The sequence below is a fragment of the Archaeoglobus sp. UBA230 genome, from assembly GCA_002507545.1.
In the GTDB taxonomy this organism is placed as follows: Archaea; Halobacteriota; Archaeoglobi; order Archaeoglobales; family Archaeoglobaceae; genus Archaeoglobus.
Window position 1 is genome coordinate 1 of record DAVR01000018.1, and the last position, 56,467, is coordinate 56,467.

The 56,467-nt window shown below is 45.2% G+C and carries 57 protein-coding genes (1 of these 57 cut by a window edge); 29 read left to right on the top strand and 28 right to left on the bottom strand.

The window, feature by feature from the left end:
• Positions 1-197 precede the first annotated feature (197 nt).
• Together thsB and metG are read left to right on the top strand one after the other, a co-directional pair.
• The gene (thsB, locus tag BP688_RS04530; protein WP_290624541.1) at positions 198-1,835 is read left to right on the top strand and encodes a thermosome subunit beta; all 1,638 of its coding nucleotides are present in this window, start codon (positions 198-200) and stop codon (positions 1,833-1,835) included.
• A gap of 251 nt (positions 1,836-2,086) precedes the next feature.
• On the top strand, positions 2,087-4,063 hold the full coding sequence (gene metG / locus BP688_RS04535) for a methionine--tRNA ligase (protein ID WP_290597260.1): 1,977 nt from the start codon (positions 2,087-2,089) through the stop codon (positions 4,061-4,063).
• A 3-nt stretch (positions 4,064-4,066) separates the two neighbouring features.
• Here metG and BP688_RS04540 read toward each other — a convergent pair whose 3' ends face one another.
• Positions 4,067-4,408 (bottom strand): CGGC domain-containing protein, encoded by a 342-nt coding sequence (locus tag BP688_RS04540; protein WP_290597259.1) that lies wholly within the window; start codon positions 4,406-4,408, stop codon positions 4,067-4,069.
• A 39-nt stretch (positions 4,409-4,447) separates the two neighbouring features.
• Positions 4,448-5,287 carry a DNA integrity scanning protein DisA nucleotide-binding domain protein gene (locus BP688_RS04545; RefSeq protein ID WP_290597258.1) on the bottom strand — a complete coding sequence of 280 codons (840 nt, stop codon included), beginning with the start codon at positions 5,285-5,287 and terminating at the stop codon, positions 4,448-4,450.
• 53 nt (positions 5,288-5,340) lie between these two features.
• On the opposite strand from BP688_RS04545, the gene BP688_RS04550 reads away from it, so the two are divergent.
• Together BP688_RS04550 and BP688_RS04555 are read left to right on the top strand one after the other, a co-directional pair.
• Positions 5,341-6,174 carry a universal stress protein gene (locus BP688_RS04550; RefSeq protein WP_290597257.1) on the top strand — a complete coding sequence of 278 codons (834 nt, stop codon included), beginning with the start codon at positions 5,341-5,343 and terminating at the stop codon, positions 6,172-6,174.
• A 12-nt stretch (positions 6,175-6,186) separates the two neighbouring features.
• Positions 6,187-6,684 (top strand): 3-isopropylmalate dehydratase small subunit, encoded by a 498-nt coding sequence (locus BP688_RS04555; RefSeq protein ID WP_290597256.1) that lies wholly within the window; start codon positions 6,187-6,189, stop codon positions 6,682-6,684.
• Between the two features lie 2 nt (positions 6,685-6,686).
• On the opposite strand, the gene BP688_RS04560 is transcribed toward BP688_RS04555, so the two are convergent.
• Positions 6,687-7,463, bottom strand: a complete 777-nt coding sequence (locus BP688_RS04560; protein ID WP_290623314.1) for an enoyl-CoA hydratase/isomerase family protein — start codon at positions 7,461-7,463, stop codon at positions 6,687-6,689.
• A 147-nt stretch (positions 7,464-7,610) separates the two neighbouring features.
• On the opposite strand from BP688_RS04560, the gene BP688_RS04565 reads away from it, so the two are divergent.
• Positions 7,611-9,038 carry an alpha/beta fold hydrolase gene (locus BP688_RS04565; RefSeq protein ID WP_290596841.1) on the top strand — a complete coding sequence of 476 codons (1,428 nt, stop codon included), beginning with the start codon at positions 7,611-7,613 and terminating at the stop codon, positions 9,036-9,038.
• Positions 9,039-9,046: 8 nt separating this feature from the next.
• Here BP688_RS04565 and BP688_RS04570 read toward each other — a convergent pair whose 3' ends face one another.
• Both BP688_RS04570 and BP688_RS04575 read right to left on the bottom strand, forming a co-directional pair.
• Positions 9,047-9,502: a deoxycytidylate deaminase gene (locus BP688_RS04570; RefSeq protein WP_290596842.1), complete on the bottom strand. Its 456-nt coding sequence runs from the start codon at positions 9,500-9,502 to the stop codon at positions 9,047-9,049.
• 1 nt (position 9,503) lies between these two features.
• Entirely contained in the window at positions 9,504-10,250 is a 747-nt protein-coding gene (locus tag BP688_RS04575) for a TatD family hydrolase (RefSeq protein ID WP_290596843.1), read from the bottom strand.
• 100 nt (positions 10,251-10,350) lie between these two features.
• On the opposite strand from BP688_RS04575, the gene BP688_RS04580 reads away from it, so the two are divergent.
• Complete coding sequence (locus BP688_RS04580) at positions 10,351-12,132, top strand: PAS domain S-box protein (RefSeq protein ID WP_290596844.1); 1,782 nt, start codon at positions 10,351-10,353, stop codon at positions 12,130-12,132.
• Positions 12,133-12,321: 189 nt separating this feature from the next.
• Positions 12,322-13,956 carry an AMP-binding protein gene (locus BP688_RS04585; protein WP_290623315.1) on the top strand — a complete coding sequence of 545 codons (1,635 nt, stop codon included), beginning with the start codon at positions 12,322-12,324 and terminating at the stop codon, positions 13,954-13,956.
• On the opposite strand, the gene BP688_RS04590 is transcribed toward BP688_RS04585, so the two are convergent.
• Entirely contained in the window at positions 13,946-15,202 is a 1,257-nt protein-coding gene (locus BP688_RS04590; RefSeq protein ID WP_290623316.1) for a bifunctional L-myo-inositol-1-phosphate cytidylyltransferase/CDP-L-myo-inositol myo-inositolphosphotransferase, read from the bottom strand. The genes BP688_RS04585 and BP688_RS04590 overlap by 11 nt on opposite strands.
• A gap of 53 nt (positions 15,203-15,255) precedes the next feature.
• Here BP688_RS04590 and fen point away from each other — a divergent pair, with 53 nt between their 5' ends.
• A complete protein-coding gene (fen, locus tag BP688_RS04595; protein WP_290596847.1) occupies positions 15,256-16,266 on the top strand; it encodes a flap endonuclease-1 in 1,011 nt (336 codons plus the stop codon).
• Positions 16,266-16,775 (top strand): MogA/MoaB family molybdenum cofactor biosynthesis protein, encoded by a 510-nt coding sequence (locus BP688_RS04600; protein ID WP_290596848.1) that lies wholly within the window; start codon positions 16,266-16,268, stop codon positions 16,773-16,775. Before fen ends, BP688_RS04600 begins: the two co-directional genes overlap by 1 nt.
• Positions 16,776-16,782: 7 nt before the next feature.
• Here BP688_RS04600 and BP688_RS04605 read toward each other — a convergent pair whose 3' ends face one another.
• Together BP688_RS04605 and BP688_RS04610 are read right to left on the bottom strand one after the other, a co-directional pair.
• Complete coding sequence (locus tag BP688_RS04605; RefSeq protein WP_290596849.1) at positions 16,783-16,959, bottom strand: TFIIB-type zinc ribbon-containing protein; 177 nt, start codon at positions 16,957-16,959, stop codon at positions 16,783-16,785.
• 64 nt (positions 16,960-17,023) lie between these two features.
• Entirely contained in the window at positions 17,024-17,851 is an 828-nt protein-coding gene (locus BP688_RS04610; RefSeq protein WP_290596850.1) for a DMT family transporter, read from the bottom strand.
• Positions 17,852-17,935: 84 nt separating this feature from the next.
• On the opposite strand from BP688_RS04610, the gene BP688_RS04615 reads away from it, so the two are divergent.
• A complete protein-coding gene (locus tag BP688_RS04615) occupies positions 17,936-18,370 on the top strand; it encodes a hypothetical protein (protein WP_290596851.1) in 435 nt (144 codons plus the stop codon).
• Positions 18,367-19,554, top strand: coding sequence for a hypothetical protein (locus BP688_RS04620; protein ID WP_290596852.1), 1,188 nt, complete (start codon positions 18,367-18,369; stop codon positions 19,552-19,554). Before BP688_RS04615 ends, BP688_RS04620 begins: the two co-directional genes overlap by 4 nt.
• 4 nt (positions 19,555-19,558) lie before the next feature.
• On the opposite strand, the gene BP688_RS04625 is transcribed toward BP688_RS04620, so the two are convergent.
• The 4 genes from BP688_RS04625 to BP688_RS04640 are packed head-to-tail and all read right to left on the bottom strand — an operon-like array spanning position 19,559 to position 24,160.
• Entirely contained in the window at positions 19,559-20,692 is a 1,134-nt protein-coding gene (locus BP688_RS04625; protein WP_290596853.1) for a BMP family ABC transporter substrate-binding protein, read from the bottom strand.
• A gap of 31 nt (positions 20,693-20,723) precedes the next feature.
• Entirely contained in the window at positions 20,724-21,656 is a 933-nt protein-coding gene (locus tag BP688_RS04630; RefSeq protein ID WP_290596854.1) for an ABC transporter permease, read from the bottom strand.
• The gene (locus tag BP688_RS04635) at positions 21,657-22,658 is read right to left on the bottom strand and encodes an ABC transporter permease (RefSeq protein ID WP_290623317.1); all 1,002 of its coding nucleotides are present in this window, start codon (positions 22,656-22,658) and stop codon (positions 21,657-21,659) included.
• Positions 22,655-24,160 (bottom strand): ABC transporter ATP-binding protein, encoded by a 1,506-nt coding sequence (locus BP688_RS04640; protein ID WP_290596856.1) that lies wholly within the window; start codon positions 24,158-24,160, stop codon positions 22,655-22,657. Before BP688_RS04640 ends, BP688_RS04635 begins: the two co-directional genes overlap by 4 nt.
• Positions 24,161-24,248: 88 nt before the next feature.
• On the opposite strand from BP688_RS04640, the gene BP688_RS04645 reads away from it, so the two are divergent.
• Entirely contained in the window at positions 24,249-25,250 is a 1,002-nt protein-coding gene (locus BP688_RS04645; RefSeq protein WP_290623318.1) for an adenosylhomocysteinase, read from the top strand.
• A 49-nt stretch (positions 25,251-25,299) separates the two neighbouring features.
• On the top strand, positions 25,300-26,712 hold the full coding sequence (locus tag BP688_RS04650) for a 4-hydroxyphenylacetate 3-hydroxylase N-terminal domain-containing protein (RefSeq protein WP_290623320.1): 1,413 nt from the start codon (positions 25,300-25,302) through the stop codon (positions 26,710-26,712).
• A gap of 9 nt (positions 26,713-26,721) precedes the next feature.
• Here BP688_RS04650 and BP688_RS04655 read toward each other — a convergent pair whose 3' ends face one another.
• Positions 26,722-27,732, bottom strand: a complete 1,011-nt coding sequence (locus tag BP688_RS04655) for a (Fe-S)-binding protein (protein ID WP_290596859.1) — start codon at positions 27,730-27,732, stop codon at positions 26,722-26,724.
• Positions 27,729-28,604 (bottom strand): MBL fold metallo-hydrolase, encoded by an 876-nt coding sequence (locus BP688_RS04660; protein ID WP_290596860.1) that lies wholly within the window; start codon positions 28,602-28,604, stop codon positions 27,729-27,731. The genes BP688_RS04655 and BP688_RS04660 overlap by 4 nt, the downstream gene beginning before the upstream one ends.
• Before the next feature lie 98 nt (positions 28,605-28,702).
• Between BP688_RS04660 and BP688_RS04665 the strand changes: the two genes are divergently transcribed.
• Complete coding sequence (locus BP688_RS04665) at positions 28,703-29,308, top strand: helix-turn-helix domain-containing protein (protein WP_290596861.1); 606 nt, start codon at positions 28,703-28,705, stop codon at positions 29,306-29,308.
• Positions 29,309-29,312: 4 nt separating this feature from the next.
• On the opposite strand, the gene acs is transcribed toward BP688_RS04665, so the two are convergent.
• Positions 29,313-31,301, bottom strand: a complete 1,989-nt coding sequence (acs, locus tag BP688_RS04670) for an acetate--CoA ligase (RefSeq protein WP_349677325.1) — start codon at positions 31,299-31,301, stop codon at positions 29,313-29,315.
• A gap of 106 nt (positions 31,302-31,407) precedes the next feature.
• Between acs and BP688_RS04675 the strand changes: the two genes are divergently transcribed.
• From BP688_RS04675 to BP688_RS04685, 3 genes are all read left to right on the top strand, one after another.
• Complete coding sequence (locus BP688_RS04675) at positions 31,408-31,620, top strand: TIGR00304 family membrane protein (protein ID WP_290596863.1); 213 nt, start codon at positions 31,408-31,410, stop codon at positions 31,618-31,620.
• Position 31,621: 1 nt separating this feature from the next.
• Positions 31,622-31,915 carry a TIGR00304 family membrane protein gene (locus tag BP688_RS04680; RefSeq protein ID WP_290596864.1) on the top strand — a complete coding sequence of 98 codons (294 nt, stop codon included), beginning with the start codon at positions 31,622-31,624 and terminating at the stop codon, positions 31,913-31,915.
• 81 nt (positions 31,916-31,996) lie between these two features.
• Positions 31,997-33,823 carry an aldehyde ferredoxin oxidoreductase family protein gene (locus tag BP688_RS04685; protein WP_290624544.1) on the top strand — a complete coding sequence of 609 codons (1,827 nt, stop codon included), beginning with the start codon at positions 31,997-31,999 and terminating at the stop codon, positions 33,821-33,823.
• 4 nt (positions 33,824-33,827) lie between these two features.
• Here the strand turns inward: BP688_RS04685 and BP688_RS04690 are convergent, their stop codons facing one another.
• The 5 genes from BP688_RS04690 to sixA form a co-directional block, all read right to left on the bottom strand.
• Entirely contained in the window at positions 33,828-34,622 is a 795-nt protein-coding gene (locus BP688_RS04690) for a DNA-directed RNA polymerase subunit D (RefSeq protein WP_290596866.1), read from the bottom strand.
• Complete coding sequence (locus BP688_RS04695; protein ID WP_290596867.1) at positions 34,622-35,023, bottom strand: 30S ribosomal protein S11; 402 nt, start codon at positions 35,021-35,023, stop codon at positions 34,622-34,624. The genes BP688_RS04690 and BP688_RS04695 overlap by 1 nt, the downstream gene beginning before the upstream one ends.
• Positions 35,023-35,547, bottom strand: a complete 525-nt coding sequence (gene rpsD / locus BP688_RS04700; protein WP_290596868.1) for a 30S ribosomal protein S4 — start codon at positions 35,545-35,547, stop codon at positions 35,023-35,025. The genes BP688_RS04695 and rpsD overlap by 1 nt, the downstream gene beginning before the upstream one ends.
• A 4-nt stretch (positions 35,548-35,551) precedes the next feature.
• Positions 35,552-35,992 carry a 30S ribosomal protein S13 gene (locus BP688_RS04705; RefSeq protein WP_290596869.1) on the bottom strand — a complete coding sequence of 147 codons (441 nt, stop codon included), beginning with the start codon at positions 35,990-35,992 and terminating at the stop codon, positions 35,552-35,554.
• A gap of 191 nt (positions 35,993-36,183) precedes the next feature.
• Positions 36,184-36,648, bottom strand: a complete 465-nt coding sequence (sixA, locus tag BP688_RS04710) for a phosphohistidine phosphatase SixA (RefSeq protein ID WP_290596870.1) — start codon at positions 36,646-36,648, stop codon at positions 36,184-36,186.
• 74 nt (positions 36,649-36,722) lie between these two features.
• On the opposite strand from sixA, the gene BP688_RS04715 reads away from it, so the two are divergent.
• From BP688_RS04715 to rrp42, 8 genes are read left to right on the top strand one after another with little or no spacing between them, the layout of a single operon-like run.
• Entirely contained in the window at positions 36,723-39,050 is a 2,328-nt protein-coding gene (locus tag BP688_RS04715) for a penicillin acylase family protein (RefSeq protein WP_290596871.1), read from the top strand.
• On the top strand, positions 39,047-39,367 hold the full coding sequence (locus BP688_RS04720; protein ID WP_290596872.1) for a hypothetical protein: 321 nt from the start codon (positions 39,047-39,049) through the stop codon (positions 39,365-39,367). The genes BP688_RS04715 and BP688_RS04720 overlap by 4 nt, the downstream gene beginning before the upstream one ends.
• On the top strand, positions 39,364-39,696 hold the full coding sequence (locus BP688_RS04725) for an Rpp14/Pop5 family protein (RefSeq protein ID WP_290596873.1): 333 nt from the start codon (positions 39,364-39,366) through the stop codon (positions 39,694-39,696). Before BP688_RS04720 ends, BP688_RS04725 begins: the two co-directional genes overlap by 4 nt.
• Before the next feature lie 2 nt (positions 39,697-39,698).
• On the top strand, positions 39,699-40,439 hold the full coding sequence (gene psmA / locus BP688_RS04730) for an archaeal proteasome endopeptidase complex subunit alpha (protein ID WP_290623322.1): 741 nt from the start codon (positions 39,699-39,701) through the stop codon (positions 40,437-40,439).
• 8 nt (positions 40,440-40,447) lie between these two features.
• Entirely contained in the window at positions 40,448-41,152 is a 705-nt protein-coding gene (locus BP688_RS04735; protein WP_290596875.1) for a ribosome assembly factor SBDS, read from the top strand.
• Complete coding sequence (rrp4, locus tag BP688_RS04740) at positions 41,152-41,823, top strand: exosome complex RNA-binding protein Rrp4 (protein ID WP_290596876.1); 672 nt, start codon at positions 41,152-41,154, stop codon at positions 41,821-41,823. Before BP688_RS04735 ends, rrp4 begins: the two co-directional genes overlap by 1 nt.
• A complete protein-coding gene (rrp41, locus tag BP688_RS04745; RefSeq protein ID WP_290596877.1) occupies positions 41,807-42,583 on the top strand; it encodes an exosome complex exonuclease Rrp41 in 777 nt (258 codons plus the stop codon). The genes rrp4 and rrp41 overlap by 17 nt, the downstream gene beginning before the upstream one ends.
• Entirely contained in the window at positions 42,576-43,355 is a 780-nt protein-coding gene (gene rrp42 / locus BP688_RS04750) for an exosome complex protein Rrp42 (protein WP_290596878.1), read from the top strand. The genes rrp41 and rrp42 overlap by 8 nt, the downstream gene beginning before the upstream one ends.
• Here rrp42 and BP688_RS04755 read toward each other — a convergent pair.
• The 5 genes from BP688_RS04755 to BP688_RS04775 all read right to left on the bottom strand — a co-directional run bounded on the left by BP688_RS04755 (position 43,342) and on the right by BP688_RS04775 (position 47,839).
• A complete protein-coding gene (locus BP688_RS04755) occupies positions 43,342-43,956 on the bottom strand; it encodes a hypothetical protein (RefSeq protein ID WP_290596879.1) in 615 nt (204 codons plus the stop codon). The genes rrp42 and BP688_RS04755 overlap by 14 nt on opposite strands.
• Positions 43,953-45,176, bottom strand: coding sequence for a DUF58 domain-containing protein (locus BP688_RS04760; RefSeq protein WP_290596880.1), 1,224 nt, complete (start codon positions 45,174-45,176; stop codon positions 43,953-43,955). Before BP688_RS04760 ends, BP688_RS04755 begins: the two co-directional genes overlap by 4 nt.
• Complete coding sequence (locus tag BP688_RS04765) at positions 45,166-46,116, bottom strand: AAA family ATPase (protein WP_290596881.1); 951 nt, start codon at positions 46,114-46,116, stop codon at positions 45,166-45,168. Before BP688_RS04765 ends, BP688_RS04760 begins: the two co-directional genes overlap by 11 nt.
• A 208-nt stretch (positions 46,117-46,324) precedes the next feature.
• A complete protein-coding gene (locus BP688_RS04770) occupies positions 46,325-46,684 on the bottom strand; it encodes a hypothetical protein (protein WP_290596882.1) in 360 nt (119 codons plus the stop codon).
• A complete protein-coding gene (locus BP688_RS04775; protein ID WP_290596883.1) occupies positions 46,685-47,839 on the bottom strand; it encodes a hypothetical protein in 1,155 nt (384 codons plus the stop codon).
• Between the two features lie 234 nt (positions 47,840-48,073).
• Between BP688_RS04775 and BP688_RS04780 the strand changes: the two genes are divergently transcribed.
• The 3 genes from BP688_RS04780 to BP688_RS04790 are packed head-to-tail and all read left to right on the top strand — an operon-like array spanning position 48,074 to position 51,596.
• Complete coding sequence (locus tag BP688_RS04780; RefSeq protein ID WP_290596884.1) at positions 48,074-48,922, top strand: RIO1 family regulatory kinase/ATPase domain-containing protein; 849 nt, start codon at positions 48,074-48,076, stop codon at positions 48,920-48,922.
• On the top strand, positions 48,919-50,805 hold the full coding sequence (locus BP688_RS04785; RefSeq protein ID WP_290596885.1) for a DUF460 domain-containing protein: 1,887 nt from the start codon (positions 48,919-48,921) through the stop codon (positions 50,803-50,805). Before BP688_RS04780 ends, BP688_RS04785 begins: the two co-directional genes overlap by 4 nt.
• 2 nt (positions 50,806-50,807) lie before the next feature.
• Positions 50,808-51,596, top strand: a complete 789-nt coding sequence (locus tag BP688_RS04790; protein ID WP_290596886.1) for a sugar phosphate isomerase/epimerase family protein — start codon at positions 50,808-50,810, stop codon at positions 51,594-51,596.
• Between the two features lie 2 nt (positions 51,597-51,598).
• Here BP688_RS04790 and BP688_RS04795 read toward each other — a convergent pair whose 3' ends face one another.
• Genes BP688_RS04795 through pdxS form a run of 3 tightly spaced genes read right to left on the bottom strand, consistent with a single transcriptional unit; the run spans position 51,599 to position 54,052 of the window.
• Positions 51,599-52,462 (bottom strand): DMT family transporter, encoded by an 864-nt coding sequence (locus BP688_RS04795; RefSeq protein ID WP_290623323.1) that lies wholly within the window; start codon positions 52,460-52,462, stop codon positions 51,599-51,601.
• Entirely contained in the window at positions 52,452-53,045 is a 594-nt protein-coding gene (gene pdxT, locus BP688_RS04800; RefSeq protein WP_290596888.1) for a pyridoxal 5'-phosphate synthase glutaminase subunit PdxT, read from the bottom strand. The genes BP688_RS04795 and pdxT overlap by 11 nt, the downstream gene beginning before the upstream one ends.
• Positions 53,042-54,052, bottom strand: coding sequence for a pyridoxal 5'-phosphate synthase lyase subunit PdxS (gene pdxS, locus BP688_RS04805; protein WP_290623324.1), 1,011 nt, complete (start codon positions 54,050-54,052; stop codon positions 53,042-53,044). Before pdxS ends, pdxT begins: the two co-directional genes overlap by 4 nt.
• Before the next feature lie 219 nt (positions 54,053-54,271).
• On the opposite strand from pdxS, the gene polC reads away from it, so the two are divergent.
• A protein-coding gene (gene polC / locus BP688_RS04810) for a DNA polymerase II large subunit (RefSeq protein ID WP_290623325.1) crosses the window boundary here: on the top strand, positions 54,272-56,467 show its 5' portion. The gene runs 1,239 nt beyond the window's last position; only the first 2,196 of its 3,435 coding nucleotides appear in the window; its start codon is at positions 54,272-54,274; its stop codon lies beyond the right edge, outside the window.

Below are 56,467 nucleotides of genomic sequence, written 5' to 3' on the forward strand. Positions count from 1 at the left end.
CGAGAACTGCGACGGTTTTTATCTCAGTCATCTCCACCACCCACTTTTACTATAATGCGAATTTTTACCACTTCAAACTTCATAAAATCGAATCAAGATTATTTAAAATTTTCGATATTTGTTATGCTAATTGTCTTATCGAAAATCTTATATAGAAATTCCAATCCACCAATATCTGCAATAAGGAGGTGATGTAAATGGCAACGTTACAGGGTCAACCTGTGCTTATATTGAGGGAGGGAACGCAGAGAACAGTTGGTAGGGATGCACAGAGGATGAACATAATGGCTGCCCGCGTAATCGCTGAAGCAGTGAGGAGCACCCTTGGACCGAAGGGAATGGACAAGATGCTTGTTGACAGCCTCGGTGATGTTGTTATAACCAACGATGGTGTTACAATTCTCAAGGAGATAGATGTCGAGCACCCGGCTGCAAAGATGATCATCGAGGTTGCAAAGACACAAGACAATGAGGTTGGCGATGGTACAACCACCGCCGTGGTTCTTGCTGGAGAATTGCTGAAGAGGGCTGAAGAGCTGCTGGATCAGGAAATCCACCCAGCAATAATTGCAAACGGATACAGACTTGCTGCCGAGAAGGCAATTGAGGTTCTGAACGAAATTGCGATACCGATCAGCAAGGATGATGACGAGGTTTTGAAGAAGATTGCATCAACTGCCATGACCGGAAAAGGTGCTGAGGTAGCCATTGACAAGCTTGCAGAAATTGCTGTAAAAGCGGTGAAGATGATTGCAGAAGAGGAGAACGGAAGCATTGAGGTTAACACAGACTACATAAAAATTGAGAAAAGGCAGGGTGGAAGTGTTGAGGACACCGAACTCGTTGACGGGATAGTGCTTGACAAGGAAGTTGTTCATCCGGGAATGCCCAAGAAGATTGAGAATGCAAAGATTCTACTGCTTGATTCAGCACTTGAAGTAAAAGAGACTGAAATTGATGCAAAGATCAGAATTACTGACCCGGAGAAGCTTCAGAAGTTTATCGAGCAGGAAGAGGCTATGCTTAAGGAAATGGTTGACAAGATTTCGAATGCAGGTGCAAATGTACTGTTCTGCCAGAAGGGCATTGATGATCTCGCTCAGTATTACCTCGCAAAGGCGGGAATTCTTGCTGTCAGGAGGGTGAAGAAGAGCGACATGGAGAAGCTGGCGAAGGCTACGGGAGCAAAGATACTCACTGATCTGAGAGATATTAACAGCGACGATCTCGGAGAGTCAGCAGTGGTTGAAGAGAGGAAAGTCGGCGATGAAAAGATGGTTTTTGTCACTGGATGTAAGAACCCGAAGGCGGTCACAATACTGGTAAGAGGTGGAACTGAGCACGTTGTGGAAGAGGTTGCAAGGGGCATTGAGGATGCGGTGAGAGTCGTTGCCTGTGCTGTTGAGGATGGAAAAGTAGTTGTTGGAGCTGGTGCTCCGGAGATAGAAGTGAGTCTGAAGCTCAGAGAATGGGCACCATCTCTCGGAGGAAGAGAGCAGCTTGCAGTTGAGGCATTCGCAACAGCACTTGAGATAATCCCAAGAACCTTGGCAGAGAATGCAGGGATTGATCCGATTGACGTCCTCGTCGAGCTTAAAGCAGCGCACGAAAACGGACAGGTTTATGCTGGTGTTGATGTCGAGACGGGGAAGGTCGTTGACATGAAAGAGAAAGGTGTCTTTGAGCCGCTCAGAGTTAAGACACAGGCAATTGGCTCAGCTACTGAAGTAGCGGTGATGATTCTGAGAATTGACGATGTCATTGCTGCCAAGGGGCTTGAGAAAGAGAAGGAGAAGGGTAAAGGCGGAGAAATGCCCGAAATGCCTGAATTCTAATTTTTAATTAATATTTTATTTTAGGTTAGTTGATTAGGTTGATTACCCAAAAGGCATACCGGATGAAATAAAGCAGAGGTTACACCACTCGTGGAACGGGAGTTGACGTCTTCATTGTTAAAAAGCTAATCGAAATCCTTCAATGCAGTCCGTGTTTATGACAAATGAGCTAAGGGTAGGGTGTTTGAGGTGAGGTTAAGAACAGCTTGCTAAGTAAAAAATGTTATTTACCCACTCGCTTTTCCCCCTCCATGAAACTTGTAACCTGTGGCCTCCCTTACGCTAACGGTAAGGCCCACATAGGACATCTCAGGACTTACGTTCCGGCTGATGTTTATGTGAGATACCTGCGAATGCTCGGAGAAGATGTGGTTTTTGTCTGCGGAAGCGATTGTCATGGCACTCCGATTGTTGTAAATGCAGAGCAGCAGGGGTTGACACCGAAGCAATTGGTTGACATCTACCATGAGCACTTTAAGAAAATTTTCGCAGAGCTTGACATCGAATTTGACTACTACGGTAGGACTGATGCGAAGTACCACCACCAGAGGACAACAGAAATTGTGAAGAGGTTGATTGAGAAGGGCTATGTTTATCCAAAGGATATACAGCTCGCATACTGCCCGAAATGCGAAAGGTTTCTGCCTGACAGGTATGTTGAGGGTATCTGCCCTTACTGTGGTGCGACTGCGAGGGGGGATGAGTGTGATCAGGGTTGCGGAAGGCATTTGGAGCCGGGAGAGATAAAGGAGCCAAGGTGCAAGATTTGCGGCTCGAAGGCTGAGTTCAGGAGCCAGAAGCACTACTTCTTCAAACTTACTGAATTCAAGGACTTTCTTGAGGACTATTTGTCCAAGCTGAGGGGTACTGAGAATGCGTTGAACTATGCCAGGAACTGGGTGAAAAATTTGAGGGACTGGTGCATAACCCGAAACCTTGAGTGGGGAGTGATGTTCCCGGGAGAAGAGGAACTTGTTGTTTATGTGTGGGTTGACGCGCCGATTGGCTACATAAGCTTCACAGAAAAAGCTTGTGAGAACAAGGGCTGTGACTGGAGGAAGATATGGATTCATGGCAATGGTGAAATCATTCACTTTATCGGACTCGACATAGTCTACCACCACTGCATCTTCTGGCCTGCGATGCTGAAGGGCGCTGAGTATGCTTTACCTTCAGCCGTGGTTGCGAGCGGGATGGTGAAGGTTGAGGGTAAGACCTTCTCAAAGTCGAGGGGTTACGTTGTCTGGGTTGAGGATGATTATCTGAAAGCTGGCCTCAGCCCCGACTACCTGAGATACTATATCGTCAACTACACGAGCCATCAAAAGGACCTCAACTTCTCGTGGGAGGTTTTCAGGGATAAGGTGAACAATGAGATTATCGCAACGCTCGGAAATTTCCTCTACAGAGTCCTGCTTTTCGCTTGGAAGAACTTCGGCGAAGTTAAAATGGATGACGTTGATGGAGAAATTCTGCAGAAAATAAGAGAGGCAAAGGAAAAGATAGAAAATGCAATTGGGGAGTGGGAGTTTAAAGTTGCGAGCGACGCCTTTATGGAGCTTGCAACATTTGGAAACGTTTACTTCCAGAATGCAAAACCATGGGAGCTGATAAAGGCGGATAAAGAGGCTGCCAGAAGAGTTGTTGCATCATGCCTTCAGCTTGCAAAAGCCCTGATAATCTTTGCCTATCCCGTAATGCCGAGAAGTATGGCGAAAATGGCTGAGGCAGTAGGGCTGGACATCAAAGCCTGTAAGCTGGAGGATGCGGCAAAGGTTGACGAGGTTATGAGTCTGAAGAAGCCGCAGGTTCCGTTTGAGAAGATTGAAGACGAGAAACTTGATGAGCTGCAGAAGATTATGGAGAAGAGGTTCAGGGGAGAAGAAGTTAGGCAGGAGATGAAAGAAGAAATAACCATAGAGGACTTCCAAAGGCTGGATATCCGCATCGGCAAAGTCACAAGTGCAGAAAAGATTAAGGGAAGCAAGAAGCTGATCAAACTCATAGTTGACATCGGAGATGAGCACAGGCAGATCGTGTCAGGAATAGCGGAGGACTACAGACCCGAGGAGCTTGAGGGTATGCTCGTTGTTGTATTGGCAAATCTCAAACCGGCGAAGTTCATGGGTGTTGAAAGCAGAGGAATGATCCTCGCGGCAGAGAAAGATGGGAAGGCGATACTGCTAATTCCGGATAAGGAAGTGGAACCGGGGACGAGAGTTTGTTAGATTTTACTTATACTCGTGTGTCCCAAGCTTGACGGGGATTCCAAAGTTCTCCTCAACTATTTTTGCCCATTCTTCTGCATTTCTGTAGGGGCAGCCGGGCTGTCTGAGCATGCATGAAGACAGATATATCTCCTCTGGCTTGACCTCAGAAAGCTTTATGGCCATGCCAATATTTGGAACCAGAGTATTTCCGGGACACTCGCACCTCACAAAGGACATAACTCTAACAGGCTCATCAAACTTGCCCTCACCGAGTGCTGCGGCTTTCAGACACCGCCATTCGCCAGGACAGCCGTAGGTGGTGTCCATATATCTCCCACATGCAACAATAAAAACGTCCTTCATGTTGAATCCTTAGTGTGTAAGCACAAAAATTTTTTGATTTTAGAACAGCATTGAGGGTATGTGAATTACCTCAACGCCGTCTTTGTATACTGTGATATCCCCGCCCGTTTCTGAAACGACTACCGCTATCGCTTTCGTCTCCTTCGTTATTGAGGCGCATGCTATGTGCCTCCCACCCAAGCCGCGTTTAATCCTCGAAAGAAGGTCTTTGGCTGAAGCTTCAATGTAACGACCGCAGGCAATTATAATACCTTTCTCATCTATGACGAAGACTCCATCAATCTGGGAGAACTCCATAACACTTTCCCAGTTCTCAGGATTTTTTATGTCCCTATCATTCTCCTTGTGTCCCTCGTATGGGTTAATGATCAGCTGGCTTGATCTGCTAAGAACTTCCTCGACATCACCGATGACGAAAGCTGTGCCGATCTTTCTACCCTCTCTACCCTTATGCGCGATGTTCAAAGCAACCGTCAAAACTGCTCTGAGGGCATCAGGATCAACCCTCTCTGTACACTCCTCTATTGCCTGCATGAATGAGCTTTTGTCAGGATCAAAAACCGTTATTCCCTTCAGAATGTCCGTCTCAATCACAACAACCGCTCTATCCATCTCGAACCCCTTTAGATACATATAGGTCGAAATGTACTCCTTAGTCCTGTACATCTGGGAAAATTTTTCAGCAATGATTTTCTCAGCACTATCCTCGAAATAGTAAATCATGCTGTCGAGGAGTGTAGCGTATTTTTTGGGTACCTGAATTATTTCGATACCTTCAACAAAATCCTCATCAAAATCTGTTTTACTAACTACCGCAATTTTTTCGACACCGATCTCCTTCGCAACTATCAATGCACTTTTAACCAGTGTCTCAAGCATTCAGATATAGCAATGTATGAAACAATTTTAAACTTAACGCATGAAAAATTCATATGCTTGAAAAAATGCTGTTCCCGACAGACCTTTCCGAAAGCAACCTGAAAATTCTGGAACAGGTTGACGATCTGAAAAAAGCGGGTGTTGAGGAGGTTGGAATTCTCTATGTGATCAATCTGTCGAAACTTAGCGACGTGAGTGGGGGAATAGATATTGACAATTACATAGAAGAGGAGAGCAAAAAGGCCGAAGAGGGTATTGGGAAAATTGAGGAACTCATGAAGAGCAAGGGCTTAAAGGTCAATGCAATAAGACCTTTCCCAGCAGGCGACCCGGTGGCGGAGATATTGAACTACTCAAAAGACTACGATTTCATTGCAATGAATTCCCGTGGAGCAAGCGCTTTCAAAAAGATTCTACTTGGGAGCGTTTCTGAAGGGGTGTTAAAAGCATCAAAGAAACCCGTTTACATTTTCAAGTTCGACAGTGAGGTTACGCATCCCACTGGTGACCTCTTCGATAAAGTCCTTGTGCCTTTTGACTTTTCAGAACATGCCAGAGTGGCTTTAGATTATGCCGTTTACGTTGCCAAAAAGGTTGGGTCTGAGGTGCACCTACTGCATGTAATCGAGCCAGAATGCGACGGAGATTTGGAGAAACTCGCAGAAAATCTTAGTCAGGAGGGGCTTAAAGTTTCAGTGCATGTTCAGTCTGGAGTGCCACACAAGGTCATTCTGCGAAAGCAGGAGGAGCTTGGAGTGACCACGATTTTCATGGGCTCAAGAGGTGTTAGTGTTGTTAGATCGCTTCTACTCGGAAGTACTTCCGACAGTGTTATAAGACGCTCTCCTGTTCCAGTCTTCGTCTGTAAGGCGCCTGAGGAGGAGTAGAATGGTGATGAAATGAAGGTAAGGGGAAAGGCGTGGAAGTTTGGAGACAATATCTCGACGGATCATATAACCCCCGGTAGATACTATCATCTGAGGAGCAATATGCCTGAACTGGCAAAACACATAATGGAGGATGCCGATCCTGAATTTCCTAACAAATTCACACCGGGTGATTTCATTGTTGCAGGGGAGAACTTCGGTATGGGGAGTAGCAGAGAGCATGCACCTCTTGCTTTGAAAATAGCAGGGGTATCGGCTGTAATAGCCAAATCCTTCGCAAGAATCTTTTACAGGAATGCAATAAACGTTGGCCTACCACTGCTGATCGCAGACACTGAGGAAATAGAGAGTGGAGACGAGCTTGAGGTTGATTTTGGTGAGGGCAGGATTGCTGACATTACGAAGGGCACTGAAATCAAAGCAAAACCACTTCCGGAGGTTATGTTGAGGATACTCAAAGAAGGTGGGCTTGTGAGCTACGTGAAAAAATATGGGGACATCAAAATCTAATTTTACTCAAACTTTGCCTCCCTTTTTTCGAGCATCGCCGTAACTCCCTCGATAAAATCCTTCGTGAGCGTGGCCATCATGGCAAGGTTGAGTTCGTAAGCCAAGTGTTCATCAATCTTGTTGGAGTGTGTGACGTTAAGGAGCTTTTTCAGGTTTGCAATCGCAACTCTCGGTCTGTTCAGGTAGATTTCAACGACCTCCCTCACCCTCTCCTCAAGCCTGTCATCCGGTACCACTTCTGTGACGATGCCGTAATCCAGCGCCTCTCTCGCCGAGAACCTCCTGCCAGTTGACATCAGCTCAAAAGCTCTCTTCATACTGCAACCCCTCGGTATCAGAAAGGAAGTGCCAGTATCAGGGCTCAACCCTATCAGGATGTAACCGCAGGAAAACACCGCACTCTCGGCAGCAATTGCATAATCTGATGCGGCAACGAGTCCAACACCAGCACCAATTGAGTATCCTTTAACCTCTGCAATGATGGGTTTTGGAATTTCCCTCATTTTCTTGATGACGTCAAAATGCAGCTTCAAACCATACTCAACTGGATTTCCTTCTCCAGCGGCAAATTTCATAAATTGTTTGAGGTCTGCCCCTGACGAGAAGCTTTTTCCCGCACCCTTCAGCACGATGACCTTAATACCATCATCTTTCCAACAGTCATCAAGCGCTGCAGAGAGGTCTCGAACAACCCCCATGTCAATGGCATTGTGAACCTCAGGTCTGCTTATGGTAATTTCAGCAACTTTGCCATCCTTTTCCAGTTTTACGAACTCCATGACACCAGACATGCCACAGGCTTATTTAATAATTGCTGTCGTTTTGTAGCTTGTGTAAGAATTCAAATTGTTATTGATTATTATAATTGTTGCATTTAATCGCATAGTAAAATATATATATATATACAGAAAAATTGTTTAAAATTTATGAGGAGGATTGGGCTGGTGATATATCTGTTTTTAGCAATTCAAGCAGTATCGGCAGAAGAACTTAGGCCTGTTATTTTCGTACACGGTCTTGGTGGATCCGGAGGACAGTTTGAGAGTCAAGCACTCCGTTTCACCTCGAACGGTTATCCTGCAGAGTATATAAAGGTATTCGAGTATGACACAATAACATGGGGTCTTGTGATGGAGACAGACTTAGCTCTGAGCGGTCTCTCTTCTGTGCTTGGTATTAATCTCACTAAACTCCTCGATGAGAAGATAATAAACAAAATACTTGAAGAGCCGAGAGAGGAAGTTATGGCTAAGGTGTTCGGCAGACTTGACAGACTCATTGACGAGACTCTGGCGGAGAGTGGGGCAGATAAAGTAGATTTGGTTGGACATTCGATGGGGACATTTTTGCTGATGGAATACGTAAAATCCTCGCCGGAAAGGGCTTCTAAGGTTGCACACCTCATCCTTCTGGATGGGATATGGGGGGTTGATGCTCCAGAAGGTATTCCAACCCTTGCTATCTTTGGGAATCTTAAATCTCTCCCTGCTCTGGAATTTCCAGAGGGTAGGGAAGTCCACGGGGCGACAAACGTCTACTTCAATAACATGACCCACGTCCAGCTCTGCACGGCTGCACCAACTTTTGCTGAAATGTATAAGTTCATAAACGGAGTTAAGCCAGATACAACGGATATCCTACATCAGAGTGGAGAATATGTCAAAGTTAAAGGAAAGTTCGTGGCGTTTGCAACAAACGCGAAAGTTTCCGGATGGTTGAGGGTATATCCAATTGATGAGAATGGTAAGCGATTAAGGTGGTTTCCTGTCAAAATTATAAGGCTCTGGGATGGAAGCTTCGAGATGACGCTGAAGAAAGGGCAGAGATACGAGTTTGTCCTGATCAAAGACTTCAACTACATGGTTTATCACTACTACCGTGCTCCCTTTGTGAGGGATGATTTGTGGGTAAGATTCCTCGCATCAACTCCTCCAGCAGATGTTGAACTTCTGATAACACCTGAAAGGTTATCGCCAAATGCCAAAAACGCCGTTGGTTTACTTCTTGTCAGGTACAAAGAGATGCTTGGGGAGTATGATGTGGACATAGGTGGTGTGGATGAGGTTTATGTCAACGGCATCAACATCTGCACGGCAAAGATATGTCCCATCTCGAAAGCTGTAAACGGTCTGTGGGTCTTCGACAGGTTTGCTGACGGTAAGAGCAATCTCGAAAAGAAAGTATTGAGATTCTCTCCGCTTCCATTCATGTCTGCTGCAGACTTGTTTGTTCCTGCTGACGGTGTGGTTAAGTTAACTGTCAAATCACGCAGTGGAGGAATGGAAAGCTTCACAGTTCCAGCATGGCCTGCAAGCAGGCATTCGGTGATCGTCCAGTTCTCAGACACCATCTAATTTTTTATTTATTCAATGCAGCACGGGAAGAACTCTACCTCCACTCCTGCTTCTCTCAGCAAATCGAGACCCCTTTTGTCTGCATACTCTTTCCCGTAAACCACCCTCTTTATGCCAGCGTTGATTATTATTTTGGCGCAGGTTATGCACGGGCAGTGTGTTGAGTAAAGGGCAGCTCCATCAACGCTTATCCCGAACTTTGCAGCCTGAATTATTGCGTTCTGCTCCGCATGCACACCCCTGCAAAGCTCCTGTCTCTCGCCACTCGGCACCGCCATTTTATCTCTCAGACATCCAACATCCTCACAATGGGGTAACCCCGAGGGTGCACCGTTGTAGCCAGTTGCGAGAATCCTTTTGTCCTTGACTATCACTGCTCCAACGTGTTGTCTCAAACATGTGGAACGCTTTGCCACTACAGATGCAATCTCCATGAAGTATTCATCCAAGGTCGGTCTGTTCATACTACAACCTCAGGAACTTTCTGGCATTATCTCTCGCAACGCTCCTCATCTCTTTCTCTCCCACAACCTCCATAACTTTCTTGGCAGCCTCAGCTACGGTCGTTATTTCCGTATCCCTGTAACCAGCATCGCTGTTCAGCATGAATTTTTCAGAACCATGTTCCAACACTATCCTGGCAGCATCGTCTGGAGATAACTTACCGGGCTGAACAGTGAGACCAATCCAGTAACCACTCCTCAGAACCATGTCGAGGGTTTCGAAATTCACGTGGTCTATAACAGCCAGCTCTACTGGAAAATCGAGTTTTTCAAGTATTTCGAGGGTTTTTTCCGTTGCACTTTTTTTGTTTCCTCTTGGGGTGTGTATTATGCACGGGATGTCCCTTTCTTTTGCAATTTCAAGCTGTGAAGTTAAGACTTCGATCTCTTCTTTCGTGACATTTTCAAGGCCAATTTCACCGAATGCCAGCCATTCTCCTTCTTCGAGGTGTTTCATCACAAAACCGTAATCTGGTGGGATGCAGCGGGGGTGGATGCCAACTGCAGGATACATTTTCACTCCTGCAGCCTCGCATCTTAAAGTTTCAAATTCTGTTAGCTTTCTAAAAAGATCAACCATCGTTTGCGGAAATTTTGGCTCGATGGGGAAGAACGCCAAGCTGCAAACCTCTTTTATCCCTGCTTCACTGAGTTTTTTCAGGTCTGAGAAGCCCAGACCCTCAGTATGGAGATGGGAGTCGAAATACATGCGCTTGGGTTGTTAAACTGCCTTTTAAGTTTTACCTTGGGTCAAGGTATTTCGTTGCATTGGAAAGATTTTTTAACTAAATTTGAGTGGGTAATAGCTAATGCACAACTTTGTAATAGTAGTAATATTACTATTCGCTATTATACAACCTTCCTTAGCCTTGGAGCTAAAGGTGGGAGTTTACGACAATCCACCGCTAGTTTTTAAAGAGGGTGAGGAGATTAAAGGCTTCTTTATTGACATTCTCGGGTCAATTGCGGAAGAAGAAGGATGGGAGATTGAATATGTTTACGACAACTTTCCCAATCTACTGGAGAAATTGAAAAACGGTGAAATTGACTTGCTTGTAGACATTGCTTACACTGAGGAGAGAGCTAAGGATTTCAAGTTCAGCAATGAAACTGTGTTGACCAACTGGGGGGTAGTTGTATCCAAGGAACACGTGGATTCAATCTTAGACCTCGACGGGTTGATAGTTGCTGTGGTTAAAGGGGACGTTTATTATGAAGGCTTCAAGAGGCTTGTTGATGACTTCAACATCGAATGTGGATTTGTGGAGGTTGAGGGGGATTATATCGGTGTTTTTGAAGCTGTCAAGTCTGGAAAAGCCGATGTAGGTGTTGTATCAAGACTGTTCTCTTATCTGCACACGGGTAAATACGGATTAAAGGAGAGCAACATCATTTTTTCACCCGTTGAACTTAGATTTGCGGGTAATGATAAGACAGTTCTCGATGCTATTGATAGCAGGTTAAGGGTGATGAAAGAAGATGCCAATTCAGTTTATTATCAAGCACTGGACAGATGGTTCGGGCCTAAAGCTATTGCTATCCCTCAATGGATTTACCCCATTACAGCTGCTCTTCTAATTATCCTCGTTTCTGTTATACTCTCCAATGTATATCTCAGCAGAGAAGTTGCAAAGAGGACAAAAGAAGTGGAAGAAAGAGGACGTTTTCTTGAAGCGGTCTTCAACACAATACAGGAAGGGATAAGTGTTCTTGACGCTGACATGAGCATTATCATGGTCAACCACGCGATGAAAAAATGGTATGGGGACGTAGTGGGAAGGAAATGCTATGAAGCTTACCATGGCCGAAATGAACTCTGCGAGAACTGTCCCACCATAGAGGCAATAAAGACTGGTAAGATGAAAAGTGGAGTAGTTCCCGGTCCTGGAGGAGGGGTTGAATGGGTGGAGCTTTTCAGCTACCCCGTCATTGAAGGCGGTAGGGTGAAGATGGTTGTTGAGTTTGTTAGAGATATCACTGTGAAAAGGAGAATGGAAGAAGAGCTTAAGAAGGCTCTGGAAAGGTATGAATATCTCTGGAATAGTGCAAATGATATATTCTTTATCCATGACTTAGAAGGCAGGATTATTAGTGTGAACAGGAAGGCTATGGAGATTGTTGGACAGGATGAGATGGAAGATGCAAATATCTGGGACTTCATTCCCACCAACTACCACGACTCTGTCAGGGAAAAAATTGACGAAATTGTTAGAACGAAAGAGCCAACCCCTCCCTTTGAAATTCCACTAATTGGTAGCTCGGGAAAAACGGTTTGGATCGAAGTTGTTGCTCACCCCGTCATCGAGAATGGAGAAGTCCTCGCGATACATGGGGTGGCGAGAGAGATAACTGAGAGGAGGGAACTAATCGAAAAAATTGAGGAAAATATCAAACTCATCTCTTTTCTTGTGGACAGGATTAGAAACCCTCTCGCTGCTGCAAGGGCATACTGTGAACTCAGAGACAAACTTGGAAATGAGATATATGGAAAAGTAATAGAAAACATTGACAGAATAACTGTGTTGGTAGATGACCTTGATAGAGTTTGGGGGAACCTTGAGAAGCTGAGAAGGGGTCTCAGGAAGTCCTGAGCTTTACAATGAAAGTTTGAATTATAACGACGCTATCGCAGCCTTTTAAGTTATATGTGGGCTGATTCAGAAGATTCTAACACTCACAGTTAGGAGGAATTTCTTAGGCATCTGTTACGGGGAGAATGATGTGTTTAGCCACCTCGGAATCACAGGGAAAACTTTTTAACATTAAAGTTCATTATGTATATGGAGCTTAAATACAAAATCGGGTTTCCGAGCCTTTATTACCCCAGAATCTCTTTGGCGGACAGAATTGACCATGCTGCAGAGAAGTTTGGTGAAAAAACTGCCATAATCTCGGCAGAACCAAGATTTCCATCGGAGTTTCCGGAGAAGATGAACTTCATTGAGATTGCTGAAACAACAAAGAGGCTGGCTTCAGGCTTTGCCAAGAAAGGTGTGAGGAAGGGTGAGCATGTTGCTGTATGCGTTCCCAACTCTATTGACTACGTCATGTCCGTCTATGCCCTCTGGAGAGTGGCTGCAACTCCCGTGCCGGTAAACCCGATGTACAAGTCATTTGAGCTTGAACATTTGCTCAACGACAGCGAGGCGACGACATTAATCGTCCACAGAATGCTCTACGACAGCTTTAAGCAGGTTCTGGACAGGACAAAGGTTGAGAGGGTTTTTGTTGTAGCTGGAGAGGAGAACAATCTCTCAGAGGTCATGGATGCTGGTAGCGAGGAGTTTGAGAATGTGAAGGTGAACCCGGAAGATGATGTAGCTCTTTTACCATACACCGGTGGGACTACAGGAATGCCAAAGGGTGTCATGCTCACACATTTCAATTTGACAGCAAACGCTCTGCAGCTTGCTGTAGCCACTGGCTTATCGCACATGGACACCATTATCGGCTGTATGCCGATGTTCCACTCTGCAGAATTCGGGCTGGTGAATCTGATGGTGACAGTCGGAAATGAGTACATCGTGATGGGCATGTTCAACCCCGAACTCATGGCCGAGAACATTGAGAAGTATAAAGGAACCTTTTCCTGGGCAGTTCCACCAGCCCTCAACGTGCTTGTCAATACAATTGAAAATAGCAACAAAACATACGACTGGCGCTATCTTAAGGCATTTGCTACAGGAGCGTGGCCCGTAGCTCCCGCATTGGTGGAGAGGCTGCTGAAGGTTGCTGCGGAGAAGTGCAACAATCCGAGGCTGAAGCACAATCAGGTGTGGGGAATGACAGAAGCAAGTCCAATGGTCACAACAAACCCTGCTTTAAGGCTGGACAAGAGCACAACTCAGGGCATTCCGCTGTCTGACATAGAGCTTAAGATAATTTCACTCGAAGATGGCAGAGAGCTTGGGATTGGAGAGAGTGGAGAGATAGTGATAAGAGGACCGAACGTGTTCAAGGGATACTGGAAGAGGGAGAAGGAAAATCAGGAATGCTGGTGGTATGACGAGAAGGGAAGGAAGTTTTTCAGAACCGGAGACATAGGCTATATTGACGAAGAGGGCTTTCTGCACTTTCAGGACAGGGTTAAAGAAGTTATCAAGTACAAGGGCTACACAATAGCCCCCTTCGAGCTTGAAGCGCTGTTGATGAAACACGAGGCTGTGATGGATGTTGCTGTTATCGGAAAGCCAGATGAGGAAGCTGGAGAGATACCAAAGGCCTTCATAGTTCTCAAACCGGACTACAAGGGCAGGGTTACAGAAGAGGAGATAGTAGAGTGGGTGAGGGAAAGGATATCGGGCTACAAGAGAGTAAGAGAGGTGGAGTTCGTCGAAGAGTTGCCGAGAACGCCAGCAGGAAAGCTTCTCAGGAGGTTACTGAGAGAAAAAGAGCTGGAGAGGTCTAAGACTTAAGAGCAACAACAGCGAGGGTTGCAACAACTCTGAATATGCTCAAAACGGCAATTACCCAGAACATCCAGTGAATCCAGATGCTGCTTAGCCAAGCGAGGAAGCAGAAGACCATTACCAGAAATATTCTCTCATCTCTTTTTCCGGGCAGGTATTCCATAATGCGGATTTTACCGTATATGCTCTCACCAAACTCAGCCTTGTACTTTTCTGTGGTGTAACTCACCATGACACTGCCAAAGATGGCAAAAAGAGCTATCTTCAGGGATTCAGGATATAACATCGCTAAAAAAGCCAGAAATAAAAAATCCACAAACCTGTCGAGGATGGAGTCAATATACCCTCCCTTTCTTGAGGTTAGCAGAGAAGCTCTTGCGATTTCTCCATCGCATCCATCTAAGATGGACGATAATTGGTAGATAATTCCAGCTACAGGAGGACTGAGAAAAATCATCAGAGAAGAAAAAATTCCAGTCAAAAAGGATACAACAGTCATCTGAGCTGGATTAACTCTGTTTACGAGCATTGCGGAGATAACCGTAGAAATTCTTCGGTTAAGGTGTCTCGAAATGAAGCCGTCTCCAGATGATTTTACTGCTGTTTTGACAAGAGCCCAGTTTGCCCTTTTGACATCTTCCTTGGTGTCAACATCCATCCAAAGCTTTCCGTCAACGTAAGTTACTGGTATCTTTGCCTCCCTCACAACATCACTCAGCGGTATTTCTTCTTTCTCAACCACTTTTTTAGCGACGTCAAAAATGCTCTTGTCAAGGACAAAAAAACCCGTGTCAACACAGTCAAAGGTGTCAAGATTTTTTCCTACGTCCACAACTCTATCATTTTCAACCTTTATCTTTGTTGCCTCGCTTACATCCACAAACTTTGGTTCTCTATCAGCGATAACTCCCTCTCCTTTAACAGCCTCCTTTATGAATTCCTCGCTGTAAATATGGTCTCCCATAACAAGGATAAACCTTTCATTGACAAAATCCTCAGCCATCAGCAGAGAGTAGCCATTACCCTTTTCAGGCCTGTCATGTTTTACAATCGTATAACTGAAGCCCCTATCTTTCAGAAATTCGTCTATTCTCGTAGCATAACGGCTTGCAACTATCACGAACTCGGAAACGTATGGTGATAGCAATTTCATCGTTCGCAAAATTATTTCACACCCAGCCACCTTGAGCAAAGGTTTCGGCACACCGCCGAGCCTCGTACCCAATCCAGCGGCTAAGATAACCGCCTTCATCGTTTTATTTACTCACTGCAAAGATTTTTAAGTATTCTCCCTCAGTATTTATCATGGGTGCAGACATTGGAGACCTTCTTGAAAAAGAGGAGGTCGAGCTTGAATACTTCTCAGGAAAGAAAATTGCCATAGATGCGTTTAACACACTATATCAGTTCATCTCGATAATTAGACAGCCTGACGGCACACCGCTAAAGGATTCACGGGGTAGAATCACCTCTCACCTCTCAGGAATTCTTTACAGGGTTTCAAACATGGTTGATGTTGGAATGAAGCCCATCTTCGTCTTCGATGGTGAACCCCCTGACTTCAAGAAGGCTGAAATCGAGGAAAGGGCAAAGAGGAGATTAGAAGCCGAGGAAAAATGGATAGCAGCGGTGCAGGCAGGGGAGAGAGACGCGAAGAAGTATGCTCAGGCTGCTGGGAGGGTTGACGAATACATTGTAAACTCCTCAAAAGAATTGCTCGATTACATGGGCATACCCTATGTTGATGCTCCTTCAGAGGGTGAAGCTCAGGCAGCCTACATGGCTGCAAAGGGAGATGTGGATTACACGGGAAGTCAGGATTACGATTCACTTCTGTTCGGCAGTCCCAAACTTGCGAGGAATCTGGCAATAACGGGAAAGAGAAAGCTTCCGGGCAAGAATGTTTACATTGATGTTAAGCCAGAGATCATTCTGCTTGCAGAGAATCTCAGGAGGCTTGAAATTACGAGAGAGCAGCTGATTGACATCGCCATTTTGGTTGGGACAGACTACAACGAGGGTGTGAAGGGTGTTGGCATCAAGAAAGCTCTCAAGCTCATAAAGACTCACGGTGATATTTTCAGGGCTTTAAAGGTCTTAAAGGTGGAAATTGAGAATGTTGAGGCGATAAGGGAGTTTTACCTCAACCCTCCCGTCACAGACGACTACAGAGTAGAGTTCGGGGAGCCAGATGCTGATAAGGTGATAGAGTTCCTGTGTGAAGAGCATGATTTCAGCGTTGAGAGAGTTGAAAAGGCTCTTGAAAAGATGAAAAACCTCAAATCTACCCAAGCCACGCTTGAAAGGTGGTTCTAATGCATGAGGGGGATGTTGATTTTAAAGTTGCTGTCATAACTGTCTCCACCTCAAGATATGAAAAATACGGAGAATTGAGAGGTGTTGATAAAATAAGGAGCGATGACGAATCTGGAAAGCTGATATACGAAAGCTTTGAAGGAAATGTGGTTGACTACTTCCTTGTTCCAGATGACGCTGTTAAGATACAAAAGTCAGTCCTTGATGCTCTCAGCAAGGCTGACGTTTGCATACTTACTGGAGGGACTGGTTTAAACCCAACAGATGTCACGATTGAAGCAGTTGAACCACTTTTCACAAAAAAAATTGATGGTTTTGGAGAGATTTTCAGGATGCTCAGCTATAATGAAGTTGGTTATGCTTCGATACTTTCAAGGGCAATGGCGGGGTTGATCAAAGATAAAGTCGTGTTCTGTCTTCCGGGATCGAAAAAAGCTGTAAGGCTTGGTTTGGAGATAATAAAGAGTTCTTTAAAGCACATTCTGAGCCATGCGAAGGGTTTATCCTGACCTCATTTCAGTAGAGCTTATCCAGAAAGAAGATTCCTCTTTTCTTGGTCAACCTTCTTGACCCGCAGAAGGGGCAGTAAAGGTTAGGAATATGGAGTGGCCCGGAATAGCTCGTCGTTCTCCTGATGTTTATGTCAAACTCTGCACCACATCTCGCACAGTAAATGTTGTCGAGTTTGGTCATGTTTAGTCCTCATCAATGCTGGTTTTATGCTTTTCTCAATCCTTTGTTGAATCAAGCTCGAACATCAACCCTTTAAGACCATGTATACCCCAAGAAGGATCGTCATCGCACCAGCAAAGGTCAGTACAGTAAGTTCCTCATCGAGAAGTAAACTGCCTGCAATAAGAGAAACGACAGGGATGGTGAGCAGAAATATTGACGCCTTTGAAGCCTCTTCCCTCTCTAAAAAGTAGTACCAACCCATGTAGCCCAGATACGTGGAGAAGAATCCGAGAAAGAGGATAGAAGTTATGGTGTTAGGATTGCTCAATATCTCAGCAAGAGATGAAGGAAGAAATGGGATTAGGGGGATTGAGCCGAGAAGCATTGTGTAGCTTGTCAGAGTTACTGCATCGTATTTCTCCATCAGTTTCTTACCCAGTGTCGTGTAAATTGCTGCTGCGATTGCACTCGCAAGAACAATTAGGATTCCAAAAATATTGCCTGAAGAAGGTTTGGAGATTAGTGCAACACCTGCAAAGGCAACACCTGTGCCGATAATTTTCAGCGCTGTAATTCTCTCATTCAAAAACATCCAAGACAGTATTAAGACGAAGACCGGAGCGAGTGAGATTATGAGGCTTGCGACACCTGATGAAACGTAAATCTCACCGATATTAAGACAGATGTGGTAAACTGAGACACCAAACACACCGAGTACAAGTGTCATTGGCAGGTCTCTTGACTGAACTCTTCTTCCACTAAGTATGCTTAGAAGAAATAGAGTATCGGCCACAGCAAATCTCAATGTAGCAATGGAAATCGGACTGATGAAGGCAACAGCGTACTTTATAGCCGTGAAGGCAAGACCCCAGAAGATTATCGTTGCTGTGAGCACTACCCATTTGAACATTATCCTTGATATCCGGTAGGGTTATTTTTTCTTCCGGTTAAGAACTCTAAAAACATTTTTATATGACATTTCACTCAGCATTTTATGAAAATTTTAAAATACTTGCTGGCGCTTGTTTTTCTCTTTGTAATTGTAAAGCTGACAGGCTTTGCCATTCTTGAAACACTTTCTGACTATAGAACGGGTGATGGAAAAGAAACTGATTTTGGGCTAACAAACAATCTTCGTGAGCTGGGTGTAAATGTATACAGTGTGAGAATCGAATCAAACGGTGCGAGAAAGATAGTTGTTGACTATGAACCGCAGTTCAGGGGTGGAGACAACGAGATGCTGATGGACTATGGGATCATTATCGGGTATATTTATGCTGAAAAAGACTTTGATGTGCTTATAATAAACAACTATTTCGACGGTTATGAGGTTCTGACTGTTTATATCTCCTATTCGGCAATCTACAGCTATATTCATGGAGAAATGTCTGTTGATGATTTTAAGGAGTCGTGGGAGGTATATACATGAGGCTGTGTATTCTCGTAGCCATCATTTTACTCGTGGCTCCAGTATCTGCTGTGTGTGAGGGGGAAAAGGCAGAATATGAAAGGGCATATTCGGAATACAACGCCAATCCAACCAAGGAGACACATGACGCTCTTTCAGCTGCATACCTGCGGTATGTAAACTGTGTTTCCAGTGAGGAGGTTGTAGAAGTAACTGAAACTGCTACAGAAACAGCTGAGGAGGATGAGATACCTGCGGAATGTAGAGACGAATTTGAGGCATATCAAAGAGCATTTATCGAAGCCCAAAGCACATATGATATAGAGGAGAGGACTAAAAAAGAGGAGGAACTTTTGGCGACTCAGACGAATTACTACAATTGCGTGTATGGCTACCATGGTGAAACAAAGGGAACAGCAGTAACAACTCCGGAGGAGGTAGAAGAGACAACTGAAAAGACTCCAGGGAGGATAAAGGAGGCTATAAGAATCCATGAAAACCTTGTTGTTATTTCCCAGCCTACGGATGAAGTTGTAGATCAGAAGTTCCTTGAGATTATGGAAGAACTTGAGAAAGAGCTTGAAGATTACAGTCAATCCAATTCTGATCCGGAGGTTATGGATAGAATTATCGAGGCTGTTGACGGGTTGATGGATAGGGAGATGCAGATAAAGGAGATCACAGCAAACAGAGACGTTGAAACTCAGCATCTCATTGAAGAAATTGTTAACAGCACTCCAGAATCTGAAAAATCGCTTGTTGAAGAAATACTTTATCTTGCCCTTGAAAAAACCAAAGAAAAGGCTGTTGAGAGCACTGAGACATATTTGAAGGATGAACTGAGGAAAAGAGGTTATGAAACGCTTGTTTCAAAGGTTGAGAAGTTTGAGGAGTGGAACAGCAAAGTCAATGATTATCTCTCAAAGGCTGTTGAACTGAAGGAATTTAAGGATGAGATTGATGATATCAGCAAACTTCACAAGGATGGAGAAATCACAAAGGAGGATTCGAGAATTCTGAAAGCTGCAATAGCGTTGAAAAAATGTGTTTCGTGGTTAACTTCCAAGATACCTATCATAGGAGATTCTATGTCCGAAGTTTACACCAAATCCCTCGATGCCGGGATAAAAACAGGTGTGATGTTTGCAAAGCACAAAAAAGGAGTAAATGAGGTCATAGAATGTCTTGAAACCAACACATGTTAAAAAATTATTCAGAAGCCGCGGGAATTTCTCCCACGACGTTGTCAACAAAGAAGTTCATTGAAAGCAGTTCCTCGTCAGTCATTACCTCTCCTTCAGCCTTAACGAGATTGCCCTGCTGGTCGTAGATTGGACCTACAAACGGATACTGCTCAGCCACTTCTCCACTGAGGTATTTCTCCTTCTCTTCTTCGACCATCTTTCTCACGTCTTCCGGAACAGCATCGTTGAATGGTGCAATGCCAACAACGCCCCTGTCTATGCCCCACCAGATTTCTTCGCTCTTCCATGTTCCCTGCATTACCTGCTCAATGATGTAGGAGTAAATCACACTCCAGTTCCACACTGCAGCGGTCAAATGGGCATTGGGTGCGAACTTGGACATGTCACTGTGGTATCCTATGGAGTAAGCACCTCTCTCCTCTGCAGCCTGCTGTGCTGCCGGAGAATCCTGATGCTGGGCTATAACGTCACAACCCTCATCGAGCAGGCTTATTGCTGCCTCCTTTTCCTTAGCAGGGTCATACCATGTTCCCGTCCAGACAACGTAAACCTTCGCTTCCGGGTTTACCTTCTTAACACCAAGGGCAAAGGCGTTAATTCCTCTGATAACCTCTGGAATTGGGTGGGCGGCAACATAGCCAATTTTGTTCGTCTTCGTCATTGCTCCTGCCACAATTCCAGTCAGATAGCGGGCTTGATACATCCTGCCGAAGTAAGTTCCGACATTTTCAGCGGTCTTGTAACCGCTGCAGTGCTCGAAGATTGTGTCAGGGAAGTCCTTGGCAACTGTAATGGTGGCATCCATGAATCCGAAGGATGTTGTGAAGATTACATCATAACCCTGCTCAGCATACTCTCTTATTACCCTCTCGTCATCTCCTCCTTCGGCAACATTTTCGGTGTAGGCCGTCTTAATGCCGTACTTTTTCTCTATAAATTGCCTTCCTTGATCATGCATGTATGTCCAGCCAGCATCTCCAATGGGGCTTACGTAAACGAATGCAGCTTTAATCTCTTTTTTCTCTTCAGGGGTGGTAGCGGGTGTTGTTACCTGCTTTCCCTCCTCACCTGCGCATCCTGCTAACAATCCGGCAGCTAAAACTGCCAATATAATGAGAACCAGAAACTTAGCCTTCATGTTTTCTGCCAAGTCACAAATGAGATAAACTTTACTGTTTTCTTCCCCTGATGTATGGGACTCCAAGAGATGCAGGTGCTCCAAAGGCAGCCCTTTTCCTTATGACGCTGAATAGCAGCACGACGATGGTTACAACGTAAGGCACCATCCTCATCAGGTGGTATGAAATGCCAACTCCAGTGGCTTGAAGTTTGAATGAAAGGACATCTAACCCGCCGAAGAGGTAGGCGCCGAGCACTGCCCTTTGTGGCATCCAGCCGCTGAAAATGACTAAAGCGAGACAAATCCATCCCCTTCCTGCAGTCATTCCCTCGGTCCACAGTTTTGCGTAGGCCAGGCTGAGGTAAGCTCCCCCAATACCAACCAAAAAACCTCCAATCAATGTGCTGATGTATCTGATTCTATCTACATCAACTCCAACGCTATCTGCTGCTTCTGGGTTTTCCCCTGCTGCAATTATCTCCAAGCCATACCTCGTTTTGAAGAGTAAAAACCAGAGGACAGCAGCAAGGATTACAGCAATGTAGGCGAGAGGATCATGGGTGAACAATATTTCACCAACATACGGTAAACTGGAAAGATACGGAATGTGGATGGGGTTAATGTAAACAGCTACCTCTCCAATATAGCTTCTACCAAAGAAACCTGTGATTCCGAGGCCGAGAAGAACGATCATCAGGCCTGTAATGGGTTGATTTGCCTTTAAAGTTATGGAAAAGAAAGCGTGAATAAAAGCCAGTGCCATACCTGCAAATCCCGCAAAAAGCACTCCGAGCCATGGATTGCCTGTGAGTATGCTCACCGCAAACCCCGTAAAGGCTCCGGTTATCATTATCCCCTCGATTCCAAGATTCAGTATTCCGCTTCTTTCGGTTAAAGTCTCACCAAGCGTGGCGTAGAGTAAAGGTGTCCCGGCCCTTATCGAGGATGCCAAGAGCGATGCTATGAATCCCGCGTCAACCATTTAGTCTCCCCTCCTGAGCGACTGTCCACCAATTATGAAAAGCACTATCAGAGCCTGAAAAACATAGACTATTGCTACCGGAACGGAATAAGTAGTTTGGAGGGCTGATCCACCAACGTAGAGGAATCCAAAGAGTGATGCGGAGAGTATGACCAACAACGGGTTTCCAGATGCAAGCAGCGCTACAGGAATTCCTGCATATCCGTATCCAGTGGAGATGGCTGGCCTCAATCTCAGCTGTATTCCGCTAACCTCAATCATCCCGGCAATTCCTGCAAGCATTCCTCCGAGAAGCATAGAATAAAAAATTATTTTCTGTCTGCTTATCCCTGCATAATCAGCAGCTCTTGGATTTGCACCTACAACTCTTACGGCAAAGCCGAAGTCTGTCCTTTTCAGAATGTGGTAGATTGCGATTGCAATAAGGATGGCAATCAAAAAGCCGAGGTGAAGGCGGGTGCCAAAAAACCTTGGGAGAGTTGCAGCATCTGGAAAGAGATCGGTATAGGGGAAGTTGTAGACCTCCTTACCCCTCATCGGCCCGTAAACCATATATTCTACCCAGTATATTGCCACGTAATTCAGAAGGAGCGTGGAAATAATCTCGTTAAGGTCGAACTTTGCCTTTAGAAATGCTGGAATTGCAGCCCATCCCATACCGAAGATTGCTCCAGCAGCCATCATTAATGGAATCACAAGAAACTCCGGGAGGTTGATATAGAGTGCAACAACACTCGCTGCAAAGGCACCCATGTAAAGCTGCCCTTCTGCGCCAATGTTCCATAACCCTGCTCTCAGGGGAATTGCAACAGCCAAGCCTGTGAGGATGAGCGGTGTTGTTTTCACACAAAGTTCAGCCAGACCAAATTTGGATGCAAAAGACCGAGAAAACATCACGATATAGGCTTCAAGGGGATTTATCCCCATAACAGCAAGCATCACCCCAACAACGGCAAGGGATGCGACTATCGAAATCACTGGCGCTAAGTAGTTCCACCTCATACTGCAACCTCCAGACCACCAGCCATTAAATAGCCAACTCTCTCGTAATCTGCTTCCTTTCTCTCCATAATTCCTCTTATCTCTCCCTCGAATATCACTGCAATCCTATCGCTTATCTGGAAAATTTCATCTAAATCTTCAGATATCAGAAGAACAGCGCAACCCTTGGCGGCACTTTCAACGAGTCTCCTTCTCACGTAGTCTATCCCGGCGACATCAAGTCCCCTTGTGGGTTGAGATGCTATTATTAATCTTGGACTTCTGGATAGTTCTCTTGCGAGGATCAAACGCTGAATGTTTCCACCAGAAAGTGTGCTTGCAGGAGAGTGGAGAGAAGGGGTTTTTACTGAGAATTCCTCTATCAGTTCCTTTGCCCTCTCCTCCATTTTTTCGTAATCCAGTACCAAACCCTTTCTATACTTTTTGAAGTCCTTTAGCATCAGATTTTCGAGAACGGAGAGGGAAGGGGCTAAACCAACACCGATTCTATCTTCCGGGACATAAGCTATTTCATTTCTCTTTTCCACTCCGAGTTTGGTTATATCCTTCCCGTCGAGCAGTATTTTTCCCCTTGCAGGAGTTCTGAGTCCTGCTATAGCCTCCTCAAGCTCCTTCTGACCATTGCCCGAAACCCCTGCGATTCCAAAAATTTCGCCCTCTCTAATGGAAAAACTCACACCCTTTACTGCAAAGCCACCTCTATCATCTTTAACCCATAAATCCTCAACTCTCAGCACTTCTCTACCAAACTCAACTTCTGGTTTGGCTACATCCATCACCACGTCCCTTCCCACCATCATTCTTGCAAGCTCACGTTCGCTCGTCTCAGCTGTGATGACCGTTCCCACGTTCTTTCCTTTTCTCAACACCGTTATTCTGTCCGTAACCTTCAAAGCCTCCTTGAGCTTGTGTGTGATGAATATAATCGTTAGACCGCTCTTCGTCATGGATTTGAGGGCATAAAAAAGGCTGTCAACTTCTTGAGGAGTGAGAACCGCAGTGGGCTCATCCAGAATGAGAAGCTTGACATCCCTGAAAAGAGCTTTCAGAATCTCAACCCTCTGCTCCTCACCAACGCTAAGGTTCATTACAACCTCATACAGAGCTATGTCAATCCCGTATTTCTCTGATAGCTTCTCAACCTTACTCTCTACCCATTTGTGGTTTATCAGTGGATCAGAGGGGGTTCGATAGCCAAGGATTACATTCTGGAGAACGTTCATTCTCGGCACGAGCATGAAATGCTGGTGAACCATACCTATACCTGCTGAAATCGCATCTCTGGGACTCTTGAATCTCACTTTTCTACCCTCAAAGATTATCTCTCCCTCATCAGGCTGGTAGATTCCGTAAAGAACATTCATTAAAGTGGTTTTTCCAGCTCCGTTCTCACCCAGAAGTCCGTGTATTTCTCCCTTTCTGACTTTGAGGTTAACGTGGTCGTTGGCAACAACATCTCCAAATCTCTTTACGATGTTTCTCATTTCAAGTATGGCTTCCAACCGCTACCACCCCATGTCGAGAGGCTATGGTGAGCCTTACCTCTGAACTTTTAAAGTCTTTCAGTCATACACATATCTGGTGTGGTATATGCTCTCCGTTGATTGGTATTATGAAAGAATGAAGCTTGTAAAGACCTTTGCAAAGGAAATCGAGGTTGAAGAGGTTGCAGTGTGCATACCTCTCGAATACAAGAGCGCATGTCTCATTTACGAACTTTCGAAATACACGAGCGTAATTCCAGTGCAGCTTGACAGGCACTCGACGAAAGAAGAAGCCGTAAAATGGCTTGAGGAGAGGGGTGTTAATGTTCTCAGAAAGAGAGACGCTCTAAATGCTGAATACTTCCTCGACTGTGCAGCTGTACTTTCGAGAATCGCAGCAAAATATGGTAGGAAGGAGTTGAAGGTTGTAGAGTTGACTAAAACAGGTGAACATTATCTGAAGACTTTGAAGATCAAAATAAAAGCAGTGTCTCTTGATTCTTCCACTCTAAAGGGTGTCGGAGAGAATACTTACGGCACTGCCTTCGGGCTACTCGATGCCCTTTTGAGGCTGAACGTATTTTTACCTGGAAAGAAAGTCAAGATAATTGGATTTGGACGAGTTGGAAAGGGGTGTGCCCGATTGCTTAAGTCTCTGGGCTGTAAAGTGAGTGTATGGGATAAATCTGAACAGAGGGTCATTGAGGCTATATATGAGGGCTTTGAAGTCTCAGATGAACTTGATTCGGACATTATCGTAACGTGCACCGGAAGCGCGGGATGCATAGGGGCGAAGGAGATTGCCAGAATACAGGATGGCAGCATACTAATCAATCTTGGAGCCGAGATGGAGATAGAACCTGCTGGAGAGATGGTTAAAGATTATGGCTGTGTGAAAAAGTATACTATTGGGCAGAAGAGCTATTATCTTGTCTCTGATGGCTACGCCGCAAATCTCGCAGTGGGTAGCGGAACACCGATTGAGGTGATGGACAGAACATTTTCAGCGGCAATTCTGGCTTTAAACTACCTGAAGCGTGAAGATTTCGAGGGAGTCAGACCCCTTCCCAGTGGCATCGAAAGTTCAATTATTTTAGAAACAAAATAGCAATTTTTTTAAAGATTTTGTGTTAATAAGAATAAAAGAGGTGGTTTTGATGATTGGTTCTCCAGAAGAGTATATTGAGCGACTTAGGGGATATAAAAGGGATATTTACGTGTTGGGGAAGAAGGTTGACAATTTTGTTGACCATCCGAATATCAGACCGACTGTTAACGCCTTTGCCTACACCTACGAACTGGCAAAAACAAGAGAGGAATTCTCTCCATACTCTGATCTTGTAGGAGAGAGGGTAAACAGGCTGAATTATGTAAACAAGAATCCTGAAGACCTTACTGCGAGATATGAGTATCAGAGAGAGCTCAGCAAGAGAATTGCAACCTGCAATTATCGCTGCACGGGTTGTGATGCCATAAATGCCATTTATCCGGCAACAAAGGCTCTGGACGAGAGAGAAGGAACAGATTACCATCAGAGATTTTTGAAATTGCTTAAAGAGATTCAGAAGAAGGACTACTCCTGCACGGCTGCACTGACAGATGTTAAGGGTGACAGAAGTAAAAGGCCGGCAGATCAGAGAGATATGTTTATCCATGTTGTCGAAAAGAGAGAGGATGGAATAGTCGTCAGTGGGGCTAAAATTTCTCAGAGTGGAGCTTTTGCTGCCGATGTCAACTTTGTCCTACCCACACAGACATTTAAGCAGGGTGAGGAAGAGTTTGCAATTGTCTTCGCAGTTACACCTGAGGATGAGGGTGTGAGATATGTGATTCAGAATACCGGTGTTCAGGCGAAGCAGAGAGAAGGTGGGGAATTTGAGCCGGGAAATGCAAAATATGGGGACAGAACAACATGCATGGTGGTTTTTGATAACGTCTTTGTACCGTGGGAGAGGGTGTTTGTTTTTGAGGACTTGAAGGCAACGAGAGATGTGCTTAACTACTTTGCAGCTTCACACAGGTGTGTTGGGGCTGCATGTAAGGCAGGTTTCATAGATTCTATGGCTGGAGCGGCAAGTCTGATGCTGAAGGCGAACGGGCTTGAGGGAGTGGCAGTTTTGCAGCAGAGAATTGCGGAGATGGTCGCAGTGAGTGAGGGAGCCTTTGGAATTGCTGTTGGAGCCGCAACTAAGGGTTATGAAGCCAAAGGTAGCTGGCAGCCAAACCCACTCATGGCGAATGCTGGAAAGGTCATAGGTGTCGAGGGATTCACAAAGTCTCTCGTTAATCTGATAGATATCTCAGGTGGGATAATTGGTACCTCGCCCTCTGAATTTGATATGGAGGGGGAGCTTGGGGATAAGCTGTTAAATTATCTTAAAGCAAGCGAAAAATTCACCGCAGAGCAGAGAATGAAGATTGCGAAGTTTATTGAATTCTGGGCAACATCGTCACACTTTGTCGGAGCTATTCACGGAGGAGGGTCTCCCTCTGCTGCACTGATCACTCTAAGGTTTATGATGGATGTTGAAGACAAGGAGAAGGCTGTTAAGGATTGCTTGGATATTTGATTTTTTATTTTAAAGAGTGGGCTCCTCTCCAATCGCCATCCTGCAGAGTTCGCTAACCATTATTGGTATCAATCCCTTTGCCCTGACCTTTTCTGCCAGAGTTGTGTGACACATTGGGCAGTTGAAAACCACGTGCGTTGCTCCCGAATTCGCCATATCATCGAGATTTTTCTTTTGAAGCTCCTCTGATTTCTCTGGCTCCTTTGAGAGGACAAAGGGAGCACCGCAGCATAATGCCCTTTCTCTGTCATACTCTCTATCCACCCTTTCGACCCCAATCAGTTCGAATATCTTGTCAAGAGTCTTATCCGTTTCAGGGATAAATCTGTTGGAACAGTTCCGCTGATATACCACCTTAAGCCCAAGTGGTTTCACTTCCATGTCCTTAAGCCGATTGTAGAGATAATCGAAGAGATGTACGAATTTAAAGGGTACTTTGATCCCATATGCCTCAGCGAAGGATTTATAGAAGGCGTAGCACTCGTCGTGATAGAGCACGATTTCATCTGCACCGAGCTTTTGCAAGTTCTTTATGGTTCTCTCAGCTCTATCCTTTACCACTGAAATCATGCCGTAATGGAGATAGAGCATGTTGCAGAAGACATGCCTCCCCCTTATCACTTCAAAACCTTCGAACAGTCCTCCTCTAATCAGTTCTTTCACTTCAGGAAATAGGCAGATGTGGACGAACTTTCCTCCTACTTTTTTCGGGATAAATTCTCCCTCGACATCATACCTCTGCAGAAGGGCTCTTCTGTTTTCGTCATCTATTTTCTTAACACCCAAGCTTTCTTGGAGTTCAGCCATCCGGTAGAAGGGATGATTTCCGAATTCACAGTATTCTTCGCAACCGTAGCATGTGTAACATTCCTCAAGAACCTTACTATACTCTCCCAGAGCAATTTTCACTCTCTCTTCCCTTGCAGACTCAAAATCGTAGTTCAGGTTTATACATTTTGTAAGACAGCTGTAGGTACTGCAATTTAGGCACAGATCAGGGTTAAATTTGAGTTCGCTCATCTGACTACCCCTCTTTTAGCTGCGTCAAGCATGCCAGTGGCTGAGGTGTAGATGAAACTCAGGGCGACTGGCTTTTCACTCAGCATCTGAAAGAGCTTCTCCACGTCCTCATCCGTCTTTCTAAGCCTTTCAACAAACTCTTCAACTCCTCCTGCTTCGCCCATTTCCTTTGCAATCTCCATCCACATCTCTATTTTTTCAAGAGACTTCAAGATTGGCCAGCTTCCCTCAACAACGCCAAAGTGGGTGAAGGCTACGCACTCTACATCAAGCTTCATGAGCCTTCTCAGAGTTTTCACAGCAGATTCTGGATCGAAAGGTGGTGGAGTCAGCGGGAAGACGATATCTTCAAAGCACATTCCCACTGCATCCGCTGGAAATAGCACTTTGGAATCGAGGAGATAGTAAACGAGCATGTGGGGTGCGTGACCGGGGGCATGGAATACCTTGAGTGTATCCTCGCCCAAATCAAACTCCTGCCCATCCTCCACTGCAATAACCCTGCTCTCATCTACGCTCTCAGGTTTTCCGTAGACTTCCGCCACCTCACCCAGAACTGTCTTTGAAGCCTGCCAGAGTTTCTCTGGATTAACCACATGCCTAACACCTTTCGGATGGACTATGATTTTGGCATCAAGGGTTTTTGCAAGCTTAGCCGCCCCTCCCCCGTGATCAATGTGTATGTGCGTCGGGCATATATACTCGACATTCCAGTCTTTGTCAATCTCCTTGAGGATTATATCCGCTCCTTTAGCCGTTCCGGGGTCTATTATTGCTGCTATATCGTGTTTTACAGCATATGATGAGATAACTCCTGGCTCTATGTATTTGAGGGTGTCAATAAGATATATTTGCGGTAAAACCTCTTCCATAAGCTGAGAGTAAATTAATAATTGAAAAAAGTTTCTAATCTCCTCGGAAGGTCCGGCACTTTCGACAGTTTTATTTTTCTCTAAGGCGGATTTGAGCTATGCTCCATGTCCAGATAAAAACTAAGCTTCCAGAGGACTGCACACTCGGAACACTGAAAGAGCTCATGAAAGATGCTGTGATGAGGGTGGAGGGGCTGACTAAGGTTGACTCCAGCGTAAAGGGGCTGGTGAGGGTTAAAGCCCAGAAGGTGGATAGTATAATTTCTAATCTTCCCTCCTACTGTGAAGGTGTAACTCTTTCCTCAAAGGAGGCGAAAGTGCTCATGAGGGAGCACACATGTCTTGTCTCAGTTCCAATACTCGAATCGGGATGCATAATTACGGGTGTTGAACTTGAAGAAAACAGCATCCTGTGGAGCATTACATGCGATGATGAGTCCTTTCTAACTTTACTTTCAAAACTTGAAGATGCAAAGGTTGAGTTCGACATTTTATACAAGGGGAAGCCCGACGACAGGAGTGAGATTACCTATAGAGAAGAAGAAATTCTAAAAATAGCCCTTGAGATGGGATATTTTGACTTTCCAAAGAAAGTAAAGCTCGAAGAGCTTGCAGCGATTGTTGGAATAGCCCCTTCAACACTTTCCGAAATTCTCAGGAGGGGACAGAAAAAGATACTTGAAAGATATTTTAAAGAAAAATAATAAATTATTTCTGCTCTCTCTCAGCCTGCTCTATAGTCTGCTCCACCAGCACGAGAGCTTCCGGATTCATCAGAGTTGATGTATCACCAATTCTCTCTCCCGTCAGCTTCGCTCTAACGAGTCTTCGCATTATCTTTCCGCTCCTCGTTTTCGGTAGGTCTGGGACGAAAAATATCTCATCTGGGCGCGCAATCTTTCCGATTTCCTTGGCAACGTGCTCTCTGAGCTCATTCTTCAGCTCTTCAGAAGGCTGATAGCCCCTTCTGAGGACGACAAAGGCCACTATCGCCTCTCCCTTCACCTCATGCGGCTTTCCAACCACTGCAGCTTCACTTACCGCAGGATGACTCACCAATGCAGACTCAACCTCACTGTTACCAATTCTATGACCAGCAACGTTGAGCACATCATCCAGTCTCCCCTGAATCCAGAAGTAGCCATCTTCATCTACCCTTGCAGCGTCCCCAGTTAAATATACATCCCTGAACTTCTCCCAGTAGGTCTTGAAGTATCTCTCCGGATTCTTCCACACACCTCTCAGCATTCCCGGCCATGGCTTCTTTATGACGAGGTAACCTCCGACGTTCCTGCCATAGAGCGAGTTACCGTCGTCGTCAAACACGTCAACATCAATCCCCGGGAAGGGCTTTGTGGCTGAACCGGGTTTAAGCGGTGTAACTGGCAGAGGGGTTATAATGAAGTGTCCAGTCTCTGTCTGCCACCATGTGTCCATGATGGGGCAGCGCTCATTGCCAATGTTCTTATAGTACCAGTACCACGCCTCAGGATTTATCGGTTCTCCAACACTGCCCAACAAGCGTAAACTGCTTAAGTCATACTTCTTAACCCACTCCTCACCGAGACGCATGAACATCCTTATAGCTGTTGGAGCTGTGTAAAAAACCGTCACTCCGTATCTCTCGATCATCTCCCACCATCTTCCTGCATCTGGAAAATCGGGGGCTCCACAGTATAGAACGGTTGTGGCTCCGAGAATGAGCGGTGCATAGACGATGTAGCTGTGTCCCGTAATCCAGCCTATGTCTGCTGTACACCAGTAAACGTCATCCTCTTTCAAGTCCATCACGAACTTGAGAGTGGCAGCAGTGCCAACTGCATAGCCACCATGGGCGTGAATAACACCCTTTGGCTTTCCTGTTGTGCCGGATGTATAGAGGATGAAGAGTGTGTCGTTGGCATCCATCACCTCCGTCTCACACTCCTTCGGTTGACCATTAACGACATCATCCCACCACACATCCCTGCCTTCCTGCATCGGCACGTTTAAGCCAATCCTCCTCACAACCACAACCTTCTCAACGCTTGACGCACCTTCCAGAGCCTTGTCGGCATCCTCCTTCAGGTGGACTATGCTCCCCCTTCTGTAAAAGCCATCAGCCGTAATCAGGAGCTTTGCCTCAGCATCGTTTATTCTATCCCTCAAAGCCATTGGGCTGAAGCCCGAAAAGACATCGGTATGAATAGCGCCTATCTTGGCGCAGGCAAGCATAGCTATCGGCAGTTCGGGCAACATCGGAAGGTAGATTGCAACTCTGTCCCCCTTCCTCACACCAAGCTCTTTCAGAGCGTTTGCAAACTTATTCACTTCTCTGTAAAGCTCTCCGTAGGTTATCTTTCTAACTTCCCCATTTTCGCCTTCCCAGATGTAGGCGATCTTGTTCTTTCTCAACTTCGCCTGCTTGTCAACCGCATCGTGCACGATATTGTATTTAGCCCCTACAAACCACTTCGCGTAGGGCGAGTCCCACTCCAGAACTTTCTTGGGCTCCTCAAACCACCCTATTCCGACTTCCTTTGCCATCTCACTCCAGAACCATTCTATGTCAGAGAGTGCCCTTTTCCTGAGTTCGTCCTCATCTTTTATGCCGTGTTTGTCCATAAACTGCTTTATGTTTGATTTTTCCACAAGCTCCTTAGGTGGGCGAAAAACTCTCTCCTCCCTGAGGAGGGACTCTAAGCCGGGCATGTTCATATCACCGGCATCTAAATAGTTCTCATAGGCATATAATAATTTTTGAGTTTTTCAACATCTTCTAAAACCAAAATTTTTTATCTACTTTGACCTCAACTATATGCACATGAATCCGTTCAAAGTCTTCACAGGATTCGTTATCCTGATGCTTGGAGTTTCATTGCTTTTTCTAAGCTCGATCCAGACCAATACGGAGTATGGGGGAGTAATAATAATCGGCCCGTTCCCGATTGTGTTCGCATCAAACCCAGATATCGCGACCTTTGTGATCCTCATAGCGATTATCTTCGTTCTTTTACCTTTGCTGTGGAGGTGGTAGTTTGATCGCAATTCTCGCTGCCGTCATAATAATCCTTGGGCTCTATCTTATCTTCACCGGACTGCGAGAGGAAATTGAAATTCGTGAGGCATTTAGAGAATATGAGGATTATGAGGCTGACAAGTTGGTTGAGGATCAAATCAAGAAGGAAAAAAGGGTAAAGGGTGGTGGGGTTATATTAATTGGTCCCATCCCTATCGTATTTGGTGACAGTAAATATGCAGTCATTTCGTTAATTCTTGCGATTGTTCTCATGCTCCTTTCCATTGCTTTACTCCTTCTCATGCAGGTATAGCGATATGCATGAATGAGCATATCATAAACTATTTATCCTTACAAATTGATTAGATTTGGTGATAGTGTGGTTGGAGGATATATGGGAAAGATTTTGAAAGTGAATTTAAGTGACGGTACCATAAAAGAAATATCACTTGACGAAGAACTCGCAAAAAAGTATCTTGGAGGGAAAGGATACGCTGTAAGGCTCTTTTACGATTATATCAGAGAGTATGAAAAACTTGGCATCGCTCCCGAAGACATTGACCCCTTCGGGGAATACAATGTCCTGATCTTCGCAACAGGTCCCGCAACTGGTGTTACGGGTTTTCCAGAGTCTGGGAGATACCACGTAATGACGCTCAGAAGTCCGCTTACTGGCGGGATAGGCTCGGCGAACAGCGGAGGTAGATTTGGGCCGTATATGAAATTTGCAGGTTATGATATGCTTATTTTCGAGGGTAGAAGTGAAGACCCAGTTTACCTTGAGATCGTTGATGGTAGTGCTGAGATTAAGTGTGCAAAAGACCTGTGGGGTAAGAACACCTTTGACACTACAAGGATACTCTCAGATAGAGTTGGTGGAGATTGTAGCGTAGCTTGCATCGGTCCTGCAGGCGAGAACCTCGTCCACTTTGCGTGCATAATCAACGAAGAGCACAGAGCTGCTGGAAGGACAGGTGTGGGGGCGGTGATGGGCTCAAAGAATTTAAAGGCGATTGTTGTTAAGGGCAAAGAAAGACCGGAAATAGCCAAGCCAGATGAATTCAAGGAGGCATCAAAAGCCGCGATGGATAAGGTGAAGCAGAATCCAGTAACTGGAGAGGGTTTGCCGAAATATGGGACTGCTGTACTTGTCAACGTGATAAACAATGCTGGGGCACTTCCCTACAAGAACTGGCAGGAAGCTTACCACGAAAAGGCGGATGATATTAGCGGTGAAACGATGGAAGCCAAATATCTCAGAAAGCGTGTTGCATGCTGGGGCTGCGCGATTGGATGTGGAAGGGCTACGGAAGTAAAGACTGGCCCCTTCAAGGTGCTGAACACGGAAGGGCCTGAATACGAGTCAATCTGGTCTCTTGGAAATGACACAGCGGTCATTAACCTCGAAGCCATCATCAAAGCGAACCACTTCTGCGACGAACTCGGTTTGGATACAATCACCATGGGGGCAACGATAGCCTGTGCAATGGAGCTTTACGAGAAGGGATACGTTAAGGATGAAGACTTACAGGGACTCGATCTGTCCTTTGGAAATGATGCAGCGATGGTTGAGGCAGTATGGAGAACAGCCTATAAATCTGGCTTCGGTAAATACTTAGCTCTCGGAAGCAAAAGATTGGCGGAAATATTCGGTGCTCCTGATTTATCAATGAGTGTCAAAGGACTGGAAATGCCTGCATACGACCCGAGAGGAATTAAAGGGATAGGTCTGAATTATGCTACTGCAAACAGAGGGGGTTGTCATGTTACAGGCTACACGGTCTCGCCGGAGATTATTGGACTGCCGGAGAAGGTTGATCCGCTCACATATGAAGGTAAGGCTGCATGGGTTAAAGCCTTCCAGGACTTCACGTGTGTGGTCAACTCAGCGGTAAACTGTCTGTTTACCACCTTTGCCTTGGGTGCTGACGACTATGCTGTGCTGCTCTCTAATGTTACGGGATGGGATTTGAACACTGAAGAGGTAATGAAGATTGGAGAGAGAATCTACAACCTCGAAAGGGTTATCATAAACAAGTATGGCTTTGATGCCAAGGATGACACTCTGCCAAAGAGATTGCTTCAAGAACCACTCAAAGAGGGGCCGGCTAAGGGGCAAGTTGTCGAACTTGACAAAATGAAGGAAGAGTACTACCAGCTAAGAGGATGGGTTGACGGAAGACCAACAGAAGAAAAGCTGAAGGAGCTGGAAATACCTTAAATTTTTACTGAATTTCTTCAATTATTTTGTTCATCTCCTCTGCTTTGCTTCTCAGAATTTCCAGTGCTTTCCTCATCACAACTCTTAGGGGTAAAGCCCCGGTGGCTTCAACCGTAAAAAGGAAGTTGTTGGTCTCATTGACCTTTATAGCATTCTGTTCGCAGACTTTGATACATTCCATGCAGAGGGAACAGTTCAGCACATCTTTAACTGCGATTTTGTCTCCCCCGGCTTCCAATACGTCTCTCGGACATGCCTCTATGCAATCCTTACACAGGGTGCAGTCCTCGGTAATCTCTATCTCAGGGATTATCTTATACGCACACACTGACACTGGTTGGAACTTTGCGTGCTCTCTCCCTGTCCCAAGCCTTGCAACTGCCTCCAACATCAGCTGTTGACCTTCAAAAAGTTCGAGGACAGGAATGTTGTCTATCGCAAAGACGATTTCTGGGTCATCACTTATGAAGTCCTCTGAATAGACGACCTTAGGACCCTCAACGTTCAGCCTGAAGGAAATCTGGCAGTTCGGGCAACCTTCACCACCACACACACACTCGTTCTGCATGTTGAATTTCTCGAGGTCTGTTTTTATCGGAAGCATTCCGAGGCGATGGGCTAAAATCTCGTCATACAGGTAGCTTGAGTTCACATAGAAGTCAACGTAGTCAACAGCGAGCGTTGGAACCTCAGCTTTCATCGCCCTCCTGAAGGAGTTGGCTAAGGCTGGTGAAACGTTTTTGAGAATAAATCTGATTTTAAAGTCACTTTCTTCCAGAATTTCAATTTTGGGCTTCATCAAACTCTCCTGCCCCTCTTTCCACCCGGAGGTCTCGTACCATCATGCGGGATTGGAGTAACATCCTCAATTCTACCAATCTTAAGTCCTGCCCTTGCAAGCGCTCTTATTGCTGCCTGAGCTCCCGGTCCTGGCGTTGTGTGTTTGTTTCCACCGGGCGCTCTAACCTTTATGTGGACACCTTCAATTCCCTTCTCTTTTGCAACTGCAGCAGCTCTAAGGGCAGCTTGCATTGCCGTGTATGGGTTTCCTTCATCCCTGTCGGCTTTCACAATCATACCACCGCTTATCCTCGTAATGGTCTCACTTCCAGTTATATCTGTTATCGTGATAATGGTGTTGTTGTAGGATGAAAAGATGTGAGCAATACCCCACTTACCCCCTTTTTTCTTCTCAGCCATCATACCACCTCAGTTTCAGTTTTTGCAAGAGGAGAATTCTTATATAGCGATATTTTACTCTCAAGGTCTCTCGTAACAATAAAGCTTGGAGACGTAACTCTCCTACCGTCAACTGCTACATGACCATGGGTTATGAACTGCCTCGCCTGGCGTATAGTCCTCGCAATTCCCTGTCTGTAAACCATAGTCTGAAGTCTTCTTTCAAGGAAGTCTTCTACGGAGAGATTGAGAATGTCGTCAAGAGTTGCGTTCTCAGGTAGAATCCCCATCTTGTAGAGTTTTCTGATAACTGTCTGCGCCTTTGCCTTTGCGATTTCACCCTCTTTTCCCGGAAGGTCTATCTCCGCCAAGAGGTCTCTTGCAACTCTTCTATACTTTCTCAAAATGTTCTGGAACCTCCAGAGCTCTCTCTTGTTCCTCAGCCCGTATTTTATAACGAGCTGCACTTCCTTTTCAAGCCTCGCCTTATCCCATGGATGTGTTGGGGTTGTGTATTTCTTTCTATGCCTCTTTGGATCGCCCATAAAATCACCTCTTCCTCCTTATAACCCCAACGGTTCTACCGAATCTTCCAGTGGACCTTGTCCTCTGTCCCCTAACTTTCTTTCCTTTAGCATGCCTGATTCCTCGATAGCACTTCATCTTGATCATTCTCTCAATATCGAGCATTCTCGCAAAATCAACATCTTTCGAGAATAGGTGTAGATCTTTCCCTGTATGTGGGTCTTTCCTTCTGTTGAGCAGCCATGATGGCAAAGACTCTATATTTTCCTCTATGAAGCTTTTAACCTTCTGTATCGTCTCGTCGTCAAGTTCTCCGAGTTTTGCCCTTCCGTCTACTCCCAGTTCGTTGACTATGCATCTCGCTGCCCTCAACCCAATTCCCTTTATCCCGGTTAGAGCGAACATTAAGCTCTTATTTCCGTCAAGGTCCGTATCGGCAATTCTCACGATATGCTTGAACGTCATAACATCACCGCTAAGAAAACGGACTCCTTTAAGGATATTTAAAGGTTATGTGCTGAACGGAATTGGAGGCAAAATTTCACATAAAATCCATAAAAATTCAAACGTTTTCTGGCTCGTTGAAATAGGGATCAAACGGGTTTAGGAAGAGTGCGGAACGTCTTATAAGCAGTTTTTCTTATGAACTCTGAAATTTATCTGACAATCTCTGGTCTTACGATCCACAGTATTCTCCACTTTCCATCTTCACTTTCTTCTCTCTCCAGGCATACCACTCCGCCAAACCTGAAGCTTATGGCATCAAGTTCCTGATTGTTGGCGATCAGATAATTTGCAAGTCTTGATAGATGGGGCAGATGTCCTACGAGCATGATGTCTTCTCTTATATCCTTAATTCTCTCGACCCACACATCTATTTCTGCCAGCGGCTCAAGACCATCTGCTTTCTCAAGCTCAACGTCGATGTGCTTTGCCAGTATCTCGGCAGTCTGTAAGGCTCTAAGCTTTCCGCTGTGGAAAATCTTTGTAACTTTAACTCCAACCTTTTTCAAAAACTTACCGACAGCTTCAACTTCTGATTTGCCCTCATCAGAAAGTGATCTCTCTGGATCCTCTTCCTTTGGTCTTGCCTTACCATGCTGGACAAGGTACAGTTTCATATTTATGAGTTTATGTTTAGTGCAGTTAAAGTTAATGCAAAATAGATATATATTAATAGTTATAACGCTCTGGCATGAAAAAGCTCGTGGTAGTACCCATGCTTCTACTCATAGTCTTTGTCATGGCTGCACACAGCTACCTCAACCTTCTTGCACCCTTCAGCGGGAGCTTATGGAAGCAGACTGGTGAGAAAGTAGTTCTCAATCCCTACGGGTATGTCGAGGTTTACTACGACGAGTATGGAGTTCCCCACATTGTCGCGGAGAATGAAAAGGCTATGGCCTTTGCCATCGGCTATATCCACGCCAAAGACAGACTCTTCCAGATGGACTTGTACAGAAGGCTGATGAGAGGAGAGCTGAGCGAGGTATTTGGAGAGGATTTTTTTGATTCCGATGAGTTCCACATCAAGATGGACTTTGCCGGGGCTGCTGAAGCTTCTTGGGAGTTGATAAAGGAAACAGAACTTGGCGAGATGCTTATGGCGTACAGTGAAGGTGTAAATTACTACATGGATCACAATGAACTGCCAGTTGAGTTCAAACTTGCAGGATACAGACCTGAAAAGTGGACACCACAGGATACGTTGATTATTGGGAAGGAGATGGCTTGGGGTTTAACTGGTAATTTTTGGGACTTGAAGAGGGCTTTAATAGTTGAAAAGCTTGGTGAAGGTGCGCTTGAGCTGTATCCGGACTATATGAACCATAGTTACCCGATAATCAGGACTGGAGTTGTGAACAAATCATTGTTGGACTGGCTCAAACCCTTTGAGGCTAAGGACGGGATAGGGTCGAACAACTGGGTAGTTTCGGGGAAGTTTACTGCTAACGGAAAGCCGATGCTGGCCAACGACCCTCACCTTCTTCTCATAGTCCCTCCAATATGGTATGAAATGCATCTTCAGGTTAAAGGGGAAAATGTAAGAGGTGTAACTCTCCCCGGAGTTCCGGTTGTGGTAATCGGGATGAATGACTATGTGGCGTGGGGATTCACAAATGTTGGGGCTGATGTGATAGATTTCTATTACTATCTCTGGAAAGATGGTAAATATTACTACAAGGGGCAGTGGCTTGAGCCGCAGAAGGAAATCAGAACAGTGAGGGTTAAGACTGATAGTGGATATGAGGAAAGAAAAGTCGTTGTTGAAAAAACCGTTCACGGACCTCTGATTGACAAGTATGGCTCGAAGGTTGCAGTGGCTTGGACTGGACTGACGGCAACGACTGAATCTATTGCCTTGTATAAGTATAATCACGCCCATAACATTACAGAGTTCATGGATGGGTTGAGATACTTCGATGTCCCGGCACAGAATGTTGTCTACGCCGACATCTACGGGAATGTCATGTATTACCCGGCCGGAAAATATCCCATAAGATTGATCAACGGAAAAGAGGTTCCCGGAAACATCATTTTCAACGGTTCTGCCGGGGAGGGAGAATGGAGGGGTTTCAAGCCCTATGGAATCTCAACGTGGGAGGGTTTCATCCCCTTCGAGGAAATTCCTCACCTCATAAACCCGGATTATGTTGCAACAGCCAACCAGAGGGTCGTTTTTGGATATCAACATTATTTGGGAGATTCAATGTACTTTGCTGATCCCTACAGAGGAATGAGGATTTACGAGATGCTGGATGCAGCTGTAAAGTCGAAGGTGAAGATCACCCCGGAATTCTTCATGAAGATGCAGAGGGATGTTTACTCGAAGCCTGCCGAATTCTTCATCCCCTACATTCTTCAGGCTGAAGGGAAAATGAGCAAGAAAGCCAGGGAGTATGTTGAAGAGCTGAAGGGCTGGGACCTTAGAATGGAGAGGGATTCAAGAGCTGCTTTGATCTTTTCGATATGGCTCGATAATTTCGTGAATGAAACCTTCAAGGATGAGTTCTACCATGCTGGGCTGGACAGAAGCTTCTATCCTCACCTTTACATTCTCCAGAATCTGCCTGCAGAAAGCAGGTGGTTTGATGATATCCAAACACCTGACAGGGAGACAAGGGAGGATATAGTGGCGAGGGCAATGGAAATGGCTGTGAAAGAGATTGAGGAGAAGGGATACAGGGTTTACGGGGACTACAACAGGCTGAACATAGAACATCCCTTTAGCAGAGTTGTGAAATTCTTCAATTATCCCTCTATGCCTATGAACGGATCAACCTACACGGTATTCAACTTCAGAAGGGCTGTGGATTGGGAAACTGGAGTTTCGCAAGTTGGTAGCAGCTGGAGGATGATTGTGAACTTTGACGAAAACTATTGCATAATACCCGGTGGCAATTCGGGGAACTACTTCTCGAAGCATTATTCTGACCAGCTTGAAATGTGGGCGAATGGCAGGTACAAGCCCCTCGATTTCGAGATTAGAGGGGAGAAGATCATTTTTGAGGTGAGCAGATGAGAGATGAAATCAAGCTTTTGGCAGGTTTTGTGATTGGTCTTGCAATCTCTTATTTCCACTGGGTAGGCCTGATAGTTGGGGGACTTGCCGTTGGTGCAGTAACAAGGAGTCTAAAGATTGCCCTGGTGTCAGGTTTCATCTTTGGCATCGTGGTATGGCTCGCCTTTGTTGCAATGCTATCGGCAAACGGGATGGTTGGCAAGTTTTTTGCAATGTCTCCTCTACAGTACATCAGTCTCGTGCTGACAGTAATTGCCACGACAATTTCAGCGTCTATCACAAACTTTTTTTCACGTTCCTTACAATACAAAACGTGAAAGGATTGCCACCATCACTGAGAAGCAGAAAAAGATATATTGCCTTCAGAATTATAGCAGAAAAGGAGGTTGACGAAAGGTCACTTTCGCGAGCACTGACGGACAGTATGATGTCTCTGTTTGGCGAGTGCTTTACGGCAGGGAGCGGAATAAGACTGGAGTACTTTGACGGGCAAAAAGGAATAATTAGATGTCACAGAGAAGCACTGGAAAAGGTGGTGGTGGCCTTTACGCTGATTGATAGAGTGGGTGAAGTAAGGGTAATCCCGCTGACAATCGGGGTCAGCGGAACGATAAAAAGGTGTAAAAGAAAGTATTTGGAGGTGTAGATATGCATTTACCCCAGATGGGATATGATAGAGCAATTACAGTCTTCAGTCCAGACGGTAGGCTGTTTCAGGTAGAGTATGCAAGAGAGGCTGTAAAGAGAGGAGCCACAGCAATTGGAATAAAATGCAGGGATGGGGTTATTCTTATTGCTGACAAGAGGGTTGGCAGTAAGCTTCTCGAAGCAGATACCATCGAAAAAATATACAAGATTGACGAACACATCTGCGCTGCAACTTCAGGGCTTGTGGCGGATGCGAGAGTCTTAATTGATAGGGCGAGGATAGAGGCTCAGATTAACCGCCTCACCTACGACGAGACTATAACGGTCAAGGAGCTGGCAAAGAGAATATGTGATTTCAAGCAGCAGTATACACAGTATGGTGGCGTAAGACCCTTTGGCGTCTCCCTTTTGATTGCAGGCGTTGATGAGGTTCCCAAGCTATACGAAACAGACCCAAGTGGTGCTCTTCTTGAATATAAGGCTACAGCAATTGGAATGGGTAGGAATACAGTTGTTGAGTACTTCGAAAAAGAATATAGTCCGGATATGGGCTTTGATGAAGCGTTGATTCTTGGCTTGGTGGCGATGGGTAAAGCGATAGAAAGTGAGATTTCGGCAGATAACCTCGAGGTTGGATACGTCAAGGTAGAGGACAGGCAGTTCAGAGATATGAGTGCTGAGGAACTCGCGCCATACGTGGATAAAGCGAATGAGAAAATAAGAGAGGAACTGAAAAAGTAAGCGGTATTATGGTATCTCTCGATAAAGCTGTAATCGCAAGACTTCGAAAAGGAGGAGAAGAATACGAGGTTCTTGTTGATCCCTACCTTGCAAGAGACCTTAAAGAAGGCAAGGATGTGAATTTTGAAGAATTGCTTGCTGCGGAGGAAATATTCAAAGACGCAAAGAAGGGAGAGAGAGCGTCCTCCGAGGAGCTTAGGAAGACGTTTGGCACAGACGACATCTACGACGTTGCGAAGAGAATAATACTGGAAGGTGAAGTGCAGGTAACAGCAGAGCAGAGAAAGGAGATGCTTGAAGCGAAGAGGAAGCAAATAATCACCTTTATAAGCAGAAATACCATTGATCCCAGGACTAATGCCCCCCATCCTCCCAGTAGAATTGAGAGGGCTTTGGAGGAGGCAAAGGTTCACATTGACATCTTTAAGCCAGTAGAAGCACAGATAAAGGAAATCGTGAAAGCACTGAAGCCAATACTTCCGCTTAAATTCGAAGAGACTGAAATCGCCATAAAGATACCACCTGAGTATACAGGAAAGGCAATTTCTGCACTTTACAACTTCGGAGGGATAACGAAGGAAGAGTGGCAAAGAGACGGAAGTTGGATATGCGTAATGCGAATTCCATCTGGGATGTATGGAGAACTTATGGATTTGCTTGGTAGGGTTGCCAAAGGAGAAGCTCTTACAAAAGTTTTGAGGAGGATTGGATAATGAGAAAGATTGTTCTTCCCGGAGACCTGCTCTCAACAAACCCAAGGGCAGCTGGCTATGGCACTTATGTTGAGAATGGGAAAGTTTACGCAAAGATAATCGGACTTTTTGATGAAACCGAAACTCACGTTAGGGTAATTCCCCTCAAGGGTAGATACTCTCCCTCACCTGGTGATGTTGTTGTGGGTATAGTAAGAGAAGTTGCGGCAAATGGATGGGTTGTTGACATCTACTCCCCATATCAGGCATTTCTGCCTTCCAGTGAAAATCCAGAGATGAAGCCAAACAAAAAGGCAAACGAGGTGCTTGATATTGGCGATGCCATCATTGCCAAGGTTCTCAACATTGACCCCAAAATGAAGGTCACGCTGACGATGAGGGATAGGATTTGCAGGGCAATAAGGTTTGGCAGAATTGTTGCCATAAATCCCGCAAGGGTTCCGAGGGTCATAGGGAAGAAGGGAAGTATGATAAAGCTGCTTAAAAGTGAGTTAGACGTTCAGATTATTGTCGGACAGAATGGCCTTATATGGGTCAACGGTGATCGGAGAAAAGTTTCTATTGCTGAAGAAGCTATTTATTTAATCGAAGAGGAAGCTCATACAGAAGGTTTAACGGATAGAGTTGCTGAATTTATTAAAAGGAGGAAGTTAGATGTCGGAATTCAATGAAAAACCCGAAAAGTTGATTGTTGATGGTTTGCGCCTTGACGGACGAAAATTCGACGAGCTTAGACCGATCAAGATCGAAGCTAACGTTCTGAAGAGGGCTGACGGATCATGCTACCTTGAAATGGGAAAAAACAAGGTGATAGCGGCAGTTTATGGGCCGAGGGAGGTGCATCCGAGACATCTCCAAGACCCAAGCAAGGCAGTGATTAGATACAGATACAACATGGCTCCTTTCAGCGTTGAGGAGAGGAAGAGGCCGGGACCAGATAGAAGGAGCATTGAGATATCTAAGGTGAGTAAGGAGGCTTTCGAGGCTGTTATAATGAAAGAACTTTTTCCGAGAAGTGCTATAGACATCTTTGTGGAAGTTCTGCAGGCTGATGCCGGAAGCAGAACTGCTTGCCTGAATGCTGCGAGCGTAGCTCTGGTGGATGCTGGCGTGCCGATGAAGGGTATAATAACTTCTGTTGCTGTAGGAAAAGCGGACGGACAGCTTGTCCTTGATCCTATGAAGGAGGAGGACAATTTTGGAGAGGCTGACATGCCCTTCGCCTTTCTGATAAGGAATGGCAAGATTGAGTCTATTGCTCTGCTTCAGATGGATGGCTGTATGACGAAGGATGAGATTAAGCAGGCTTTGGAACTTGCCAAAAAAGGAGCCTTAAAGATATATGAAATGCAGAAGGAGGCAATACTGAAAAGATATTTGGAGGCTGGCGAGGAGATGGATGAAATAGCAGAGGGGAGAGAAGATGCCTGAAGACATTCTTGTTGACATTAAGAGGGATTACGTTCTCTCAAAGCTCAGGGATGGGGAGAGGATTGATGGGAGAGGCTTTGACGAATTCAGGAATGTTGAGATCATACCAAATATCGTTGAAAAGGCAGAGGGTTCTGCACTTGTGAAGCTGGGAAACACGGAGGTTGTTGTCGGAGTGAAAATGCAACCGGGAGAGCCCTATCCAGACACGCCGGACAGGGGTGTTATAATAGTAAACGCAGAGCTTGTACCGCTTGCATCTCCAACCTTTGAACCCGGTCCACCTGATGAAGGCTCGATAGAGTTAGCAAGAGTTGTTGATAGGGGGATAAGAGAAAGTGAAGCTGTGGATTTGTCAAAACTTGTGATAGAAGAGGGTGAGAAGGTCTGGATAGTTTTCGTTGACATTCACGCTTTGGATGATGATGGTAACCTGCTTGATGCCTCAGCCTTAGCCGCGATTGCTGCACTGCTGAACACGAAGGTGCCGGCGGAAAGATTTGACTTGGGGGAAGATTATCTACTTCCAGTCAGAGATCTCCCTGTTTCGGTTACATCGCTGATTGTCAACAACAGATACCTTGTTGATCCGTGCAGAGAAGAAATGAGCGTTGGCGAGAACACACTTACAATTTCAACCGATCAGGATGATAACATTGTGGCGATGCAGAAAAGTGGTGGATATTTGCTGGATGAGAAGCTGTTTGATGATCTTCTTGATGTGAGCGTTAACTGTGCGAGAAAGCTAAGGGAAAAACTCAAGGAGATATAGCCTCATCTTTTTCCTCCACACTTTTTGCAAGAATATAAGCTCCGGCAAGGAAGGTGAGAATCCCTATTGCAGCGGAGAGTATCCTGTCCATCTCAAACTGCAGTTTCAAGTTCAGAAGAAGAGGGTAAAGAAGGAAGATAAGGAGAGAGAAGATGAAAGCTTGGAGATAAGAAATGTAGCACCTTTCACAGGGAACACCGTTGACCCTTGCCCCTCTTATTGACTCCCAGTTTCCATGAAGAATTTCTGCAGTTACGTAGAGCCACGTAACAATCAAAAGCGGTTCTACACTGCCAGCATATGATGAGAAGGCAGCATGAAGACTCTCCGCGACCCCTCTGAATCTAAGGGCGTAAAGCGTGTCAATAAACCCCTCAAAAATCTCGGAATCAGGCAAGATGGGAGAGAGGTTGAAGAATATCAGAAGGGAGTAAAAATAGAAGTTGAATGGTCTTCTGAAAAGAAGGCTGATTAACGGTATTACAAAAAGCAAGAGTTCAGCGGGGTATGGAATAAAGTATCTAAGCGGTGATGAAACAAAGCTGTTGTAGGTAAAGTATGCAGCAACTTCGGCAATTAGAAGGTTAACTAAGTATATCATCTCGCAACACCCACCATAACCTTCTCAACAGGTTTGCCAGCTTCTACCTCTATAACGTTAACACCAGCAGCCCTCAAACTACGCTCCGCACTCCCCTCCATTGCTTTAACCACTGTAGAAGCGAGTGTGTTGGGTTCAATCGTAGATTTAATGGTAATGACAGAAACTGGCAAGTTTGACCTGCCCATCGCTCGTAGAGCAGCTTTGGTGGGGTTGCTATACTCAGCTCTCGTAATGAAAATTGAAGCGGGTTTAACAGTTTCGATATACTTCTTGGCTTTATCGAGGGCAACTCCAAAATCCTCTCGCCTCTCAGCCACATCGAGCTTCATCAGGGTGGAGTATACCTTGTTGAACTGCCTTTTTCCTGATTCAGGATAAAGAACAATGCTGTGGCCAACAACATAGAGTCCTACCTTATGTCCCCTCATCGCGAAAAAATATGAGAGGGAGGCTGCGATTTCAATTGCAGTCTCAAAGCAGTTTCGTTTAATATCACCATGCAACATGTAAGGATTTGCGTCGAGAAATATCCAGACGGCTTTCTTTCCCTCCCTCTCAAACTCATTCACCATCAATTCTCCAAGTTTTGCTGTAGCTTTCCAGTTTATGAATTTCACCGGGTCACCGTGACTATACTTGCGAATCTCTCTAAAATCTGTTCCCGGAACACCTACCTTTGAAACGTCAATCTCAGGAATTGGCTTTCTCGCCACACCCCTTTTCGCCGCAACCCTTCTTATCCTGTAAATCCTGCTCTTGACCTCTACCTCTTTCCCCAAATTCAATGTTCTTCTGGTTCTTCTCGTTGCGAAGACGTTCTCTGACTCAATCAAAAACTTTCCTAAGCTGTAATTCCCCCTCTTCATCGGAACGCAGACGTATTTGATCTCTACGCTACCAATTCCTGCCACGAACGTGGCTTTTGCGTTTGATCCTTCAATGAGTTCAAAAGAATTGGGTAAAACGTGCATGGCCTTTATTATCCCAAATCCGGTGACTTTAAGCTTTATAGACGCCGATAGTGGCTCTCCAACCCGCTCTCCACCTTCGAGATTTACAGAGATTACGCTTGTTCTGAAGGGAATGTTCGGAAATGCCAGAATGAGGAGTGGTAGAATGGCAATCCAGAGCAACTTGACGGATGTAAACAAAACTGAAAGAGTAAGGAGGAAGATAGAGGTAATTACAAGGGCTCTGCTAACCCTTCTAAGCTTCATATTTGGGTACCCTCACTCTCTCGAGAATATCCTTTACAACTTCTTCTGCTCTTAAACCCTCTACAGCATACTCGAACTTGAGAATTATTCTGTGACTCAACGCTTCAACGGCAACCCTTTTAACATCATCGGGAATAACGTAGTCTCTACCGTCTATAACAGCCAAAGCTCTGCTCAGTTTGAGTAAAGCCAATCCACCGCGTGGACTTGAACCAAGCTCAACAAGCTCGTGTCTCCTCGTCTCCCTTACAAGCTCTGAGATGTACTCCAGAATTTTTCTGTCAACATAAACGTCTTCAACAGCTCTCTGCATTTTCTCAAAGGTAGAAAGAGAGATGACTGGGTCAATGTCTTCAGTCGGATCGTCCTTCTTCCAGTTCATCCTCCTTTTAAGTATTTCCATCTCCTCTTCAATTGTCTCGGGGTATCCGGGGCTAATTCTAAGCATAAACCTGTCCATCTGAGCTTCAGGGAGAGGATACGTCCCCTCCTGCTCAATTGGGTTCTGTGTGGCTATCACGAAGAAGGGAAGTTTGAGCCTGTATGTTTCACCCTCGACCGTAACCTGCTTTTCTTCCATTGCCTCAAGCAGCGCTGCCTGAGTTTTTGGAGGACTTCTGTTTATCTCATCAGCAAGAAGAACATTGGTGAATAAGGGCCCTTTAACGAATTCAAAACCGTTACCTCGCCAGATTTTTACTCCGATTATGTCTGATGGAAGCAAATCGGGAGTGAACTGCACTCTTCTGTAATCTGCACCAATAACCCTCGCAAAAATCTTTGCAAGGAGAGTTTTTCCCAATCCCGGATAATCCTCAAAAAGAATGTTTCCATTTGTCAGAGCCGCGGCGAGCATTTTCTCAACCAGCTCTTTGCTTCCAACATAAACGTCACATACAGCATTGATTATTCTGACGCAGATGTCGGAGATTTCTTTCATATTCCCAGTAGCTCTCCCGAATTATATTTATGTTTTGGGTCTAAACAGTGATAGATCGGTTGAGGATATGTGCAGTGTCGCTTTTGGAGAATGGTCTGAATATCACTCACAAGTGCACAAGATACCAAAATATCATCCCATCAAGGCAAGGATGCCGGGATTTGATATCAAACCAACTGCAACACCAGCGGCAAGTCCTCTTTTAAGGTCAATGCGATAAGCGAGCTTCACGAGGAGGGAGGCATATGGTGCTACCATTGCGAAAGACAGGATGTATAGGCATTATGGCGTTGCTGGATGCTGCGTTTGCAGCGGTATCGAGCAGAAGCCCGCCGAGCGTGAGTATGAATGTCACGAAAACGAACTTAGCCCCAAGTTTGAGCCTCATCACCTTCAGAACAGCGGCGAGGATTGCAGAGTTCACTGCCAGATTGATTGTGAAAAGTAGTATGAGCATCTGAGATTCCGTCATCCAGGGCGATTCTCCTGGAGGTATAGGGTCTGCTCCGACGATTTGCATGGCAATTATGCCCATTGTCGCAGCAGTTTTAACACACAACCTCGACATTCAGATCACCCTCAAAATAACAGGATTCGAACGTAGAACTATCTCCTCCCTTAAATCTCCGTAGGCTGAGACTTTAACGATTGCTGTTACCTCGTAAACTCCTGATTCCTCGATTCTGCAGCTCATATTCGCTGAGAGTTCAGATTCAGGTTCTACAGTTCTCTTCGAAAGAACAGATAGCTGCAGTTCTGGCAGTTTGCATACGAGCCCGCTCTCATTCCTAACCTCGATTCTGAAGGGATGTAAGTGTCCAAAGTGGATCGTGATAGCATTGTCCCCCTCATTGATGAGCTTGGGTTTGAAGCTGACAATACCACGTCTCACAATATCATCTATCTCAAGTTCAAGCTTAAGGTTCTCGACGATCAGTTTCGTGTCTTCGCTGAAAGACAGCTCAGCATTCCACCTATTAAAAATCGTAGTCCTCTTGCTCAGGTCGTTAGCCTCAATTATCACCTCGAACGGATACTCGAATATCTTGAGGATGTAGCGATTTTTGAACTCTGCTATCCCGCTTTCGTTCGTTTTTGCTTTGAATCTGTAGAGCGGATTTGCATCGCTCTGCACGATCACCGTTGCATTCTCAATTGCCTTTCCATCAAAATCCAGAATTTTAACGAAGAAAACTGGCTCAACAAAATCGGTGTTAATGACATCTTTCCAGAGAACAAACCTCTTTGAGTTCACGCTGATCACGTAAACACCCTCTGATTTCAGCATCTTAATCGGAATTATGAATCCATCCTTGAGAGCGTAGCATCCATGAACTTCTTTATCTGCCACTTCAACGCTTACATTTGCATCCGTCATGTTCAAAACTTCGATTACTTCACCAACATACTTCAGAACTTTGAGTGGATGTGCGTAACCAACCTCCTCCCTCACTTCCCTCACGCTTAGCCAGTTGTTTATCTTTGCTTCGTAACATTTCTGCGAATCACAGAAGTGGATCAACGCTTTGCCAATGCTCCCATTTTCAATGTAGAGCTCCATTCCGGCAAGCACGGCTGAAGTGTTCTCGACTTCCGTTGCATTCAGCAACTCACTCCACACATCCTCCAGTTCGACTACTCTGAGAGGTTCTGGATGTGTCGCCGTTAACAGTGCCAAAGCTACAAGAGTGATGAGCAGTAGGATTGTGTAAAACGCTCTCATTTTCTGCCCATCCTGTTTGAATCTTTTCAAATTTTTCTTTTTGTTCGATTTAATAGAAAGATTGAATTTTTTAATCCGACCATCTTACCCTTACGTTCTTCGGTTCTATATAGCGGGGGTTTTGAAAATGCTAAAGGCTGGTAGACCTACAGGACTGATTTCGAGCCTAAACAGTCGAAAGCATCTCAGGTAAGTGAGAGGAAATATCAAATACCAGAGTGCGGTAGTTCAACCGTGAACCTTGCTGAACTTTACAAAGAAATGGGCAGACATTCGTGGAAGATACTTGATGCTATCTTCAAGAACCTCTGGGATTATGAATATGTTCCAATCCAGCTCATAGCCTCGCAGGCCAGAATTGGGGAAGAGAAGGCGAGAAATATTCTGAGATATCTGTCCGATCTGCGTATTGTTCAGAATAAACAGACCGAATATGAAGGCTCTACCTTCACGTTCTTCGGTCTGAGCCTTTACTCTCTTCACAGACTCGTAAGAAAAGGACATGTTGAGGCAATAGGAAAGATAATGGGTGAGGGGAAAGAAAGTGCAGTTTTCAACTGCTATTCTGGGAAATATGGCGAGTGTGTTGTGAAATTTCACAAGGTCGGACATACAAGCTTCAAAAAGGTTAAGGAGAAAAGAGATTATGGTGACCTCCATTTTTCGGTTCTTGCCATAAGGTCTGCCAGAAATGAATACAGAGCTCTCAAAAAGCTTCAAGGACTGGCAGTGCCGAAGGTTTATGCTTGGGAAGGAAATGCTGTCCTCATGGAGCTGATCGAGGCCAGAGAACTCTATAGGGTTAGGGTAGAGAACCCCGAAGACGTTCTGGACATGATCATCGAGGAGGTTGCGAAGTTCTACCGCAGGGGTATTGTGCATGGAGACCTGAGTCAATACAACGTCCTTGCCAGTTCAGAGGGAATTTGGATAATAGACTTTCCCCAGAGCGTTGAGGTCGGGGAGGAGGGCTGGAAGGAGATGCTTGAGAGGGACGTCAGAAATATCCTGACATACTTTAACCGGACTTATCGCATGGAAAAGGATATTAATTCTGTATTAGATAGGATTATGCAAGAATGAGTGTGGTATTTGGGGTAGATATCGTAGGTGGCTCGGTTCACGGGAAGATAAAGCCGAGATACGCTGTTGTAGTTTTGGAAGACGGCGATGAATTTGAAAAGATAGTTTCAAGGAGCAAGCTTTTCAGAATGGTTAAAGAGGAAAAACCTGAAATCATAGCTGTTGACAACATTTATGAGGTTTTCAAAAGTAAAGAGGAGCTCGTCTTCTTCTTAAAGAACGCTCCCGCGAAGACCAAGCTGGTGCAGGTCACAAGCAAAGGCTCTTCTCTGCCAAGCCTGTCCAAGAGGTTTGGGCTTAAGATCAACATAAGAAATCCAATTGATGAGGCGAGGGCGTGTGCGTATCTTGCCAGCTTTGGAATTGGCAGCGAAATTTCAGTGTTTACGGATAAAACAAAAATCACGGTTTCGAGGAACAGAAGCTTGGGAAAAGGGGGCTGGAGGCAGAAAAAGTATGGCAGGAAGATTCATGCCTCTGTCAGGATGATTTACAGAGAAATCAGAAACAAGCTGGCAGAGATGGGTTTTGAGTTTGTGGAGGACGTTAAAAGTGGTTATGGTGGCATATCCAGGGGAATCCTACTCGTCAACGCACCGAGGGAGAAAGTGCCGATCAACTCCTTCAAAACGAGGGATGTTCAGGTGAAGGTGGAGGCTGTCGAGAAAGAGAAGATAGAGTTCATACCACTGATAAAAACCCTTCGATACACCATTGTTGGTATAGACCCTGGGGCAACTACAGCAGTTGCAGCGGTGGATTTGAGGGGGAATCTGGTTGATGTTAAGAGCAAAAAGGGCTGGAGCAGTGGAGAGGTAGTTGAGTATATATCCTCTCTTGGAAAGCCTGTTGTGGTGGCAACAGACAAAAGTCATCCTCCTGAGCTTGTCTCGAAAATAAGGGCGTCATTTAACGCTGTGCTTTACACACCAAAGGAAGATTTGAGTGTAGATAAAAAGAAGGGGCTGACGGCAAAATACCGCCTGCTCAACGACCACGAGAGGGATGCGCTTGCTGCTGCAATTGACGCCTATAACAGCTATAAGAACAAGCTCAGTAACATAGAAAAGAGGTTACCGGCTGGGATGGACTCAGACAGAGTTAAGGCTGAAATAATAAAAGGCACACCACTCAGAGACGTGTTTGCCAGCCATTTTAAGGAAGAAAAGACAGTCAAAAAAGTTCAGAGCAACGGTGTAAGCAGAGAGGAGATTTTGAAAAGGGACAGGTTGATTGAGGAGCTTAAGGAGGAGAACAGAATCCTATCGAAAAGGATTTCAGAGCTCAAAGATGAGATAGAGAAATTGAGGATGCGCCTGAGTATGATTTCACGAGAGGAGCACGAGAAGATCAGGAGGGATAATTACATCAGAAATCTTGAAAACGAGATTCGCGAACTGAAGAAGAGGCTGAAGGAGAAAGAGAATGAGATTGCCATGCTTAAGGAGAAGATCGAACTCCTGAGGAGAATGAAAATGCTTGAATTTCAGGGTTGGAAGGAGGTGAAGGTTCTCAGGAAGTTCACAAAGGATGAGGTTGAGAGAGCTGAAAAAGAGCTTGGAATCTCAGAGGGTGATGTTGTCTGCATCCTCGATTCGAGTGGCGGTAGTGCTGCAATCGCGGAGATGCTATGCAAGAAGGGAATTAAGGCGGTGATATGCAGCAGTGAAATGTCTCATCTTGCTGCCGAAACCTTCGATTCCTACAGCATTCCGAGAATTTCCGTTGATGAGGTTGAGATGCTGGTAGGAGAAGACATTGCCGTTGTCAACACAGGGAAGTTTGAGGAGGTTTATGAAAGAAAAATGGAGGAGATAAAAAGGAAAAAAGTTGAAAACCTCGAAAAGCTTGTTGAGGATTACAAGAGGAGAAGGGTGATGTGAAAATGCGGCTTCTTTTCTCCTCAATGTTCCTTTACGAGTACTCTACGGACATGATTGCCAAAGCCATTGACCTTGCAGAGTATGACGGAGTCGAGTTCTGGCCAGAAACTCCACATTTCTGGGTGGATAGAGATATGGAGAAACTGGAATGTTTTTTAGACTATGAAATGGCAGTACACTCTCCTGTTCTTGATTTAAATCCCGTTTCTGTGAACAATGATGTGTGCGACCTCACTCTGCGGGAAAGTCTGTATGCGGTCTCGCTGGCAGCAAAAATGAAAGCCTGGCCAGTTACAGTGCATGCGGGGAAGAGAAGTGCGGCAAGGGAACCGGTGTGGGCTGACTATCTATCTCTGAACAGGTATCTGAGGATTCTAAGCAGATATGCGAGAATAAAGGGGGTTGATGTGGGCTTGGAGAATTCAGAGAACAGGATAAACAACCTGTGCAGGAAGGCAGATGAGGTTAAAAAGTTTGTTGATGCCAATAATATCAAATTTACACTTGACATCAAGCACGCACTGCTTAACGGAGGAGTTAACGAGTTTATCGAACCTCTCTTCGACAAGATTTGCAATATTCACGTCAGCTTCTATGATGAGAAGGGAAGACATGTGCAGCCGAGTAGGGGAGAAACTGTGAAGGAGGCTTTGGAGAAAATAGCTGATCTGGGATATAGTGGGACAGTTACAGTTGAGCTTGATGATCTCGGCATTGGAAACATGGATTTTATGAAGAAGGTTGAGATTCTTAGGAAGGAAGGACATTTTGTTGAGAAGTTTTTTGGTTGAGGTTATTTACTTGTTGCAGTTATATAAACACCGGTAATAGTTATTATACCACCTATGACTGTGAAAATGTCTGGAACCTCATTCAGTGCATAGAAAGCAAATATTGCCGTAAATAAAGGGACGAGATAAACGTAAACAGCCACACTCGTCGAGTCAGAGTCTGAGAGGGCGTAGTACCATACAACGTATGCAAAAACTGAACATAAAATGGAAAGATAGAGCAGTGCTATCGCAGTCTCAAAACTGACAGAAATTGGGTTTGCAACTCCACTCCACATAGCGAATGGGATCAGGAATACTGTTCCCAAGGAAAAGGCATATGCTGTCAGAGTTTCGTGATCGTATTTCAAAAGCATTTTTGAGCCAAGCAGCGTATAAACCGCCCACAGAAAGCCATCTATTATCATCAAGACATCTCCGAAAAATGTTTCTGATGTGAAAAAGTCCATCTTGCCCTTAGAGACTATTAAAATAACACCTGCAAAGGAAATGAGCACACCAAAAATCTTTCTTGCATTTGCTTCTCCTCTCACAAACCCCCATATTGCAACAAAAACTGCAGAAGTGTTGATTAGGATTGCAGCATTTGTGGCTGTGGTATATTCAAGAGCCAAAAACTGGAAAGCATAGAGCAGAGACACCCCGGACATGGCAAGAACTGAAATGTACAACCAGTCTTTCGGGTTTATTCCACCAAAACCTTTCCTCCAAATGACCCATGCAAGCAAAAGGGGTGATGCTATCAGGAACCTGTAAAAGGCGAGATTGTATGGATCGAGTTCTCTCAAACCAACTTTAATGAAAATAAAGGACCCTGCCCATATGAACATCGTTAGGGCGAGGAGTAGATGTGTTTTAGAATTCATTTAGCCTCAAGAAGTATTCGTGAATTCTTGTGTCATCCGTCAACTCAGGGTGGAAAGCCAAACCCAGTATGTTATTCTCCTGAGCAGCAACCACATACTCCTCAAACCTTGCCAGAACCTCCACGTTTTTACCAACTTCCACAATAGCTGGCGCTCTTATGAACACTGCATCGAACCTACCGATGTGCTTTACATCAAGCTCAACCTGAAAGCTTTCCCTCTGCCTGCCAAAGGCATTTCTCTTAACTCTGACGTTCAGCAGTCCGAGAAGTCTGGTGTCGGTCTTGATTACCTGTTCGTCTCCATACTTTGAAAGCAGGATAAGTCCAGCGCACGTTCCCATCACTGGCTTTCCACTCTCGGCAAGCTCGATAATCTCATCTGCTATACCATCAGAAAAAATGAGCTTGCTGATGGTCGTGCTTTCTCCGCCTGGGATAATCACAGCGTCGCTCTCTGAAACAACTCCTGCCCTGCGGGTAGCAACAACTTCTCCGTCAATTCCTAATTTTTTGAGGGTTTTTTTTACTGCAATTACGTGTTCCTCTACATCTCCCTGAACTCCAATGACAGCTACTCTCATACACCTCTCGTCTGCAGTCTCTCCTCTTCGCTGAGCTTGAACACATCCAATCCTTTCATTGCTTCTCCCAACCCTTTGGAAACCTCTGCCACAACTTCTGGTTCATCGTAGTGCTGCACCGCCTCAACTATGGCTCTGGCATACTCAGGTGGGTTGGAAGATTTGAAGATACCTGAACCTACAAACACTCCGTCCGCTCCAAGCTGCATCATCAGGGCAGCATCCGCTGGAGTGGCAACTCCACCAGCAGCAAAGTTTACAACTGGCAGTCTTCCGATCTCTCTTATCTCCAGAAGTACTTTGTAGATGCCATCAATGATCTCACCGAGCGTATACTCTTCAAACACCACATCGTTCCTACCAACCTCGCCAAGCCCCATGTCTCCCTTTACAGCTGATGTAAGCTCTGCATACCTTGAGGCATACTTCTCGGCCACGTCGTATATCCTCTCCTCTGGCAACCTCCTAAGCTCGTCAATAGCCCTGTTGATTAACCTCATGTGTTTTACAGCTTCAACAACGTTGCCAGTCCCTGCTTCGCCTTTTGTCCTTATCATCGCCGCTCCTTCCCATATTCTCCTCACTGCCTCTCCAAGACTTCTTGCCCCGCATACGAAGGGGACAACAAACTTCCTCTTGTCAATGTGGAAAAAGACGTCTGCTGGAGTTAGCACCTCGCTCTCGTCAATCATGTCAACTCCAAGAGCCTCAAGTGCCCTTGCCTCTGCGATGTGTCCTATTCTGCATTTGGCCATAACTGGAATTGTGACTGCATCAATGATCTCCTGAATCTTCTTGGGGTCTGCCATTCTTGCCACTCCCCCAGCGGACCTGATATCTGCTGGTACCTTGTGCAACGCCATGACAGCCACAGCTCCAGCTTCTTCAGCTATGGCAGCCTGTTCAGCGTTGGTTACATCCATTATTACTCCACCTTTCTGCATCTTGGCAAATCCCCTTTTTATGAGCTCCGTGCCAAATTTAAGCTCCTCAAGATTTACTTTCATCGTTTTAGCTTCGCAATGGCTGAATATAAAGTTTGGGCTAAGGTAGGACAGCCGAACATGTGTAATAATAATGGTGAAAATTGACAATTAGATTTTAAAAATCATTAAAATCTTTTTGGGTATAACCCTATTGCTGTTGGAGACAAAGAATAGAAAAGCTTGATGATATCCTCTCGACCATCCAGAAGCTTTATTTTCTGACGAGCTAATGCATTAGAGATGAATCTCACCCTTGATGCCTTCTTTCCACTCTTTGATTCGGAGCAAAATGAGGATTTTTGGAGAATTGAAGAAATTCGAAAATACCATGATTTGCTCTTGACCGAACTTGAGCGTCTTTACAGAATTGCGGAACTTGCAAGACAGAAGGGCCTCGATCCAGAGCTTAGGGTAGAAATTCCAGTAGCGAAGAACATGGCTGAGAGAGTTGAAAAGCTGATGGGCGTTAATGGGCTGGCTGAAAGGATTATAGAGTTAGAGGAGAGAGGAGTTAGTAGAGAGATAATCTGTTTTAAGGTTGCGGAGGAAATTCTCGATGGTAAATTTGGAGAAATGGGTGTGGAAGAGGCGATAGATAAGGCTGTAAGAACTGCTGTAGCGATAATGACTGAAGGTGTAGTTGCGGCGCCGATTGAGGGGATTGCGAGAATAAAAATTGATAAGGACGATTTTCTGAGGGTTTATTATGCAGGGCCGATCAGGAGTGCTGGTGGCACTGCGCAGGTAATCTCGGTTCTTGTTGCAGATTACGTTAGAAGGAAGGCCGGGATTGGGAGATATGTTCCCACCGAGCAGGAAATTCTGAGATACTGCGAGGAGATTCCACTTTACAAGAAGGTGGCAAATCTGCAGTATCTTCCGAGCGATGAAGAGATCAGGTTAATAGTTTCTAACTGCCCCGTCTGCATTGACGGAGAGCCTACAGAGGATGCGGAAGTTGCAGGACACAGGAATTTGCCGAGGGTTGAGACGAACAGAGTGAGGGGTGGAATGGCTCTCGTTATAGCAGAGGGAATCGCTCTGAAGGCGCCTAAGCTCAAAAAAATGGTTGACGAGGTTGGTATCGAAGGATGGGGATGGCTTGATAAGCTGATAAAGGGAGGCAGCGGTGGGGATGAAAGGGACGACAAAGTTGAGATTAAACCGAAGGATAAGTATCTGTCAGATATTGTTGCAGGGAGACCGGTTTTCAGCCATCCATCACGAAAGGGTGGGTTCAGGCTAAGATACGGCAGGGCAAGGAATTCCGGCTTTGCAACCGTTGGTATAAGCCCAGCAACAATGGCTCTACTCGATTTCATTGCAGTAGGCACTCAGCTGAAGGTTGAGAGGCCAGGTAAGGCGGGAGGAGTTGTGCCAGTATCAAGCATTGAAGGACCGACTGTAAGGTTGAAAAATGGAGATGTTGTAAGGATTAGGACTGCAGGTGAGGCAAGAGCTCTGAAAGGTGAGGTTGAAAAAATACTTGACCTCGGGGAGATACTGATAAACTTCGGAGACTTCTTGGAGAACAACCACCCCTTAATTCCTGCTTCCTACTCCTACGAGTGGTGGATTCAGGAGGTAGAAAAGGCTGGAAAGGCTATAAGAGGGGATTACAGGAGGATCAGTGAGGAGGAAGCTCTAAAACTATGTGATGAGAATCATATCCCACTGCATCCCGATTACACCTATCTGTGGCATGATATAACTGTTGAAGAATATTGCTACCTCAGAAATTTTATTTCAGATAACGGTAAAATCGAGGCAAAACACGGAATAAGCTCTTTAATGCTACCCTTTGATTCCAGAGCGAAGGATGTTCTTGAAAAACTCTTGGTGGAACATAAGGTCAGAGAGAATTACATAGTAATCGAAACTTGGAAAGTACTCATAAGGTGTCTCGGACTCGATGAGCGTCTTGAGAAAATAACAGAAGTTTCTGGAAATGATGTCCTCGAAATTGTTAATGCTGTCTCAGGCATTAAGGTGAGGGCTAAGGCTCCATCGAGGATAGGAGCAAGAATGGGAAGGCCTGAGAAGGCAAAGGAAAGGAAGATGAGCCCCCCGCCCCACATTCTGTTTCCTGTGGGGATTGCTGGGGGTAAAACAAGAGATTTGAAGAATGCGATCAATTATACAAAGGACTACAACTCCGCAAAGGGAGAGGTTGAGGTAGAGGTGGCGTTAAGAAGGTGCAAAGAGTGCGGGAAGGAAACTTTTTGGCTTAAGTGCGATTGTGGAGGAATAACAGAGCAGATATACTACTGCCCTTCATGTAGAATAAAGAATGGGAGTGAGAGGTGCGTTAAATGTGGGAGAGAAACTAAGGGCTATTTCAAGAGAAAGATAAATATTAGAGAGATTTATGAAGCTGCGATAAGGAATTTAAAGGAACATGACTCCTTTAATACGATCAAGGGCGTTTTAGGAATG

Excerpts from the sequence above, each read along its gene's own strand:
- thsB (WP_290624541.1), top strand. The coding sequence starts at position 198 with ATGGCAACGTTACAGGGTCAACCTGTGCTTATATTGAGGGAGGGAACG.
- metG (WP_290597260.1), top strand. The coding sequence starts at position 2,087 with ATGAAACTTGTAACCTGTGGCCTCCCTTACGCTAACGGTAAGGCCCAC.
- BP688_RS04540 (WP_290597259.1), bottom strand. The coding sequence starts at position 4,408 with ATGAAGGACGTTTTTATTGTTGCATGTGGGAGATATATGGACACCACC.
- BP688_RS04545 (WP_290597258.1), bottom strand. The coding sequence starts at position 5,287 with ATGCTTGAGACACTGGTTAAAAGTGCATTGATAGTTGCGAAGGAGATC.
- BP688_RS04550 (WP_290597257.1), top strand. The coding sequence starts at position 5,341 with ATGCTTGAAAAAATGCTGTTCCCGACAGACCTTTCCGAAAGCAACCTG.
- BP688_RS04555 (WP_290597256.1), top strand. The coding sequence starts at position 6,187 with ATGAAGGTAAGGGGAAAGGCGTGGAAGTTTGGAGACAATATCTCGACG.
- BP688_RS04560 (WP_290623314.1), bottom strand. The coding sequence starts at position 7,463 with ATGGAGTTCGTAAAACTGGAAAAGGATGGCAAAGTTGCTGAAATTACC.
- BP688_RS04565 (WP_290596841.1), top strand. The coding sequence starts at position 7,611 with ATGAGGAGGATTGGGCTGGTGATATATCTGTTTTTAGCAATTCAAGCA.
- BP688_RS04570 (WP_290596842.1), bottom strand. The coding sequence starts at position 9,502 with ATGAACAGACCGACCTTGGATGAATACTTCATGGAGATTGCATCTGTA.
- BP688_RS04575 (WP_290596843.1), bottom strand. The coding sequence starts at position 10,250 with ATGTATTTCGACTCCCATCTCCATACTGAGGGTCTGGGCTTCTCAGAC.
- BP688_RS04580 (WP_290596844.1), top strand. The coding sequence starts at position 10,351 with ATGCACAACTTTGTAATAGTAGTAATATTACTATTCGCTATTATACAA.
- BP688_RS04585 (WP_290623315.1), top strand. The coding sequence starts at position 12,322 with ATGGAGCTTAAATACAAAATCGGGTTTCCGAGCCTTTATTACCCCAGA.
- BP688_RS04590 (WP_290623316.1), bottom strand. The coding sequence starts at position 15,202 with ATGAAGGCGGTTATCTTAGCCGCTGGATTGGGTACGAGGCTCGGCGGT.
- fen (WP_290596847.1), top strand. The coding sequence starts at position 15,256 with ATGGGTGCAGACATTGGAGACCTTCTTGAAAAAGAGGAGGTCGAGCTT.
- BP688_RS04600 (WP_290596848.1), top strand. The coding sequence starts at position 16,266 with ATGCATGAGGGGGATGTTGATTTTAAAGTTGCTGTCATAACTGTCTCC.
- BP688_RS04605 (WP_290596849.1), bottom strand. The coding sequence starts at position 16,959 with ATGACCAAACTCGACAACATTTACTGTGCGAGATGTGGTGCAGAGTTT.
- BP688_RS04610 (WP_290596850.1), bottom strand. The coding sequence starts at position 17,851 with ATGTTCAAATGGGTAGTGCTCACAGCAACGATAATCTTCTGGGGTCTT.
- BP688_RS04615 (WP_290596851.1), top strand. The coding sequence starts at position 17,936 with ATGAAAATTTTAAAATACTTGCTGGCGCTTGTTTTTCTCTTTGTAATT.
- BP688_RS04620 (WP_290596852.1), top strand. The coding sequence starts at position 18,367 with ATGAGGCTGTGTATTCTCGTAGCCATCATTTTACTCGTGGCTCCAGTA.
- BP688_RS04625 (WP_290596853.1), bottom strand. The coding sequence starts at position 20,692 with ATGAAGGCTAAGTTTCTGGTTCTCATTATATTGGCAGTTTTAGCTGCC.
- BP688_RS04630 (WP_290596854.1), bottom strand. The coding sequence starts at position 21,656 with ATGGTTGACGCGGGATTCATAGCATCGCTCTTGGCATCCTCGATAAGG.
- BP688_RS04635 (WP_290623317.1), bottom strand. The coding sequence starts at position 22,658 with ATGAGGTGGAACTACTTAGCGCCAGTGATTTCGATAGTCGCATCCCTT.
- BP688_RS04645 (WP_290623318.1), top strand. The coding sequence starts at position 24,249 with ATGCTCTCCGTTGATTGGTATTATGAAAGAATGAAGCTTGTAAAGACC.
- BP688_RS04650 (WP_290623320.1), top strand. The coding sequence starts at position 25,300 with ATGATTGGTTCTCCAGAAGAGTATATTGAGCGACTTAGGGGATATAAA.
- BP688_RS04655 (WP_290596859.1), bottom strand. The coding sequence starts at position 27,732 with ATGAGCGAACTCAAATTTAACCCTGATCTGTGCCTAAATTGCAGTACC.
- BP688_RS04660 (WP_290596860.1), bottom strand. The coding sequence starts at position 28,604 with ATGGAAGAGGTTTTACCGCAAATATATCTTATTGACACCCTCAAATAC.
- BP688_RS04665 (WP_290596861.1), top strand. The coding sequence starts at position 28,703 with ATGCTCCATGTCCAGATAAAAACTAAGCTTCCAGAGGACTGCACACTC.
- acs (WP_349677325.1), bottom strand. The coding sequence starts at position 31,301 with ATGAACATGCCCGGCTTAGAGTCCCTCCTCAGGGAGGAGAGAGTTTTT.
- BP688_RS04675 (WP_290596863.1), top strand. The coding sequence starts at position 31,408 with ATGAATCCGTTCAAAGTCTTCACAGGATTCGTTATCCTGATGCTTGGA.
- BP688_RS04685 (WP_290624544.1), top strand. The coding sequence starts at position 31,997 with ATGGGAAAGATTTTGAAAGTGAATTTAAGTGACGGTACCATAAAAGAA.
- BP688_RS04690 (WP_290596866.1), bottom strand. The coding sequence starts at position 34,622 with ATGAAGCCCAAAATTGAAATTCTGGAAGAAAGTGACTTTAAAATCAGA.
- BP688_RS04695 (WP_290596867.1), bottom strand. The coding sequence starts at position 35,023 with ATGGCTGAGAAGAAAAAAGGGGGTAAGTGGGGTATTGCTCACATCTTT.
- rpsD (WP_290596868.1), bottom strand. The coding sequence starts at position 35,547 with ATGGGCGATCCAAAGAGGCATAGAAAGAAATACACAACCCCAACACAT.
- BP688_RS04705 (WP_290596869.1), bottom strand. The coding sequence starts at position 35,992 with ATGACGTTCAAGCATATCGTGAGAATTGCCGATACGGACCTTGACGGA.
- sixA (WP_290596870.1), bottom strand. The coding sequence starts at position 36,648 with ATGAAACTGTACCTTGTCCAGCATGGTAAGGCAAGACCAAAGGAAGAG.
- BP688_RS04715 (WP_290596871.1), top strand. The coding sequence starts at position 36,723 with ATGAAAAAGCTCGTGGTAGTACCCATGCTTCTACTCATAGTCTTTGTC.
- BP688_RS04720 (WP_290596872.1), top strand. The coding sequence starts at position 39,047 with ATGAGAGATGAAATCAAGCTTTTGGCAGGTTTTGTGATTGGTCTTGCA.
- psmA (WP_290623322.1), top strand. The coding sequence starts at position 39,699 with ATGCATTTACCCCAGATGGGATATGATAGAGCAATTACAGTCTTCAGT.
- BP688_RS04735 (WP_290596875.1), top strand. The coding sequence starts at position 40,448 with ATGGTATCTCTCGATAAAGCTGTAATCGCAAGACTTCGAAAAGGAGGA.
- rrp4 (WP_290596876.1), top strand. The coding sequence starts at position 41,152 with ATGAGAAAGATTGTTCTTCCCGGAGACCTGCTCTCAACAAACCCAAGG.
- rrp41 (WP_290596877.1), top strand. The coding sequence starts at position 41,807 with ATGTCGGAATTCAATGAAAAACCCGAAAAGTTGATTGTTGATGGTTTG.
- rrp42 (WP_290596878.1), top strand. The coding sequence starts at position 42,576 with ATGCCTGAAGACATTCTTGTTGACATTAAGAGGGATTACGTTCTCTCA.
- BP688_RS04755 (WP_290596879.1), bottom strand. The coding sequence starts at position 43,956 with ATGATATACTTAGTTAACCTTCTAATTGCCGAAGTTGCTGCATACTTT.
- BP688_RS04760 (WP_290596880.1), bottom strand. The coding sequence starts at position 45,176 with ATGAAGCTTAGAAGGGTTAGCAGAGCCCTTGTAATTACCTCTATCTTC.
- BP688_RS04765 (WP_290596881.1), bottom strand. The coding sequence starts at position 46,116 with ATGAAAGAAATCTCCGACATCTGCGTCAGAATAATCAATGCTGTATGT.
- BP688_RS04770 (WP_290596882.1), bottom strand. The coding sequence starts at position 46,684 with ATGTCGAGGTTGTGTGTTAAAACTGCTGCGACAATGGGCATAATTGCC.
- BP688_RS04775 (WP_290596883.1), bottom strand. The coding sequence starts at position 47,839 with ATGAGAGCGTTTTACACAATCCTACTGCTCATCACTCTTGTAGCTTTG.
- BP688_RS04785 (WP_290596885.1), top strand. The coding sequence starts at position 48,919 with ATGAGTGTGGTATTTGGGGTAGATATCGTAGGTGGCTCGGTTCACGGG.
- BP688_RS04790 (WP_290596886.1), top strand. The coding sequence starts at position 50,808 with ATGCGGCTTCTTTTCTCCTCAATGTTCCTTTACGAGTACTCTACGGAC.
- BP688_RS04795 (WP_290623323.1), bottom strand. The coding sequence starts at position 52,462 with ATGAATTCTAAAACACATCTACTCCTCGCCCTAACGATGTTCATATGG.
- pdxT (WP_290596888.1), bottom strand. The coding sequence starts at position 53,045 with ATGAGAGTAGCTGTCATTGGAGTTCAGGGAGATGTAGAGGAACACGTA.
- pdxS (WP_290623324.1), bottom strand. The coding sequence starts at position 54,052 with ATGAAAGTAAATCTTGAGGAGCTTAAATTTGGCACGGAGCTCATAAAA.